Here is a 57,671-nt window from a genome sequence, read left to right as displayed (position 1 = left end):
AAGAGATTGCCAGCGAAATTAGAAATGATAATTCCAATAAATATAGATGGTTTTGGAATACTATAAAAGGCAAGCTAACAGACGAGCATATTAATGAAAATGACTCCAGAGACATATTACTAGACTTACTGAGAGCTAAGCTAAAACACCTTGATATAGTAGTTGAGCCAGAAGCATATTATGTTGAAGAGAAACGAGCTGACATCGCTGTTTACTATAAAAATATGAAACTTCCAATAGAAATAAAGCGTGATGATCATCAAAAAATTTGGACTGCGGCAGCTGAACAACTCGAAAAGCAATACACAAGAGATCCTGCTTCAGAAGGAAATGGTATCTACTTGTTGTTTTGGTTTGATGGAAAGGGCATGAAAAAGCCACCAAGTAAAGTAGGTGATAGACCAACTAGTTCCGATCAGCTAAAAACTTCGATTGACCTCGTTATTCCCGAAAGAGCCATAGGATTGATTGAATCTTTTGTCATTGACGCTTCTAAACCCAAAAAATAACCATTTGTAATAGTAAAAATTATAGAGCTCATATTTGACCTGACACATTTAAATATTAGCTTTGACCTAATGCAAAAATGATTTAGTCAAAATTGGCTAGCTGAAGAACAGTCTGATGATCACTGGCTTAATGTTAACAAAGATACGAAACCGGACGTTAGCATCAATGGGTTTTCGAGCTGTTTTTAGTGTTCATTAGACGTTGAGCTACCTTATCCTGACAGACAACTAAGCCACCATAGCGGTCGTTCATCATCAAATTATTAATAATCACTTTGTGCGCATTGCGGACTAAAGCCAGGCCCAATAATGCAATACTTTTTCTAATGACCTATGGACAAATGCAGGTAATTGCTTTATTTCATTAGAGTAAATGAAGGTTGTTGTTTTAATCGTTTTTTCGAGTTAAATAATTAGTCGGTTTACCTTCTTGTAGAAATGATTGTAATACCCTCTTAAACAAAATGTTATGTAAATTATCACGGTTAGGTGTAAGTGGTTAAATTTATTATTGGTGTCCTTTTTGGGGTTTTGCGCTCATCACCTCGAAATTGCTAATAGGTGGATTTCAAGCAATTGTGACTATTTCACTAGAAAAAGTCACACACTAATAAATCAGTACTGGTAAAATATTTTTTATGGCGAATTGTGGCACTTAGTGAGATAGGATTTATAGCAACTTAGTGCCAAGGGAACATTAGCACTAAAAAAAAACCGATTTTGGGATTTTGTTAATCGTCACTTATGCCACATTCGAGACATTAAACTGTGGAGTAAAATACTGTTTTGGATTATATTTTTTATCAAAAATTCTGCTTAAAGAGCTTGTCATGCTTTTTGTTACGGCAATTTGATTGGTTAGCCATTTGGGCTAATCCTGAATAGGCACCGTCATGTGTCATTATTAAAAAACAATTGAATCATGGCATATATACAGCTATTGTTTGTTTTTAAAGGCGAAATACTTACCAACTTTTAAGGACGTTCAATCACGGATGGATACTAGCAGCTTTACCGCTTTACTCTACAATGCAGCGCTCTTAATTTCTTTAGGCGTTATTTATGATGCTCTGAATCTAGAATCTATTAAGAATAAAAGCGCACGCGATTTAATATCTGGATTATTTGTCGGTATAGTGGGCCTGGCAGTTATGAATACTTCATGGGAGTTAGCGCCTGGACTGTTCTTTGACACACGCTGGGTCCTTATCAGCCTTTGTGGTTTATTTTTTGGATTGGTACCTACCCTGATTGCTGCTGCTATGATGGTAAGCTTAAGGCTTTACATTGGCGGGGCAGGAGCGCTAGTAGGCTCCTTAGTTGTCATCATTCCTGGTTGCTTGGGTTATTTGTTAGCCTATATTCTGAAACAAAAAAAACTGACGATTGGTTGGTTCAAGTTATATGCATTTGGCATGCTGATTCAAATAGCAGTACTGGCTTGTATGCTTCTATTGCCCGAGCATCTGCGTTACCAAGTCATAAATGCGATTATGCAGCCCTTAATCTTCATTTTCCCCGTTTGTACTATGTTAGTGGGCTTAATACTAATTCGCCAACGAGAGCGCCGTAAATCCTCATGGGACCTGATTGAAAGTCAAAAACTGTTAAACCGCGAGCAAAGCATGATGAGAGGCTTGATTGATTCATTACCTGATTTAATATCCTTTAAAGATGCTAACGGACGTTACCTAGGCTGTAATCAGGCTTTTGAGAGATACGTTGGTCTGAAAGAGCAAGAGCTTAAGGGGAAAGTGGATCAAGAGCTCACAGAAAGTTTTAAAACCAAAGATAAGGCAGGTCTTAATGAGCATGAAATTATTGCTAGTGGAAAATTATATAGTCAAGATGAATGGGTTGTTTATCCTGACGGAGCCAAGGTATTGCATGAAACTATCAAGAAAACCTTTGATGGTTTAGATGGTACTCGTTACGGTTTAATGAGTGTTAGCAGAGATATTACAAAACGTAAAAGTTATGAAGAGCAAATTAAACAACTTGCTTTTTACGACCCGCTAACTGAGCTTCCTAACCGGAGAATGTTGCAAGACAGATTGAAACTCATGATGGCAGCTAATTCTCGTGACGAACGATTTAGCGGACTTTTTTTTATCGATCTTGATAACTTTAAAGTCCTTAATGATACCCAAGGCCATAATATGGGCGATCAGTTACTCATTGCTGTTGCCGCTAGAATGAAAGAGACTCTTCGAGAGGGAGAGCTTGTTGCTCGATTAGGGGGAGATGAGTTTGTTGCCATCATTGACAACCTTGGTGATGATGACGTGACGGCAAGTCATCTTGCCAATGAAATAGCTAAAAAAATACGACAGTCCATTTGTAAACCCTATAAATTAACTACCAAAGAAAATTCAGCCGACAAAAATGAAATGGTTTTTCACTGTACGCCCAGTATTGGCATCAGTATATTCAAATCAAATTTAACCTGTCAGGATGAGGTTCTAAAGCAAGCTGACGTTGCTATGTATCAGGCAAAAACGGCGGGTAGAAATACCATTCGTTTTTTTGATCCTGCCATGCAGATTGCATTAGAAAAAAACACTGCTATTTTAGCTGACCTGCGCCAAGCAATAGATAATGATGAGCTTGAATTGTATTATCAAATTCAGGTAGATGAAATCAGAGGCATTCAAGGTGCGGAAGTCTTGTTACGCTGGTTTCATCCAATACGAGGAATGGTTTCGCCACTCGACTTTATTTCTTTGGCAGAGGAGAGCGGCTTAATCATCCCAATAGGGTGTTGGGTATTGAAGTCTGCTTGTCAGCAACTTAAAATATGGCAAAATACCCCCAACCGAGAGCATTGGCAGATATCTGTTAATGTTAGTGCCTTACAATTTCAACAAGAAGATTTTGTGGCCGTTGTAAAAGATATCATCTCTTCAAAGAACATAAATCCGTGCTGTTTAAAACTGGAATTAACCGAAAGCATCTTGTTGGAAAATGTTGATATTATCATTGACAAAATGCGGCAACTGAATCAACTCGGCATTGGGTTTTCTTTGGATGATTTTGGCACAGGATACTCTTCTCTTTCATGTCTGAAACTATTACCACTGAAGCAATTAAAAATAGATCAATCTTTTGTTCGTGATATCACAACCGATCCTAATGATGCTGTAATCATACAAACAATTATTAACCTAGCTAGTAGCCTAAATTATGATGTAATAGCCGAAGGTGTTGAAACCAATGAACAGCGCCAGTTTTTATTTAATAATGGGTGTAGTCAGTATCAAGGTTTCTTGTTTAGTCGTCCTGTGCCTATTACAGAGTTTGAGGAATTAGTAAGTTCCAATACATTTGATTTTTCTCCAACGCTATACTAAAAGGCTTTAAAGCAGTAAAGATGACCAATAAGCGCCGAACGATGAATTAAGTTAAAAACTCTCTATTCTCAAATAAAAATAAGCGATAAAAGATCAATAATCCCTAAAGCAAAATCCCCCCCTGTGTCAGGATAGTTGTCACATTAACAAATTAAATATATGAAGGTCTGATGAATGATAGAACATCACATCGATTTACTAAGTGGATTACGTACTGCACTAGATAACCTGCCGTCATATGTATACATTAAGGACAGCAAATCAAGGTATGTATACGCAAACAAACATACTCTTGACCTTTTTGGATGCACTGCTAAAAAATTACATTTAGCAGACGATTCTAACTTTTTCCCGCCTGATATAATGGAAACACTGAGAAAAGTGGATCTAAAAGTTTTGTTGGGAGAGTCCACAGAGGAAGAAATCATTGTTGACGATGGATAATCGGGAAAAAAAAGTCTACCTTAAAGTAAAAACGCCCATCTATTCTAATAATGATAATGACCTTATCGTAGGAATTCTTGGTATATCTACTGTTATAACTTATCAGAAATCACTTGAAGAAAAGGCCCTTAAGCTAGCGATAACTGAAGTACTGTCGGTCGCTGGGGAAGGGAAGAATGTTTAATAATATGCCCCGAAACGGATTTGAACGGAAGCCGAAAACTGGCGGAGAAACTACGAACCTTAATTAAAGAAAGTGTTTTTCCGGAAGTTAAACACATAACGGGCAGTTTTGGTGTGACTTCGTTTATTGCTGATGACACTCTTGAAGTCTTTATAAATAGGGCCGATCAAGCTTTATACAATGCTAAGGAATTTGGAAAAAACAGAGTTGAAGTTATTGAGTAGTTAGAACTGTGGTTATTTATGACTTCCCAGTTTTTTGATAGACATAATGTCTAAATCTGACATGAAAATAAAGTTTACAAGGTTTTAAAGCAGGACTTTATCGTTGGCTAGGTTCCGCATCTCACTCTAGCAAACTATTACTCGCCGTTTATTGGCGTATTAGCGATACAAAATTTGATCTGAGACAGTGTTTGACATTGATAAGCTAATGTCGACTATGGTGGCAAAAGTTAGCGTTAAGAAACGAAATGCGACTGGCGGCTTTGAGCTTAAACTTGCCCTACAAGTGAGCAGTAATTTTGGCTAATATTGCCCTAAATATGCTCCTGAATTTGTAAAGACTTAATGTCCGCAATTGGCTACAAGAAGTCGTTAGCAATGGATTAATTTTGAAGCCTAAATTAAACCGATTGAAGCATTACCCCTAGACTAACTCATGCCACGCAGAAGACGTTAACAGCCATTTCATGATGTGTTTCGAATGATTATTAAGGTTCACTTATGCCAGTTTAAGTTAGGTTCCAACTTTATTTAGCTTCTACATCATTTACCAAAAAAAAAGGCATTAAACTAAGTTTAATGCCTTTTTTGTTTCTAACTTTATTCCTATGTTTCCATCTTTATTTAGACGTTTCCAACTTTATTTAGAACCCACATATACCTTCAAAAAAGTCTCTCTACTCAACGGTAACTGATTTTGCTAAGTTACGAGGTTGGTCAACATCTGTGCCTTTAATTATTGCGACATAATATGAAAGCAATTGTAGTGGTAACGTATAAACAATAGGTGCGATTAAATCGTCACATACCGGCACATTAATAACTTTCATCGTATCATCACTGGCAAAATTTGCTTCACTGTCAGCGAATACATACATTAAGCCACCACGCGCGCGAACCTCTTCAACATTTGATTTAAGCTTTTCAATTAAATCATTTTTAGGCGCAACAACAATTACAGGCATATCAGCATCGATTAACGCTAATGGGCCATGTTTTAATTCACCAGCAGCGTATGCTTCAGCGTGGATATAAGAGATTTCTTTTAACTTCAAAGCCCCTTCCATAGCGATAGGATATTGGTCGCCACGACCTAAAAACAAAGCGTTGTGTTTATCAGCAAAGTCTTCCGCTAAATCTTCAATAGAACTTGCTAGTGCTAAGACTTCTTCTAGTTTACTGGGTAAAGCCATTAATGAACTGGCGATTTCATTTTGAACCGCTTCACTCATACCGTGATGTTTACCTATAGCCCAAGTCATCATTAACAAGCCGACTAACTGTGTGGTAAATGCTTTGGTAGAAGCGACGCCAATTTCTGCACCGGCTTTGGTCATGAAAGCAAGATCAGATTCACGCACTAAAGATGAACCGGCTACGTTACAAATAACTAAGCTGGCTTTATAGCCAAGCTCTTTTGCTAAGCGAAGTGCCGCTAAAGTATCAGCTGTTTCACCCGACTGAGAGATAGTTACAATTAAGGCATTTTTAGGAACATGAGACTTTCTGTATCTAAACTCACTGGCAATCTCTATATTACAAGAAACACCTGCTAGCGACTCTAACCAATACCGTGCTACCATACCTGAATGGTAGCTAGTACCACAGGCAATAATCTGTACGTGTTCGATACCCTTAAATATTTCATCAGCGCCTTCACCAAAAGTATTCATATCGAGCACATTACCAGACAAGCGCCCCTCTAAAGTATTGCGGATAGCCGTAGGTTGTTCGTAAGTTTCTTTCAGCATGTAGTGACGGTATTCACCTTTATCGCCACTGTCTTGACTGATATCTTGTTCTTTTGCTTCACGCTTTACGGGTACGCCGTTAGTATCAAAGACGTTAACTTCAAAACGAGTAACTTCAGCAACATCACCTTCTTCAAGAAAAGCAAACTTTCGGGTGACCGGTAATAGCGCCATCATATCAGAGGCTATAAAGTTTTCACCTACGCCATAACCTATCACTAAAGGGCTCCCAGAGCGTGCAACAACTACACGACTCTTATCGGTAGTATCAAGTACAACGGTGCCATAGGCGCCATCAAGCTGCTTAACTGTTTTTTGTACTGCTTCAAGTAAGGTCGCTGATGTTTTCAATTCAAGATGAACTAAATGAGCAATAACTTCAGTATCTGTTTCTGAGACAAATTCGTAGCCCATGCCCTGCAAACGTATTCTTAAACTTTGATGATTTTCGATGATACCATTATGAACAACAGCGATATTTTGACTAGATACATGTGGGTGAGCATTCACTTCACTTGGCGCACCATGAGTAGCCCAGCGCGTATGAGCAATACCTGTTCCACCTGATAAAGGGTTTGTTATTAAAGCGTCTGCTAACTCTTGTACTTTGCCTAAGCGGCGTACTCTGTTTAATTGGTTGTTATTATCGATAATAGCAACACCGGCTGAGTCATATCCGCGGTATTCTAGGCGTTTTAACCCTTCAACTAATATATCTGCTACATCACGTTGTGCTACAGCACCTACGATCCCACACATAGTTTTTTCCTTTTATTTTGCAATGAGTAATTTAACGTCTTGTTCTAAGAGTTTGGCTTTGAGTTCATCAGGCAGATCTGCATCAGTGATCAGTATGTCTATATTTTGCCAAGGAATTTCAACGTTAGGTATTTTACGATTAATTTTTTCAGATTCAACAAGTACAATAACTTCACGAGAGACATCTGCCATCACGCGGCTAAGCCCTAATAGCTCATTAAAAGTAGTCGTGCCACGCTCTATATCGATACCATCGGCACCAATAAAAAGTTGGTCAAAATCATAAGATCTCAAGACACTTTCTGCTACTTGACCTTGAAAAGACTCAGAATGTGTATCCCAAGTGCCCCCGGTCATCAGTAATGTCGGTTCATTTTCAAGCGCATGCAAATCAGAAGCTATTGCTAAAGAGTTGGTCATTACGATTAAACCTTGTTTACTATTAAGCTCTTTCACTAAGGCTGAAGTCGTACTACCGCTGTCGATTATGATGCGGTTATGATCACGAATAAGTGTCGCCGCTTTACTGGCGATTGAAACCTTTCGTTTCGAAACTTTATCAGACTTATGCTCAATAATATCTCTAGGCAAAGGCACAGCTCCACCGTAACGTCTGAGCAATAATCCGCTATTTTCTAGCGCAGCTAAATCTTTTCTGATGGTTACTTCTGAAGTAACGAATTTTTTTGCAAGACTATCGACACTTACTTCTCCGTGCTCATTAAGCTCAGAGATAATGCTGTGGCGACGCTGCTGGGTGTTTCTTTTTGACATGCGATTAAGTTTATCTTTTGTTTCGTCACTTATCTTACAGAATAAGTTTCGTTTAGTAACTTAAGCTATTAGAACAAAAGTATGCTTTTATGGCAATAAATATTTATTTGACTGATATTAATCCTAATTCATATCAGTGAACATAAAAAAGAGGCGCATATTGTGCCTCTTTCATTTTAAATATCAATTAACCTAGCTTTTTTTGGTTGGTCTTTGCCAGTCGGCTATATTTCTTTGTTTACCTCTAGCAACCGCAAGTTCATTGGCTGCTACATCTTTAGCAATAACAGAGCCCGCACCTATGGTAGCATTAGCACCAATAGTAACCGGGGCCACTAACGAACTATTTGAACCGACGAAAGCACCGTCATCTATAATGGTTTTAAACTTATTAACCCCGTCATAGTTACAAGTGATGGTTCCAGCACCAATATTAACATTTTGACCAATAATCGTATCGCCCAAATACGTTAAGTGTCCCGCTTTACTACCAGCTCCTAAAGTTGTTTTTTTCATTTCAACAAAATTACCAACATGAGAGTCTTTATTCATTACAGAGCCGGGGCGCAGTCGAGCAAATGGGCCGACAGAACAGTCTTTACCAACGACGGCGTCTTCGATAATACTATTTGCTTTAACTATGCTATTTTCGCCGATTGTACAATTTTTTAAAATACAATTGGCACCGATTTGCACACCATTAGCTAAAGAAACATCACCTTCAAAAATACAATTAATGTCGATATGCACTTCTTCTCCGATGATTACGTTTCCGCGAATATCGATGCGGTTAGGATCACGTAAGCTTGCCCCCGCTATCATTAACGCTTCGGCTTCACGTAGTTGGAAAGCTCGTTCTAATGAAGCAAGTTGCACTCGATTATTGGCACCTTCAACTTCAATCTCGGTATCGGGATGAGCAGTAGCAATAGTTTTACCTTCATGATGACATGCGGCAATAATATCAGTTAAATAATATTCACCTTGGGCATTGTCACTTGACAGATTTGCTAACCAACGCTTTAAATCTCCACCATTTGCTAATAAAATTCCAGTATTAGCTTCAGTAATTAATAACTGTTCGGCCGAAGCATCTTTTTGCTCTATGATGCCAACCACGGCATTATCTTTACGCATAATACGTCCGTAGCCAGTAGGATCAGCTAAATTTACCGTTAGTAACCCCATACCATGGTATGGCTTAACCGCTAATAATTTTTCTAATGTGCTAACTTTGGTCAGTGGTACATCACCATAAAGCACTAAAACATTTTCATTATCTTTAATGAAAGGTGATGCCATGTCTACGGCATGTCCGGTACCTAGTTGTTCTTTTTGTTCAATAAATGTTAAATCGTCATTTGCACTACTATTCGCTATTGTCGCTTTTAATACTTCACCACCAAAGCCATAGACAATATAAATATTATCAGCGTTTAATTGGCGTGCAGCATTAATGACATGGCTAACCATAGGTTTGTCAGCAATTGCGTGAAGTACTTTAGGGAGTGATGAACGCATGCGAGTACCTTTACCCGCGGCAAGAATGACAACTGAAAGAGACATAGTATATCCGTTATTTATGTTTTTGATGGTAATAACAAATATTGTAACCTTGTTTTAACAGATAAACTATAGCCATGTAGCGCTATAAGTGTCTGATATATTTTTACATCATCAAGATTAATTGTTTAGCAAGCTTCAGTAAATTTAACCAAGTGGCTGTGTGGTAAAACTTAATTAGCCACTATATTAAAGACAAAAAAAAGCGATATATACCTTAAGTAAATATCGCTTTTCTGTCACTAAAACTCAGTGCTTTGTCTGTAAAGTTAGACTTTTTTATTAGACGCTTGTATTACGCGTAATTGCGCAGTTACTCGCGCTAATTCAGCCGCAACTTCAGCAAAACCAACATCTCCGCCATGGGCGTTCATGTGTTTTTCTGCACGTTGCTTAGCTTCTAATACTTCTTTTTCATCCAAATCGTCTGCACGTATCGCTATATCAGCTAATACGGTTACGTTATTTGGTTGAACTTCTAACATGCCGCCAGAAAGATATATAACATCTACTGAGCCACCATATTTAACAATACGAGCCATACCAGGTTTTAGCGAGGTCAATAAAGGTGCGTGACCAGGCATAATACCTAGTTCACCTTCTGAACCTGTGATCTGTAATGATTCAATACGTCCAGAGAATAGATTCTCTTCTGCACTTACTACATTTAGATTTACCGTCATTGCTGACATTTTGACCTCCTAAAGTAGGCGGTTAGATAGTCAATAAGTCGATGACTTACGTTAACCTAACACGCCCAAGCAAATTACATGTTTTTAGCTTTTTCAACTGCTTCTTCGATAGAACCAACCATATAAAAAGCTTGCTCAGGTAAATCATCGTATTCGCCTGCAAGTAAGCCTTTAAAACCACTAATAGTGTTTTTAAGTGACACATACTTACCAGGAGAACCGGTGAATACTTCAGCAACAAAGAACGGTTGAGATAAAAAGCGTTGAATCTTACGTGCACGATTCACAGCTAATTTGTCTTCTTCAGATAATTCATCCATACCTAAGATGGCGATAATATCTTTAAGCTCTTTGTAACGTTGTAATGTTGATTGAACACCACGGGCAGTTTCATAATGCTCAGCGCCAACAACTAATGGATCAAGTTGACGAGAAGTAGAATCTAGTGGGTCAATTGCAGGGTAAATACCTTGCGAAGCGATATCACGACTCAATACAACCGTTGCATCTAAGTGAGCAAAGGTAGTAGCTGGAGAGGGATCAGTCAAATCATCTGCTGGTACGTATACCGCTTGGATTGAAGTGATTGAACCTTTCTTAGTTGAAGTAATACGCTCTTGAAGTACACCCATTTCTTCAGCAAGAGTTGGTTGATAACCAACCGCTGATGGCATACGACCAAGAAGTGCAGATACTTCAGTACCGGCTAATGTATAACGGTAAATATTATCAACAAAGAATAATACGTCACGACCTTCATCACGAAATTTCTCAGCCATTGTTAAACCTGTAAAGGCAACACGTAAACGGTTTCCTGGAGGCTCGTTCATTTGACCGTAAACAAGAGATACTTTATCAAGTACATTTGAATCGTTCATTTCATGATAGAAATCGTTACCTTCACGAGTACGCTCACCTACACCAGCAAATACTGAGTAGCCGCTATGCTCAATCGCGATGTTACGAATAAGTTCCATCATGTTAACAGTTTTACCAACACCAGCACCACCGAACAAACCTACTTTACCACCCTTAGCGAATGGACAAACTAGATCGATTACTTTTATGCCAGTTTCAAGTAGTTCATTTGACATCGCTTGGTCAGCATATGCTGGCGCTTGGCGGTGAATTGACCACTTTTCTTCTTCGCCGATTGGGCCAGCTTCATCGATAGGCTCACCCAATACGTTCATGATGCGACCCAAAGTTGCAGTACCTACTGGAACTTGGATATTCTCACCTGTGTTTTCTACATTCAGACCACGACGTAAACCGTCAGATGAACCCATGGCGATAGTACGAACTACGCCACCACCAAGTTGCTGTTGTACTTCAAGTACTAAGCCACTAAGGTTACCTTCAGTTATTTTTAACGCGTCATATACCTGAGGTACAGCATTTTGTGGAAATTCTACATCCACAACTGCGCCAATGATTTGGACGACTTTACCTGTACTCATGTTTAATCCTCTAATCTTGTGCTCTTATTTACTAATAAAATAAACAAAGAACTTTTGTTTATACCGCTGCTGCACCAGCACAGATTTCACCCAATTCTTGAGTAATACTTGCTTGACGCGCTTTGTTATATACCAATTGTAAATCATCAATTAAGTCACCCGCATTATCTGTTGCAGCTTTCATTGCAACCATACGAGCAGCTTGTTCACAGGCGAGATTTTCAACCACACCTTGATATACTTGCGATTCCGTATAACGAACGAGCAGTTTTTCAAGTAAAACTTGAGCATCAGGTTCGTATAAATAATCCCAGCTATGCTTAAATGCGTCATCATCTGATTTAGGCAAAGGTAGAAGTTGATCGATTGTTGGATTTTGCGTCATGGTATTAACAAACTTGTTATATACAATGAACAATCTATCTATCTCACCACTATCATAGGCATTCAACATCACCTTAACACTACCAATTAAATCAGTTAGTGAAGGATTGTCACCTAATCCAGACTTCTGCGACACTATTTTAGCACCAATATTGTTAAAAAATGACGTAGCTTTAGAACCCACTATGGCAAATTCAACATCGGCGCCCGCTGTTTGGTGTGTACCCGCATCAACAAGTACCTTTTTAAATAAATTAATATTTAAACCACCACACAAACCACGGTCTGTTGAGACAACGATATAACCTACACGCTTGACTTCACGTTCAACCATATATGGATGACGAAATTCTAAATTACCAAGTGCGACGCGACCGATCACATCTCGCATATTCTCAGCGTATGGACGAGATGCAGCCATGTTATCTTGCGCTTTGCGCATTTTACTAGCTGCAACCATTTCCATTGCGCTGGTGATCTTCTGTGTATTCTTTACACTTCCAATCTTTGATTTAATCTCTTTACCACCAGCCATGACTATTCTCCAAAAAGGTGAACTAAATTACCAAGTTTGAGTAGCTTTAAAAGCTTCAATTGCTTTTGCTAAACCAGACTCAATATCTTTGTTATAGTCGCCTTTTTCATTGATAGTAGCCATCAACTCAGCGTGATCATTGTTTACGTAAGTGCGTAATGCATCTTCAAAATCAACCACTTTAGCGATTTCAACATCGTTCAAGTAACCTTTTTCTGCGGCAAATAACGATACGGCTGTTTCAGCAATTGACAATGGACTGTATTGCTTTTGCTTCATCAGTTCAGTAACACGTTGTCCATGCTCTAATTGAGCACGAGTCGCGTCATCTAAATCTGAAGCAAATTGAGCAAATGCAGCTAATTCAGCATATTGTGCTAAGGCTAAACGTATACCACCACCTAACTTCTTGATGATCTTAGTTTGCGCAGCACCACCAACACGAGAAACAGAAATACCGGCGTTAACAGCAGGACGAATACCTGAGTTAAATAGGTTAGACTCTAAGAAAATCTGACCATCAGTAATTGATATTACGTTAGTTGGTACGAAAGCAGATACATCACCCGCTTGCGTTTCAATGATAGGTAAAGCCGTTAATGAACCCGTTTTACCTTTAACTGCACCATTGGTGAACTTTTCTACGTATGCTTCGTTTACACGAGCAGCACGTTCAAGTAGACGACTATGAAGATAGAAAACGTCACCTGGGTAAGCTTCACGACCTGGTGGACGACGTAAAAGTAATGAAATTTGACGGTAAGCAACAGCTTGTTTTGACAAATCATCATATACGATTAATGCATCTTCACCACGATCTCGGAAGTATTCACCCATAGTACAGCCAGAATATGCTGACAAGTACTGTAGTGCGGCAGCTTCAGAAGCACCAGCAACAACAACGATAGTATTATCTAACGCGCCGTGCTCTTCTAAAGAACGTACTAAGTTAGCAACTGTAGAAGCCTTTTGGCCTATTGCTACGTATACACACTTAATACCGGTATCTTTCTGGTTAATAATGGCATCTAAAGCGATGGCAGACTTACCGATTTGACGGTCACCAATGATAAGTTCGCGTTGGCCACGGCCAATTGGAATCATTGAATCAATTGATTTAATACCTGTTTGTACAGGTTGATCAACAGATTTACGTTCGATAACACCTGGTGCTAAAACTTCAACAGGAGAAAAACCATCATTTTCAATAGGTCCTTTACCGTCAATGGGCTCACCCAAAGTGTTAACCACTCGACCTAATAAACCACGACCTACTGGTACTTCTAAAATACGACCAGTACTTTTAACTTTTACGCCTTCAGCTAAGTCAGCGTATGGACCCATAACTACCGCACCGACCGAATCACGGTCAAGGTTTAACGCGATAGCAAAACGGCTACCAGGAAGTTCGATCATTTCACCTTGCATTACATCTGCAAGGCCATGTATACGAATAATACCGTCAGTTACAGAAACGATAGTACCTTCGTTGCGAGCTTCGCTGACAACGTCAAACTGTTCAATACGATTTTTGATCAGTTCGGCGATTTCAGTGGAATTCAGTTGCATGCTCTTTTCCCTTATTCTAGGATTGTAAAATTGTTGCTAAACGGCTCAATTTACCTTGTATAGAGCCATCAATTACCATGTCATCAGCTTTAATAATTAAACCTGAAATAATAGTCGCATCGACAATACAATTAAGCTTAACTTTTCGAGCCAGACGCTTTACAAGCGCGGCGCTAAGTGTTGTTTTTTGCTCTGCTGTAATTTCTACAGCTGAGGTTACATCCACAGTAACTTCTTGCTCAAATTCAGCTTTAAGTGCTAAAAATTGCGTCAAAACATGTGGTAGCACCAACAAGCGTTCGTTTTCTGCCATTATTTTCAAGAAATTTTGGCCTTGACTGTCTATTTGCTCGCCACAAACACTTAAAAAAAGTGCTTGTGCCTGCTCGACTGAAGCACCACCAGAAAGAACCCCTTTAATGGTTTCATCTTTGGCAACTTCAGCAGCAAAGGTTAGCTGTGATAACCAGCTATCAATAGCCTTTGCTTCAACAGCAAAATCGAACGCTGCTTTAGCGTAAGGACGAGCGACAGTTGTCAATTCAGACATAGCTCTATTCCCTCTTAAAGTTCAGCGACGAATTTATCTAAGATGTCACTATGTGTGGCGGCATCAATAGAACGTTCAAGAATCTTCTCGGCACCGGCTACAGCAAGAATAGCAAATTGTTTGCGCAATTCTTCTTTAACACGGTTACGTTCAGTTTCGATTTCTGTGTGACCTGTAGCTAAGATTTTTTCTTTCTCAGCTTGAGCTTTTACTGCAGCTTCTTCAACTATTTGCGTTTCACGTTTTTTCGCTGCTTCAATAATTTCGGCAGCTTGTGACTTAGCTTCTCTAAGTTGAGCAGTAGCTTTTTCTTGAGCAAGCTCAAGATCATTTGCAGCACGGTCTGAAGCAGCAAGTCCATCAGCGATCTTTTTCTGGCGAGCTTCAATAGCATCGTTCAATGGTGGCCATACATATTTCATGCAGAACCAAACAAAAACAACGAATGCTATTAATTCACCAATTAGAGTGGCGTTTAAATTCACAACCGCTCCTCCTTAATAGTAAGCTGTTCAAATAATGAAATTAAAGTACAAACAATAATACCATCGCGATACCAACACCGATCATAGCAACGGCATCGATTAAACCAGCTAAAATAAACATTTTCACTTGTAGTGAAGGAGCTAGTTCTGGTTGACGTGCACACGCTTCCAAGAATTTACCACCCATGTTACCAAAGCCAATTGCAGTACCAATAGCACCAAATCCGATTAGTAAAGCAACTGCGATAAACTTAATCGCTTCAGGCATTGTTAATATTTGTTCCATTTTTTTCTCCAAAGTTTTAATTGTAAAGTTAAAGTTAAAGTTAAAGGTTAAAAATTAATGATTATCAGAACTCGCCATACTTAAGTAAACGATTGTTAGCATCATAAAGACGAATGCTTGCAATACGATAACTAATATATGGAATACAGCCCAGACAAAGTGCAATGGAAGCTGCATCAAACCAACAGCGCCAATTAAGATGAATATTAATTCACCGGCATATAAGTTACCAAACAAACGTAGTGCTAATGAAAATGGCTTAGCAACAAGAGCAATGGTCTCAAGTAATAAATTACAAGGGATCAAAAATACCATCGCTAACTTGTTTTTGGTGTTGAACGGATGCAAGGTTAATTCTTTAACAAAGCCGCCAAGACCTTTTATTTTTATTGAATAAAATATCATCAATAAAAAAACACCAAGTGCTAGTGCAGCTGTTAAATTAATATCTGTTGTTGGTACAACTTTCATGTAGACATCATGACTGTCCATACCGAAAGCAGTTTCACCGACAAAACCAGCAAATGCAGGTAAGAAATCAACTGGAATTAAGTCCATTAAGTTCATTAAAAAGACCCAAACAAATATCGTTAAGGCTAATGGTGCAATTAATGTACTTTTTCCTTGGAACGTTTTATTAACGTTGTCACCAACAAACTCGACAACCATTTCAATAAAACATTGAAATTTATCAGGAACACCTACAGTAGCTCCTTTAGCAGCTTTGCGAAAAGTCCACAAAAACAACATACCTAGGCCAATTGACCATGCTAGTGTATCTATATGCCATGTCCAAAACCCACTGTCACTACATGCTTTATTAAATGCTAAACCAGTATCGGTTGTACACATTTTTGCATTAGTTAAATGGTGTTGGATATGGCTTGATAAGGTGACTTCTTCTGCCATTTTATTATCCCAAAAGTTAAAGTTTATAAATCTTCATCGCCAGTTAATTAACGTTCCGTTAAAAAAACTGGCAGCAGTAATGTTAAAAACACCACCACACAATATGTGCTTAAAAATATTAGGGGTGAAATCACTAAAAATTTAAATACTAGCGCGAATAATAACGCGGTATATAGCATTTTTAATTTTACGCCACTATAGAAAGATTCCATAACCTTTCTTGAGGCACTTGCACCTGCATACTTAAATGCTTTATAAGCGAAAATAATATTAGGAACTATCACCACTATTCCACCTACAAGTAAAGAGTAAGCGTATAATAGTCCCCAATTGAAATATGTTATTACAGCGCATATAACGATCAATTTTGTCATTATACCGATTTGTCTCGACGCTAATTTTCGACCAGGCGTAGTTAATAAATTTTGATAACCTTTCGCCACTGCGGTCTCCAACGTAATGCTTCGTAGTCATAGTATTTTTTAAAGTTAAAACTTTAACTTTAAAAAAGTCGTCGCAAGTATACTTAATTACAGCACTAATGCAACAAAATAGGGCGCTCATTGCCCCAATATGTACTAAATTTAACACTAAATTTAACACTAAATTTAGAAAGCCTTAATCTAAAATGAAAACGTTACCTTTGAATGACATAACGAATGATAAAATAGTTAAATAAAACTTATTTTTTATAGTGGTTAATGGGTCATAAAGAATATTTTGCATTATTACCGCTTAACTACTTTAAATATAATATGTCCGTAGATTAATAAGAGTTGAAGCGAGAAATAATACTATCAAGCTCAGATAGGTCGCTGTAGGAGATAACCAACTTTCCTTTACCTTTTTTGTTATGAGCTATTGTCACCTGCGAACCAAACCTTTCTGATAAATTTTGCTCTAGACTTTTAGTATCTGGGTCTTTTTCTTTTTCTTCAATGATCTTTTCTGGTGCTTGAATCTTTTTAATTAACGCTTCTGTTTCACGCACGGTTAAATCTTTAGCAACAACAGTTCTAGCCGCATTACTTTGAATGTCTTTTTCTAATGCTAGTAACGCACGTGCATGTCCCATTTCGATATCACCATGTTCTAGCAATGTCTTAACGTCTTCATTGAGATTATTTAAACGCAGAAGATTAGAAACAGTCGTTCTAGATTTACCCACCGCATTGGCTACTTCTTGGTGCGTTAACTCAAATTCTGTTAATAAACGCTCTAATGCAATAGCTTCTTCCATGGCATTGAGATCTTCACGCTGAATATTTTCAATTAAGGCAATAGCGATTGCCGCTTCATCGGGTACATTTTTAATTAAACAAGGAACTTTGTCCATTTTAGCTAATTGCGCGGCTCGCCATCGACGCTCGCCAGCAATTATTTCATAATTGTTTTCACTAATATTTCGAACAACAATGGGCTGTATAATTCCTTGAGAAAGAATAGAATTTGATAAATCTTCTAAAGCCTCAGCAGACATATCTTTACGAGGTTGATATTTACCCTGTTGTAATTGCTCTATGGGTAAATATTGTAATTCACTGTCTTGATTAGAAGATAAATTACGTTGAGTCGCATCATCAGTTTCTTTATTTGATGTTAATAATGCATCAAGGCCACGACCTAGGCCTCTACGTTTTGCTGGACTCATAATTTTCCTTCGGGTTTATCTAAATAATTAATCAATTGTTTTTTCAGGTTTTTGTTTTTTTTGTTCTGCTTTACGTAGTATTTCACCGGCAAGTGCTAAATACGCTTTTGCACCGGTTGATGATTTATCGTAATACATTACTGGTGAGCCAAAACTAGGTGCTTCAGCTAAACGGACATTACGTGGAATAACGGTTCGGTAAACTTTATCACCAAAATGACGTTTCAATTGTTCTGATACATCATTAGCTAATCGGTTACGAGGGTCGTACATCGTTCGCAAAATGCCTTCTATATGTAAGTCAGCATTCACTACCGATGTTAATTGCGAAACTGTGTCCATAAGCGCTGTTAAGCCTTCTAATGCATAGTATTCACATTGCATAGGCACCAACACAGAATCAGCAGCAGTCATGGCGTTCACTGTCAGCATATTCAATGAAGGAGGGCAGTCAATTATAATATAATCATATTGATCGCGAATAGGGGCTAAGGCATTCTTTAGACGATGTTCTCGAGAATACACCTGCATTAATTTGATTTCAGCGGCAGTAACATCAGTGTTAGCGGCAATTAAATCATATAAACCTGACGTTTCACGACATACAACTTCTTCGAAAGACTTTTGTTCGACAAGTAATTCATAGCATGTTGCGTGCACTTCATACTTATCGATTCCACTGCCCATAGTGGCATTGCCTTGAGGGTCTAAATCAATTAATAATATTTTTCGTTTGGTTGCTGCTAGTGAGGCAGCTAAATTAACAGATGTTGTTGTTTTACCAACCCCACCTTTTTGGTTAGCAACCGCAATGATTTTTCCCACAATGACCTCGAAAGTATTTTATTATATTATTATTTTTTTTAGTTTAATAACATGGCGTTCGCCTTGTAAATTAGGCACGATTATTTCGCTACTGTCTACAAACTTTATATGTTCTGGTAATTGTTCTATTTCTTCGCGGGGAAATTGACCTTTTAGTGCATAAAATCGCCCCGTTTCATCCGCAATGAGATGTTGACACCAATTGACCATATCTTCAAGTGATGCAAATGCTCGACTTAACACACCATCAAAGAGTTCATCAGGTTGATATTTTTCAACCCTTGATAACACAGGTGTGACATTTTTGAGTTTTAGTTGAAAAACCACTTGTCGTAAGAAAGTGATTCTTTTGCCTAAACTGTCCAATAAAACAAAATTTCTTTCAGGGTATAAAATAGCTAGCGGTATACCTGGTAAACCTGGTCCTGTGCCTACATCAATAAATGATTGACCTTTTAACTCTTTGCCTACCATTAGGCTATCCATTATATGTTTAACCAACATATCACTGGTATTACGGACAGATGTTAGGTTATAAGCCTTATTCCATTTATTTAACAATTCAACATATTGAATTAATAAATCTATTTGTGCTTCATTGAGTGTTAATTCGCTTTTATCAATCAGTAATGTTAGTTCAGTTTTAAGTGTCATTTTTTTTCGCGTTTTAATAATTTTAATTAGGCAATCTTACGTAACAAACCATGCTTTTTAAGATAAACCAATAATAACGATATGGCTGCTGGTGTAATACCTGATATACGTGATGCTTTACCAATCGTTTCAGGTCGAGAGTCACTTAATTTTGCCACAACTTCATTTGATAAACCCGATATTTGGGTGAAATCAAAATCTAGTGGGATCAGTGTATTTTCGTGTCGTTTCTTTTTTGATATTTCATCAAGTTGTCTATCAATATAACCTGCATATTTAATTTGAATTTCAACTTGCTCTGCAGCTTGTTTATTAGTAATTGCCGGTCCTAAACCTTCTATTTTCATTAAATCATCGTAACGAACTTCAGGGCGTCTGATCAGATCTTCTAAACTATTTTCTCGACTGATATCAGCTTTAAGTAGCTCATTGATTTGCTCTACGCCAGAGTGATCTTTTTGGATCCAGGTTGTTTTTAAGCGCTGACGTTCTAATTCAACCATCTCTATTTTTTCGTTAAAGGCTTTCCAGCGAGCTTCATCAACTAAGCCCAGTTTATAACCTTTTTCAGTTAATCTGATATCAGCGTTATCTTCGCGTAACAATAATCGGTATTCAGCACGTGAAGTAAACATACGGTAAGGTTCTTTAGTGCCTAGCGTCGCTAAGTCGTCAACCAATACACCCATGTAAGCTTCATCGCGGCCTAAAATAAGTTCTTCTTTTCCTTGTACTCGAGCTGCAGCATTTGTCGCCGCTAATAGCCCTTGAGCTCCAGCTTCTTCATAACCTGTAGTACCGTTAATTTGTCCAGCAAAATATAAATTTTCAACAAATTTACTTTCAAGGGTTTGTTTCAAATCACGAGGATCAAAGTAATCATATTCAATAGCGTAGCCCGGTCGAGTGATATGAGCGTTTTCAAAACCTTTGATTGAACGTACTAATGCCATTTGAACATCGAAAGGCAAACTTGTTGATATACCGTTAGGATATATTTCATGGGTTGTTAACCCTTCAGGTTCAACAAATATTTGATGCGAATCTTTATCTGCAAAGCGAGTTATTTTATCTTCTATTGAAGGACAATATCTTGGTCCAACGCCTTCAATAACGCCAGTGTACATTGGCGATCTATCGAGACCATTTCTAATAATATCATGGGTATTACTGTTGGTATGGGTAATGTAACAAGGTACTTGAGCTGGATGATCATCTCTTGATCCCATAAATGAAAATACTGGTCGAGGATCATCGCCTGGTTGTTGCTCCATTTTAGAAAAATCTAAGCTGCGTGCATCTAATCGAGGTGGAGTCCCTGTTTTTAAACGATCCATTCGAAATGGCATATCACGTAGGTTTTTTGCTAAATTTACACTTGCAGGATCTCCTGCTCGGCCACCTTCATAATTATTTAAACCGATATGAATTTGTCCAGCTAAAAATGTGCCAACGGTTAAAACAACGGATTTCGCCTTAAATTTCAATCCCATTTGTGTAGATACACCAACAATTCTATTATTTTCTAGAATTAGATCGTCACAAGGTTGTTGAAAAATAGTAAGATTTTCTTGATTTTCTAAATGATTTCTAACATACGAACGATATAAAATTCGATCAGCCTGTGCTCGTGTAGCACGAACGGCAGGGCCTTTACTGGCATTTAATGTTCTAAATTGAATCGCAGCATGGTCTGTAGCCGTTGCCATTAATCCGCCTAAGGCATCAATTTCTTTTACAAGATGTCCTTTGCCAATTCCACCGATGGCTGGATTACATGACATTTGACCCAAAGTGTCGATGTTATGCGTTAACAATAATGTTTTACAACCCATACGTGCTGCTGCAAGACATGCTTCAGTTCCGGCATGACCACCACCCACTACGATTACGTCATAAGATTCTTGGTACCACATAAATTTCAGGCCTTGATTAATCGTTAAAAAATATTTTATGAATAATTTGTTATTCAAAAATTAGGGAACGTATTTTAGCGCTTTTTTGCGATGAGGGGAATGATCAAATGATTAAAAAGATCTGAGTGTGATCCTTCTTATAATATATAAGATCTTTAAAGAGATCTTATTACTATTACTTATTAGTAAAGCCATTTTCTGTTGATAAGTCCTTTTTCCTTATAGATAACAGTTCATTAGTACGATCATAACACTGTGATCAAACTTTGATCAAAGGGTTTTAAACCTATGATCAAAATGGCTAGTTATCCACAAGCTAAATAAATTAGAATTCTATACACTGAATAATAATAAGAAATTAATAGCTTTTACCCAGACTTATCCACAGATGGTTATTGTAGGGGACAGTTTTGTTGATAACTTATGAGTAAGATCTTTATAAAAGATCTTTATTATTTTCCAACCATCGTTGAGCAAGATCCTCTGGATCTATTTCCTCACTCATATCTAAGGTTTTGATCACGACTATTTCTTTGCAACCCCTTGATAAAAATAACTTTTGAAAATCTTTAGCGGCTTTACAAAAGGTATCATAATTTGAATCACCCAAACCTATGATCATAAATTTAACTGGGGATAGATCTATAGTGCTATTTTTAAGATCTTCAACAAATTTTTGAATGTTGTCAGGAAAGTCTCCAGCACCATGTGTCGATGTACAAATTAGCCAAGTTTGATTATCGGCTATTATTTGTTCAAAATCGGGCTGCAAGTGCAGAGTTGTTTGGTGATTTAGTGCCAATAATGTCTCTTCACAGGCCTCAGCAACATACTCAGATCCACCTAACATACTGCCAACAATGATTTGAAATGAGCTCATTTGGTTCCTTTTATCTTAAGTTTTAAGTGGTATTTAGCGTTATTTTCCAATACAAAAAGACGAAAATATTTCTGTTAGTAGGTCGTCATTGGTAAATTCACCGGTTATTTTATTGAGTTCTATCTGACATAAACGTAGCTCTTCAGCGAGAATTTCTCCTGCGACATAAGATTCAAGCTGTTCTAAACCGATAATTAAATGATGGTGAGCTTGTTCTAATGCGGCTAAATGTCGTCTCCTTGCCATAAATCCCCCTTCAGTACTGCCTTGATAGCCCATAATACTTTTTAAATGGTCTTTGAGCTCTGCTATGCCATCACCATTTTTTGCCGATAAAGTTACCGTAGGAATGTCATTAGTCGCTGATAAGCCGGTCGCTATACCCTTAATATCTGCTTTGTTTTTAATAATGCTTAAACCAATATTTTTGGGAAGTTTGGCAAAAAATTCTGGCCATAATTTCTGCGGATCATCATTATTATCATCACAAGCATCGACCATAAGAAGCACTCTATCGGCTTGATTTATTTCCTGCCAAGCGCGCTCAATACCAATTTGTTCTACTTGATCGTTACTTTCACGTAAGCCGGCCGTATCAATAATATGCAGTGGCATACCATCGATGTGTATCTGCTCTGTAAGGACGTCTCGCGTAGTTCCTGCTATATCTGTGACAATAGCCGCTTCACGTCCGCTTAATGCATTTAACAAGCTTGATTTACCGGCATTAGGTCGTCCCGCGATAACTACGCGCATTCCTTCACGAATAATACTGCCTTGATGGGCTTGGCTTTGAACCTTTTCTACCTGACTTATGATTTTTTTCAGATCGCCAACAACTTTTTCATCAGCAAGAAAGTCTATTTCTTCTTCTGGAAAATCAATTGCGGCTTCAACATACATTCTTAAATGAATAGTACTTTCGACAAGTTGATTAACAAGCTTAGAAAAATCACCCTGTAGTGAATGTAATGCACAACGAGCTGCTTGCTCTGAACTCGAGTTGATTAAATCAGCGATGGCCTCAGCTTGTGTTAAATCTAGTTTGTCATTAATGAATGCCTGCTCACTAAATTCACCAGGTTTTGCCATACGTACTTTAGGTAGTGCTAAAATTTCTTTTAACAGCATATCTAAAATAACGGGTCCACCATGTCCTTGCAATTCAAGGACATCTTCACCAGTAAACGAGTGGGGCGCTTTAAAATATAAGGCAATGCCTTGATCGAGCGTTTGCTGGTTAGCATCGTTAAAGGGTAAATACTCAGCTTTTCTAATTTCAGGTATCTTGCCTAAAATAGCCTGTGCAACACTCTTAACTTCAGGTCCAGATATTCTGATAATACCCACTCCACCTCTACCAGGTGCAGTAGCTTGTGCGGCAATGGTTTCTTTTTGATATAAAATTTCGGTCATAATCATTTCCTAGATAATAGCTCAGCTATTATAAACATTTTTTACTGGAAATAAAAAAGGCGACCTAATAGGCCGCCTTTAATAATTTTACGCTGTAGAAATTAATCTTTAGCTTTGGCTAGTTTAGCTTTTTCAATACCACTGAAAATAATTTTCATTTGAGCAATTGAAATCATGTTACTGACAAACCAGTAAAGTACTAAACCTGATGGGAACCAAGCCATAAATACAGAGAATGCCACTGGCATGTATTGCATTATTTTCTGTTGCATCGGATCTTGTATCGTCATAGGTTGCATTTTTTGCATCACGAACATACTTACACCCATGAATACTGGCAATACAAAGTAAGGATCCATTGTTGAAAGATCCTCTATCCAGAAAAAGAACGGTGCATGTCGTAGTTCAACACTTTCTAAAAATACCCAATATAATGCCAAGAATATTGGCATTTGAATGATCATAGGTAAACAACCACCCGCTGGGTTTACTTTTTCTTTCTTGTACATTTCCATAGTAGCTTGTGACATTTTTTGACGGTCATCACCAAAGCGTTCTTTTAACTGTGCCATTTTAGGTGCAAGTTCACGCATTTTAGCCATTGAGGTGTATTGCGCTTTGGTTAACGGATACATTGCCCCTTTAACCACTAAAGTAATAACAATAATTGCAATACCCCAGTTACTTACTAACGACTGTATTTGTAACAACAACCAAAACAAGGGTTTACTGATCATCCATAAAAAACCGTAATCTATTGTTAAGCCCAAGTGAGGTGCTATTTCGTCAAGTACGTATTGATCTTTAGGTCCAACATAAAATATTGCTGAAGTGATTGATTGGTTGTTTGGTTCGATCATTATTGGCGGAGATTTAAAACCTATAACAGCTTCATTGTTTGCTGAGTAGCTAGTATATATTTGGTTGTCTGCCGTTTGGCTTGGTACCCAGGCAGAAACAAAATAATGCTCTAGCATAGCAATCCAGCCACCTGCTGTTGTTACGTTTAATTTTGCTTCTTTAATATCATCAAAATCATATTTTTCATAACGTTCTTCGGTGGTCGAATACGCAGCTCCACGATACGTAGGCATTAATGAACTGCCACTTTCTACTACCGTCGATTGTTTTAATTGTGCATACATTTGCACACTAGCCGTTGTTGTTGAAGTATTGTTCATTATGTATTCAACATTAACGCTGTAGCTTGATTTAGTAAAAGTAAAACGCTTAATGACATCTAAGCCATTCGTCGTATATTTCAAATCTACCACTAATGGATCATCGCCTTCTAACTGGTAGTTTTTGCTACTCGTTTGGTAAATAGGACGTCCGGACACTTTATCTATGCCTTGCGCGCCTATTAAACCACTTTGTGCGATGTATTTACGGCTACCGTTTTGCAAAACGGTAAAAGGAATGTCGTTTCCTTGTTCTGTATTAAATTTGACTAATTTTGCATCAACGATATCACCACCGCTAGTCGCAATCTTTACTACTAACACGTCAGTATTAATTGTAATGACTTGTTCTTTTGCTCTAGTAGGCGCTGACATTGGCATTGCTGAGCTTGATGATTCAGGAACATAATCTCCATTGCCTGTAGCAATTTGATCAGATGTTTGAGTCATTGTTGTTTGTGCTACTACGGGTGCATTATCTTTTTGGTATTCAGTGAATAGCAAATAAGTAACAACCATAAGCGCAATAAAAAGAAAACTGCGTTGAGATTCCATAATTTATTATTTCTCTTCTTTTGATGGTGGCACGGGATCTAATCCACCCGCGTTTAATGGGTGGCATTTTAGTATACGTTTGGCTGCTAACCAACAACCTTTTATCACACCGAAGCGATTTATCGCTTCAATAGCATAAAAAGAGCAAGTTGGATGGAATCGGCAGTTATTACCCAGTAGTGGACTAAGCCAGCGCTGGTAAGCTTTTACAAGAGCTATGGCTAGCTGTTGTGCCGCTGAATTATCTTTCGCCATATTTTTTCTAATTGTTTTCTTATTTCGGCATTTTCTAACTGATCAGTACCAGACTTTACCATTACAACCATATCGATGTTAGGTAAGTCGTGCTGATTGAGTCGAAAGCTTTCTCTGATTTGACGTTTAATACGATTTCGCTGAACAGCTAATTTAACGCGTTTTTTAGCAATAGCTAGGCCTAAACGATTACGTTCATCAATATTTGGACTAACAAGAATGGTTATGTGGCTAGAGCCGAAACGAAGAGGTTTAGAAAATACAGATTGAAAGTGACCGGGAGTCAACAAGCGTGACTCCCGATTAAATTCATAATTAACCATGATGGTTAAAATATCTCTTAATTAAAGATTAAAGAAGAGATTATGCGCTAAGGCTTTTACGGCCTTTCGCACGACGACGTGAAATTACTGCACGACCGTTTTTTGTAGCCATACGTGCACGGAAACCGTGGTTGCGTTTACGCTTTAATACACTAGGTTGAAATGTTCTTTTCATTACGCTCATCCGTCTGTTGTTGTTGCCCTGGCAAACAGCCGTATTGAGCACACTGGTTCTAAAAAAAGAGGCCGAATTTTATAGTTTGTAGCAGGTGTTGTCAATGTTTATAGTAATCTATTTTAAAAAGATCCTAATAGATCTTTAGGGTAATTATTTATATCCACAGTTTTATAACATTTGATCAATTAATTTTCATAAAAATATAAGCAATTTTCACTAATAGCTAAATAATATGTAAATGATATTTTAGCAGTAAATTAGTCTAAGAATACCGTTTTAATTGCTTATGTGTGATTTTTTTTATTTATTTTCTCTAAAAGGGCAACTATTTAAAAGTCAATATTGATGTTGTGGATAACTATGGTGATAATAGACACATTACAAAATACCATATTTACCGACTTTTGTTTTTATTTGTCATATTAGCTAAAAGATGATTTAACAAAAGATAGCGTAATTTCAGGAGCATTTGGTTGGATCATTCACTTTGGCAGCGATGCCTTTCAGTTCTACAAGAAGAATTGCCTGCACAGCAATTTAGTATGTGGATACGTCCATTACAGTGTGTTGTTGCCGACAATATCATGACTTTATATGCACCTAATCGTTTTGTACTTGATTGGGTTCGAGATAAGTATGTAAGTCGTATAAATGAATTGGTCACTTTGCAAGAAAGTACAAATCCTCCTTTACTTAGGTTTGATGTTGGCAGTATTCCAAACCAAAGTAGCTCTCAGAATATTATTAATACTATTCCTCAACTTGTTACCTCGAATAAAAAACGAGAAGAGCCACAAAGTAACTTACCTAAAACGACCAATGTTAGAGTTAAATATACCTTTGACAATTTCGTTGAAGGTAAGTCTAACCAATTAGCACGTGCTGCCGCTTCTCAAGTTGCTGATAATCCTGGTTCTGCTTACAATCCTTTATTTATTTATGGCGGTACAGGTTTAGGTAAAACTCATTTATTACACGCTGTTGGTAATGGTATTTTACTGAATAAACCCAATGCAAAGATCGCCTACATGCACTCTGAACGTTTTGTTCAAGACATGGTGCGCGCTTTACAAAATAATGCGATGGAAAAATTTAAGCATTACTACCGTAGTGTCGATGCATTACTGATAGATGATATTCAATTCTTTGCCGGTAAAGATCGTACCCAAGAAGAATTTTTCCATACTTTTAATGCTTTGCTTGAAGGTAATCAACAAATTATTTTAACCAGCGACCGTTATCCTAAAGAAGTCGATGTTGAAGACAGACTTAAATCTCGTTTCGGTTGGGGATTAACGATAGCAATAGAACCACCTGAGCTAGAAACACGCGTCGCCATTCTTAAGCGTAAAGCTCAAGAAAGTCATATTAATTTGGCTGACGAAGTTGCGTTTTTTATAGCTAAACGTTTACGTTCTAATGTTCGTGAGTTAGAAGGGGCATTGAATCGCGTTATTGCTAATGCTAATTTTACTGGTCGGCCAATTACTATTGATTTTGTCCGCGAAGCATTACGAGATTTGCTTGCCTTACAAGACAAGTTAGTTACTATCGATAATATCCAACGAACTGTTGCAGAATATTATAAAATTAAAGTTGCCGATTTACTTTCAAAACGTAGAAATAGATCTGTTGCTAGACCTAGACAAATTGCAATGGCATTATCTAAAGAGTTAACTAATCATAGTTTACCTGAGATAGGAGATGCCTACGGTGGGCGAGATCATACGACTGTTCTCCATGCATGTCGAAAAGTTAAAGCGTTACGCGAAGAGTCGCATGATATTAAGGAAGATTATTCTAATTTAACTAGAACACTTTCGTCATAGCTTTCGTTATAATAATAAGTACATAAAAAGATAGGTAGATAAATGAAGTTTTCATTAAATAGGGAATTATTACTGAAACCACTTTTATTGGTTTCTGGTGCCGTAGAACGTAAAAGTACATTACCTATCCTTGGTAATATTCTTTTAGATATAAGTGGGCAGTCACTTACGTTAACAGCCACTGATTTAGAACTTGAAATGGTATCTAGTACGCAAATAGATAACCAAGGCGAGGACGGAAAAATTACTATTCCCGCCCGCAAGCTTCTCGATATCTGTAAAAGTTTACCCGAAGATTCAATGTTATCTTTTGAATCGAATAATGAAGCAATCATTATCAGTACCGGCAGAAGTAAATATTCTTTAGCAACGCTACCTGCTGCTGACTTTCCTAATATAGAAGAGTGGAAAGGTGATGTTGAATTTCAAATATTTAAATCTGACTTGCTTCGATTAATAGAAAGCACTCATTTTTCTATGGCAAATCAAGATGTTAGGTACTACCTTAACGGTATGTCTATTGAGACAGAAGGCAACGAAATTCGCTCTGTAGCTACTGACGGTCACCGTTTAGCGATATGTAAAATTTCGTCTAATGAATTAACACTGCCGTCTAGACAAGTTATTGTGCCTCGCAAAGGTATCTTAGAAATTATTCGTTTACTTGACCCAGTCGAAGAAAACGTTCAAGTCTTTTTAGGCTCAAATCATATTCGCATTATTGATAGTGGCTTTTCATTTACCAGTAAATTAGTCGATGGTCGTTTTCCTGACTACCGTCGTGTTTTACCGCGTAATGGTGATAAAGTACTCAACACCAGTAAAGAAAATTTACGACAACTATTATCACGCGCTTCTATTTTATCTAATGATAAATTTAAAGGTGTTCGTCTTAACTTTTCTAAGCACGAATTAAAAATTACCGCTAATAATCCTGAACAAGAACAAGCCGAAGAAATATTAGAAATTGATTTTCCTTACGAGGAAGTTGAAATAGGTTTCAACGTAAATTATGTTCTAGATGTTCTAAACGCAATAAAAGAGCCTGAGGTTAAATTTACTTTAGCAGATGCAAATAGTAGTGTAGTTATTGAAGGTGCTGAAAGCAACGAAGCTATTTATGTTGTTATGCCAATGCGACTTTAATGAGTATAGAAAAACTTACCGCTTATGATTTTAGAAATTTAGCAGCAGATACCATTGAATTAAACGATAATATAAATTTTATTATCGGTGATAACGGCAGTGGTAAAAGCAGTTTACTTGAAGCTATTTTTTACTTGGGTCATGGTAAGTCTTTTAGAACGTCGCAAGTTGAAAATTTAGTCACTCACAATAAAAGTAAATTCATTGTTAGTGCTAAAGACGATAAAGGATTACAGTTAGGTGTTGCCAAAGATTTTGCTACCGGCTTAACAGAAATTAAAATTGCTGGAGAAAAGCATAGACAGCTTTCTCAATTAGCAATAAATATTGCGGTACAAGTTATTACACCAGAAAGTTTTAAATTATTTTTTGGTGGACCGAAACAAAGAAGACGTTTCATTGATTTAGGATTGTTTCACGTGAAACATTCATTTTCAGATTGTTGGAAAGAATTTTCAAGAATACTAAAACAAAGAAATGCTTGTTTACGTAATAGGGCTGATGTTGATACCTTAGATTATTGGAGCCAAGTATTCTGCGAGGCATCGGTAAGGGTTGCAAAATTACGTGACGAATATATTAAGGAACTTTCTCTTGAGCTTCAACCTTGGTTAGAGTTGATGTTGCCTAGTTTAGCTGAAGGTATATCAATATCTTATAGTCAAGGTTGGAATAGTAAAAAAACATTGAGTGATGTGTTATTACAAAATAGAGAGAGAGAAAAAAAAGCAGGCTTTAGTTTATACGGCGCACAAAAGTTTGATGTGAAATTTTTAACGGGTAATGTGGTGATCGACAATCAGTTATCACGTGGCCAACAAAAGTTGTTTTTACTGGCGTTAACTTTCGCGCAAGCTAAGTTAATAGAAAAAGTTAAGCGAGTAAAACCAATTTTATTAATTGACGATGTTGGTGCGGAACTAGACTTAAATTCTAGAACCTTATTAAACAACGCGATAAATAAATTAGACTGCCAAGTTATCATCACGGCAATTGATAAAATCGCAGTAGAACCTTTGGTTCCTACTGATAATAATTATAAGATGTTTCACGTGAAACATGGACAAATCTCAGCAATAGGTAAATAGGCTATACGCTATGACAGTAGAAAATGAATACGGCTCAGACAGTATCAAAGTTCTAAAAGGACTTGATGCTGTACGTAAAAGACCAGGAATGTACATTGGTGACACGGATGATGGCAGTGGCTTGCATCATATGGTATTTGAAGTTTTAGATAATTCTATCGATGAAGCCTTAGCAGGTCATTGTACTGAAATTGTTGTTAAAATACACATAGACGGCTCTGTATCGGTTAGAGATGATGGTCGTGGTATTCCAACTGACATTCACCCTGAAGAAGGTATTTCTGCTGCTGAAGTTATCATGACAGTACTTCATGCAGGTGGTAAATTCGGTGGTGAAGACTCTGGCTATAAAGTTTCAGGTGGTCTTCATGGTGTTGGTATTTCTGTAGTAAATGCTTTAAGTAGTAAGCTAAAACTGAATATTCGCCGAGCAGGTAAATTATTTGAGCAGATATATCACGAAGGTGTTGCTGAAGCGCCTTTAGCTGAAGTTGGTGTTAGTGATAAAACCGGTACTGAAGTACGTTTTTGGCCAAGTGAAAAGACCTTCACAGATATTTTATTCCACTATGACTTATTAGTTAAACGTATCCGTGAGTTATCTTTCTTAAACTCTGGTATTTCAATTCGATTAATTGATGAACGTGAAAAAGGTAAAGAAGACCATTTTAAATTTGATGGTGGTATTCAAGCTTTCGTCGATTACCTTAATACCAATAAAACACCCGTCAATGAAGAAATATTCTATTTTGATTTAGCGCGTGAAGACGGCATTATTGTTGAAGTTGCTATGCAATGGAATGATGGTTTCCAAGAAAGTATTCATTGTTTTACTAATAATATTCCTCAACGTGATGGTGGTACTCACTTAAGCGGTTTCCGTACTGCTTTAACACGTACACTAAATAGTTACATGGTTAAAGAAGGCCTTAATAAAACAAAGAAAGGTGGTAGCACAGAAACAAGTGCTTCGGGTGATGACGCTCGTGAAGGACTAACTGCGGTAATCTCGGTTAAAGTACCTGATCCTAAGTTCTCATCGCAGACCAAAGATAAATTGGTATCTTCAGAAGTAAAAACGGCTGTTGAACAAGCGATGGGCGAAAAACTTGGTGAATACCTTTTAGAAAAACCTTCTGTTGCTCGTACTATTATCATGAAGATAGTTGATGCAGCTAGAGCGCGAGAAGCTGCTCGTAAAGCCCGTGAAATGACGCGCCGTAAAGGTGCATTAGATATTGCTGGCTTACCGGGTAAATTAGCGGATTGTCAGGAAAAAGATCCTGCTCTTTCTGAACTATATATTGTCGAAGGAGACTCTGCTGGCGGCTCTGCCAAGCAGGGGCGAAATCGTAGAAACCAAGCAATATTACCGTTGAAAGGTAAAATTCTTAACGTTGAAAAAGCACGCTTTGATAAAATGATTTCATCACAAGAAGTTGGAACATTAATCACCGCCTTAGGTTGTGGTATTGGTCGTGATGAATATAATCCAGAGAAACTTCGTTATCACAGTATCATCATTATGACCGATGCCGATGTCGATGGTTCTCACATACGTACATTATTACTAACGTTTTTCTATCGTCAAATGCCAGAAATAATGGAACGTGGTCATATCTTTATTGCTCAACCACCACTTTATAAAGTGAAAAAAGGTAAGCAAGAGCGTTATATTAAAGATGATGACGGCTTAACAGAGTACTTAACAACGTTAGCTCTAGATAGTGCCGAGATTTATGTTAATGAATCAGCACCAGCTATTTCCGGCTTAGCTTTAGAACAGTTAGTAAAACAGTATCGTAAAACGCACGACATTATTAAGCGTGTTTCACGTCAAATACCTGCTGATATATTAGAAAAAATGATCTACAGCAGAGAAATTGTTAAAACTGATTTCCATGATAAAGCGTTAGTAGAAGCATGGGTTGGTGACTTAGTCGCACAATTAGACGAACAAGATGGTAATGGTTCTATCTATTCTGCAGATATTAAGCATGACCAAGAAAGAAATATCTATTATCCAAGTTTCAACGTTCGCCAACATGGTATTGATCATATTTATGATTGTGGTTATGAATTCATTCATTCAAAAGAATTTGAAACTATTTTTGGTTTAAATACTGCTATCAATGGTCTCATTGAAGAAGGTGGTTATGTTAAACGTGGTGAAAAAATTAAAACGGTTACTACTTTTGAAGACGCACTAACATGGTTAATGGCTGAATCAAAACGTGGTCAGTATATACAACGTTATAAAGGATTGGGTGAAATGAACCCAAGCCAGTTATGGGAAACCACCATGGATCCTGAAACTCGTCGTATGTTACAAGTTACCATTGAAGACGCTATTGCCGCGGATCTATTGTTCACTACATTAATGGGTGATCATGTTGAACCACGTAGAAACTTCATTGAAGCGAATGCGTTAAACGTAGCTAACTTAGATATATAGTTAAGCGCGTTATTTTAAAATTATAAATGCCCGGACATCAAATCTGGGCATTTTAACATTCTGCAATACGGTAATAGCTAAAGTAAATTGATTACTGAGTAAAAACTCAAAGTTTGTTAACTTGTTACTAGGTTAATAATAATGCAATCGGTATACTTAATATCATTAGCCGTTATCGGTAAAACTCACACGAATAATGAATCGGAAAATTATGAGTACGTTCAATATAAAAACATTTCAAGGATTAATCTTTCAGTTACAAGACTACTGGTCACGTCAAGGTTGTGTCATCGTACAACCGCTTGATCTTGAAGTCGGCGCTGGTACTTTTCACCCAATGACATTTTTACGTTCTATTGGTCCTGAGCCAATGAGCAGTGCTTATGTTCAACCTTGTCGCCGTCCCACTGATGGCCGTTATGGTGAAAACCCTAATCGGTTACAACATTACTATCAATTCCAAGTCATGTTAAAACCTTCGCCGAAAAATATTCAAGAATTATACTTAAATTCTTTAAAAGAACTGGGCATTGATCCTCTAGTTCATGATATCCGCTTTGTTGAAGACAACTGGGAATCACCAACGCTAGGCGCGTGGGGACTAGGATGGGAGATTTGGTTAAACGGCATGGAAGTATCACAATTTACTTACTTCCAACAAGTAGGTGGCTTAGAGTGTACGCCAGTCACAGGTGAGATAACCTATGGCTTAGAACGCTTAGCTATGTATATTCAAAATGTGGATAGTATCTATGACTTAGTGTGGGCTGATGGTCCTATGGGTACTGTACTTTATGGTGATGTGTTTCATCAAAATGAGGTTGAGCAGTCAACGTATAATTTTGAGCATGCAGATGTCGATGCTTTGTTTAATACCTTTGATCAATGTGAAAAAGATAGCCAGAAGTTAATTGCAGCAGGTTTAGCATTACCTGCCTACGAGCAAGTTATGAAAGCCTCACACGCTTTTAACCTATTAGACGCTCGTCACGCTATTTCAGTGACCGAACGCCAACGTTATATACTTAGAGTCAGAACATTATCAAAAGCTTGTGCACAGGCTTATTACGATAAGCGTGAAGAATTAGGTTTTCCTCTTTGTAAAAATAATAATACTGCTGGTGGGAAATCATAATGAACACAGAAACACTACTAATAGAGCTAGGTACTGAAGAATTACCACCGAAGTCATTAAAAAATCTTGCCGTTACATTTTACCAGCAAATAAAAGATCAATTAGATAGCGCAGGTTTAACTTACGAAGATATTCAATGGTTTGCTACACCACGTCGTTTAGCGGTAAAGGTCAGTCAGTTAGTTGAAAAACAGGCCGATAAAGAAATTGAGAAACGGGGTCCTGCCATAGATGTAGCATTTGATGCTGAAGGCAATCCTAGCAAAGCCGCGCAAGGTTGGGCACGTTCCAATGGTATTAGTGTTGAGGAAGCTCAGCGCTTAAAGACTGACAAAGGTGAATGGTTATTACATCGCGCGACACAAACAGGAAAAACCATAGCAGAGTTAATTCCTGCTATGGTTAATATTGCGGTAAGCAAACTACCTGTTCCAAAACCTATGCGTTGGGGCAGTACTCGTACTCAATTTATTCGCCCAGTCCATACCTTGACCATAATGTTTGGCGCAGAAATCATTGCCGGTGAAACTTTAGAGGTAACTTCAAGTAATGTTGTCACGGGCCATCGTTTTCATCATGAAGGTTTCGTTACTTTAGCGCATGCAAATGAATACGAAGACAAATTAACGTCTGCATTTGTTCAAGTTAATTACCAAGAGCGCCAAGCATTAATTTTGTCAGAAATTAATAAAGCCGCTCAGCAATTAGATGGTGTTGCATTAATTGACGATGAGTTATTGGAAGAAGTTACTGGTTTAGTTGAATGGCCAGTAATATTAATTGGTAGTTTTGACAAAGCCTTTTTAGATGTTCCCGCTGAACCACTTATTTATTCAATGAAAGATCACCAAAAATACTTTCCGGTAAATGACAAAAATGGTCAATTATTAAATAAGTTTATTTTTGTAACCAACATTGAAAGCAAAGACCCTATTCAAGTGATTAAGGGCAATGAAAAAGTTATTCGTCCGCGCTTGGCAGATGCGGAGTTTTTCTTTAAAACAGATAAGAGCAAAACGTTAGCGTCACGTTTAGAAAGTCTATCATCGGTATTATTTCAGAAACAGTTAGGAACATTAAAAGAGAAATCTGAACGTATTGCTTCATTAAGCGCAGTTATCGCCGGACAAATAGGCGAAAACACGGAACAAGCAAAACGAGCAGGTTTACTCAGCAAAACTGATTTGATGTCTGATATGGTATTAGAGTTTCCCCAAGTACAAGGTACTATGGGTAAATATTATGCTGAGAATGATGGCGAAGCACCTGAAGTTGCTCAAGCCTTAGAAGATCAATATAGACCTAGATATGCGGGTGATGCCTTACCTGAAGGTAATATTGGTTGTGCAGTCGCTATAGCTGATAAAATTGACAGCTTAGTGGGCATTTTTGGTATTAACCAAGCTCCTAAAGGTGATAAAGACCCTTTTGCCTTACGTCGCGCGGCAATTGGTTTGATCCGAATTATCATAGAGAAAAAATTACCATTAGATATCAATACTTTAATTAAAGAAAGTGTTGGTTTATATGGTGATAAACTTTCAAATGAAAACGTTAATGTTCAAGTTGTTGATTTTATTTTGGGTAGATTCAGAGCCTATTACCAAGAGCAAGGTATATCAGTTGACGTTATTCAAGCGGTATTAGCCAATGCGCCAACTGAACCTTTAGACTTTGAAAAACGTATTAAAGCGGTAAGTCACTTTAAATCATTGGAACAAGCCGCAACACTAGCTGCCGCTAATAAACGTGTTGGTAATATTTTAGCTAAATTTAGCGGTGAACTTTACCCAACGTTTAAAGCTGATTTAGCCACTGAAACACAAGAAAAAGCGTTAGCTGAAGCATTTAATAAAGTGAAAGCTACGATTGCACCAATGATGTTGGCAAAAGATTACCAGGCGGCATTAACAGAGCTTGCTTGTTTAAAAGCACCGATAGACAACTTTTTTGATAATGTTATGGTGATGGCTGACGATGAAGCGATAAAAACTAATCGTTTAACGCTATTAAATGAAATTAGGAATAGTTTCTTTGCCATTGCTGATGTTGCACTTTTACAATAGGTAAGCGTTAGTCGTATCGACACTTACTTATTGGTGCTGAATATTTAAAAAGGGAAAGTGTTAAGCTTTCCCTTTTTTGATCAAATAAAGGAAAGGTTTTTCATGTGTTTGTTGGGCGATAAGTTCATGATCCATAAAACGACAAAAACTGGGTATATCTCTAGTTGTGGAAGGGTCGTCTGCCGTTATTAATAAAGTTTCTTGAGCGGAAATTTTTCGAATCGATTTCCTTACCATCATGACGGGCTCAGGGCAACGTAACCCAACAGCATCTAAAAAGTGATCGGGATTTTTGAAAACATCTTCAGGGTTATTATTCATGGTGATATACAAAGGAGATAATTAATAAGGCAATGTTAGCAAAAAAAAGGAAAGCAGGGTATCAAGACTAAATTTTATTTATAAAAACTAAATTATCATTACCTTGTAACGACTTTAAAAGCTAAATTATTGATGATAAGTATCAAGCATTACAGAATGCTAATTTCACTTGCTTTGTTGGGCTATGCATGAAAAATTAAGGGTAACTGCTAGCTAGTCTGTTAAGTGGTAGGGTTACAGATGTAAACAGAAACGTTTTTAGGTAGAACGGGTCAATTAACGGCCAAGGGAAGTAAATTTTCTTATAATTAAGGTAACGCTATGTTTCGTTTAACATCGTCAGTGTTAATAATATTCTCACTTTTCCTCTCAAGTACAATTAGTGCAACAACATCAATTAGTCAAACCAGTATTCGTGGTGCATTTCAAGAAGCGGAAAAGTACGTCTGGCAACCCAATTCATTGCATTATCAAACCTTATATCAGCAGCTACACTATTACCCATTGCAGCCTTACTTAGATCAGCAACGATTAATGTATGGCATGAATATGTCATATACAGGTGAAATTAGTCAGTTTCTTGAAACATATCGCGGATCACCACTCGACTGGCCGCTGCGTAAAAAATGGCTGAACTATTTAGCTAAACGAGACAAGGCATTATTATTTCAGGACTTCTTTAAGCCGACCTCTGATGTGGAATTAACCTGTCAGTATTATCGTTATCAATTACAATCAGGCGTGGCGGAGTCAAAAATTTTATCTAAAGTCACTAAGCTCTGGGTGGTAGGAAAGTCTCAGCCGAAAGTGTGTGATCCACTTTTTACGCTTTGGCAAAAAGCAGGTTATAGAACCGATGAACGTATATGGCAACGTATAGCTCTGGCTGCAGATGGCGGCAAACACACCTTAATCCCTTATTTGACTCAATTACTACCAAAAAAAGATCAGTATTTAGGCAGCTTATGGCATAAAGTGCGACGTGATCCTGCTTACATTAGCAATATGAAACGCTTTCCACAGAAATCCGTTAAAGAAGCCTCTATTGCCGCTTATGGTTTAAAACGTTTAATTTGGCGTGACTCTGAAAAAGCGTTAAAGACATATAGTAAGGCTATCGAAGTATTACCTTTTTCAGAAGCACAACAACAGCAAATTGTTTTAAAATTCGCTATTGCGTTAGCCAGTAAAGATCATAAAAGCTCAGCGATATGGCTAGCTAAAGTGGATGAGAAACTGCAGTCGACAAACATTGTGCAATGGAGAATGGCAGATCTACTTAGAGATCAGGATTGGCCAGCAATTAAAGCTGATTTAAGGGCACTACCTGAAAAATCACACCAGAAAAATCAATGGCGTTACTGGTATGGACGTAGCTTACTTGAAACAGGAGAAAAAGCACTAGGGCATGAGGTGTTAAGTGAACTAGCGAATAAACGTCATTACTATGGGTTCCTTGCTGCAAGTGCAATAAAGCAAAGTGTTAACCTACAAAATTATCCATTAGCGATTACTAGTGCTGAAAAAGTCGCTTTATTAAAAAACCCAGCAGCAAAGCGGGCTTTTGAATTTTTCCATATTGGACGTTTTCATCAAGCTCGGCTTGAGTGGAATTATTGGTTGTCGCGGTTAAGTGATCGAGAAAAACTGGTCGCATCAAGAATAGCCTATGAGGCACAATGGTATGATCGTGCCATTTTTACCTTATCTAAAGTGGGGTATTTGAATGATGTTGATTTACGTTTTCCATTAGCATTTGCTGATGAAATAACGCATTCATCCGGAATTTACAAAATAAATCCTGCCTGGGCATTTGCAATAGCGCGCAGAGAGAGCTCATTTATGGCCGATGCTAACTCACCCGCAGGCGCAAAGGGGTTAATGCAAGTTATGCCCGCAACAGCTAAACATTTACAGAAGCGTAAAGTGACTAACAAGCGTTTAATGAATGCGAAAGACAATATAAAACTAGGTACAAAGTATTTAAAACGTTTACTTGACCGACATGATGGTAATCAAGTGCTTGCTACAGCGGCTTATAATGCCGGTCCGTATCGTGTTCGGAGTTGGTTAAAAGGCTTGGAGCCTATGCCTGCAGATATTTGGATAGAGACGATTCCTTATAAAGAAACACGTGAGTATGTGAAAAGTGTTATGGCGTATCAAGAAATATATCAAATAAAAGTAGGGCAGGATGTATCACTCTTTGATCAGATATTCTCGATGAGTATTGCTCAGTAAATTCAAACGTTAGAAGAGTATGATATGATATTGGAAAATTTTCAGAGGCGCGATCAATGATCAAATTAGCAACACTTTACCCAGCCCATATTAGCGAGCTTCAGCAACGGTCGAAGTCTGTTTTAAAACGTGAGAATCTACAAGGTTTAGTGATTCATTCTGGTCAAGAAATTAAAGTATTTCTCGATGATTATGGTTACCCCTTTAAAGTAAATCCTCATTTTAAAGCTTGGTTGCCATTAGTGAATATTCCCAATTGCTGGTTGATTATTAATGGTGAAGATAAACCAACACTTATCTATTATCAACCTATTGATTTTTGGCATAAAATTATACCTTTAGCTAATGACTATTGGAATGATTTTTTTGATGTTAAAGTGCTGACCAAAGCGACTGATGTTGAGAAGTTGCTACCCTATGATAAAACCGATTTTGCCTATATAGGCGAACATATTGAAGTAGCAAAAGCGCTAGGATTTAAAAATATAAACCCTGAGCCTTTACTCAATTACATACATTATCATCGCGCTTATAAAACGCAATATGAACAAGAGTGTTTACGTAAGTCGAACGCGATTGCTGTTACTGGTCATAAAGCGGCAAAAAGCGCTTTCTTGCAAGGCTCGTCAGAATTTGATATTCAGCAAGCCTATTTAAAAGCAACCAATCATACCGGCGACGAAACACCTTATGGCAATATTGTTGCACTGAACACGAATACCTCAATTTTACATTACACCGCTTTAGATCGTGGCGTACCGCAAGCACATCGTTCATTTTTAATTGATGCAGGCGCAAGTTTTAATGGTTATGCTTCTGATATAACTCGTACTTATTCATTTAAACGAGATAAGTTTGCTGAATTGATTGCCCGCATGAACAAATTGATGCTCAATGCTGTTGATGGCTTAAAACCCGGAAAAAGCTATGTAGATTTACATATTGAAACCTATCGCGATATTGGTAATGTCTTACATGAATTCGGCTTTATTAACGTTGATGTTGATACGGCAGTTGAAACGGGTATTATTTCAACCTTCTTTCCACATGGTTTAGGTCATCATTTAGGTCTACAAACTCATGATGTTGGCGGCTTTATGGCCGACGAACGCGGCACACATGCTAATACACCAGAACAACATCCCTTTTTACGTACTTCACGTATTATTGAAAGTAACCAGGTATTTACCATTGAACCAGGGTTATATTTTATTGAATCATTATTGGCCGATCTTAAAGCTTCAAAAAATGGCAAAATGATAAATTGGGAAAAAATAGAGGCTATGCGTCCATTTGGTGGCATTCGTATTGAAGATAATATTATTGTTCATCAATTGCATAACGAAAATATGACCCGTGAATTAGAGTTGAAATAACCCTTAAGACTATATTCACGACTTTATATTTTATGAACAAACCTTACAAAGTAGCGGCTAACGGTATTGTTGATGAAACAATCGTTAGCCGTAGTCGTTTTATTTGTTTTATTTCCCCATGTACAAGCCCCGAAGATGCTAAAGAACTATTAATTAACTGTCGAAAATTACATCCTCAAGCAAGCCATCATTGCTATGCATTTCTCACAGGAAAACCAGATGATAGCCAAGGTTATGGCTCTTCTGATGATGGTGAACCTTCGGGTACAGCAGGACGACCGATGTTAGCTGTTTTACAAGGAGGTCATGTTGGTGAGTTATGTGCAATAGTTGTTCGTTATTTTGGCGGTACTAAGCTCGGTACGGGTGGGTTACAACGGGCTTATGGTGGCAGTGTTCGTCAAGCATTATTGTTAGTAGAAACAAGTACAAAAGTTCCTATGGTAGAAAAGCAATTAACGTGCGATTACGGACAGATAAACGATGTCTTGTATTTTGTTGAACAAGCTAAGGGTGAAATTATTCAACAAGACTTTGCCGCTCAAGTAGAATTGATTATAGCGTTACCTGAAGAACAACTAACAAAAGTTAAGCAACAATTACAAACGCTTTCTGCCGGGTTATTAACCCTTAGGTCTACTGACCCGTAATATAAGATAATATCAGATAAAAAAGGATACCTTCATGCCACATTGTATTATCGAATATTCACAAGAACTGGCTCAAGAACTAGATATTAAAGAAATTATGTCTGCCGTTTTTGCAGGAGCAGTTAAGTCTTTATTATTTTCTCCGACTGATATTAAAGTAAGAGCAACACCCTTTAAATATTTTACTGTGGGAAATGAAAGTCAAACTAGCAATAATCAACAAAGGTTTATTCATGTTTGTTGCAAAATCCTGTCAGGTCGCAATTTAGAACAAAGGCAAGAGCTATCTAAACTCGTGTTAAGTCATCTAAATTCCTTTGCTATTAAATCAATTTCAATTAGCGTCGAAATAGTCGATATGGAACGTGAATCTTATAATAAACGTGTCAGCTGAATAAATTAAAGACGAAATAGGTGATTTAAAGTCGCAGTGTTTATCTTTATGCTTTATCATCAAAAAACATGTGGTCGATGACTTTACTGAATAATAAAAATTAACTCGTGCAAATAAAAAATATCATTCGAATTCTTGGCTTACTGGTTGCTCTGTTGAGTGTAACCATGTTACCGCCTGCTTTAATTGCACTATTATACCGTGATGGTGGTGGTGTCTCCTTTCTGACTGCATTTCTGTTTTGCTTATTTGCAGGTCTACTTGCTTGGTATCCGTTTAAAAATGAAAAAAGTGACTTGCGCGCACGTGAAGGCTTTTTAATTGTCGTTTTATTCTGGGTAGTACTGGCGAGTTTCTCTGCGGTGCCGCTTTTGCTCTTAGACAAGCCTAATTTATCTGTTGCAGATGCTTTTTTTGAATCATTTTCTGGCTTAACAACAACTGGGGCGACCATCTTAAAAGAGATTGATGGTTTACCGCATGCAGTACTTTGGTATCGCCAGCAATTACAGTGGCTTGGCGGTATGGGTATTATAGTTTTAGCGGTTGCCGTTTTACCTATGCTAGGTATTGGTGGTATGCAGCTTTACCGTGCTGAAACACCGGGACCGGTTAAAGATTCAAAAATGACGCCGCGCATTGCCGATACAGCAAAACATTTATGGTATATATATTTATTTTTAACTATTGCCTGTGCGATTAGTTATTGGGGAGCAGGCATGTCTATCTTTGATGCCATTTGTCATGCTTTCTCAACAATTGCTATCGGGGGTTACTCTACACATACCGACAGTATCGGCTATTTTAATAGCCCCGCGATAAATTTTGTTTGTGTGTTTTTCTTGCTGATCGCTGGGGTAAATTTTGCGCTGCATTTTGCTGTATTGCACAGTCGCTCCTTAAAAAATTACTTCTTCGATCCAGAATTTAAAGTCTTTATTGCTATCCAATTTGTATTAACACTCATTTGTTTAATTGTGCTGTTAGCAACAGGCACTTACGAAGATGGTTTTGAAGCATTCGACCAAGCCTTATTCCAGTCAGTTTCTATTAGTACCACCGCCGGCTTTGCAACAACCAGCTTTGCCGATTGGCCGACATTACTGCCAATACTTCTAATCTTTGCTAGTTTTATTGGTGGCTGTGCGGGGAGTACAGGTGGCGGAATGAAAGTTGTACGAGTGGTACTTTTATATCTACAAGGCTTACGAGAATTAAACCGTTTAGTACATCCTAAAGCTGTTTTTACGATAAAATTAGGTCGTAAAGCTTTACCTGATCGTGTTGTTGAAGCGATATGGGGCTTTTTCTCAGCTTATGCTGCGGTATTTATTATTTGTATGTTGTTACTGCTTGCCACAGGTATGGACGACATTACGGCTTTTACAGCAGTGGCTGCTTGTCTGAATAACTTAGGTCCAGGCTTAGGTGCTGTAGCCGCAAATTTTGCTGAGATCACCGATTTCAGTAAATGGGTATTAATTGTTGCTATGCTCTTTGGGCGATTAGAAATATTTACTTTATTAGTACTCTTTACTCCAGGTTTCTGGCGCTCTTAGATGTAGAGTATAGTGTAATAATAGAAACGAAAAACCCCAGATAAATCTGGGGTTTTTTATGTCTCGATATTCACTTTTTATCTTAATAAAATGTTAGCGCGTCAACATGGAAAAGTTTCTCTACATCATAAATATAACGTTTATTGACTAAGAAAAGAATAACATGATCTTCTGACATTATCTTGGTGTCAGAGTGAGCAATCAACACTTCATCCTGTCTAACAATGGCGCCAATGGTAGTCCCCGGCGGCAACTTTATTGCTTGGATGGTTTTACCGACTACTTTTGAAGATTTTTCATCACCTTTAGCAATAATTTCAATCGCTTCTGCAGCACCACCACGTAAGCTATATACGTTATCAATACTACCACGGCGTACATGTGTCAATAATGCCGAGATAGTAGCGTGTTGGGGTGATACGGCAATATCGATATCGCTGCCATGTACTAAATCTATATAAGCACTTCGCTGAATAAGCACCATCGCTTTACGTACACCTAAGCGCTTAGCTAACAAAGATGACATAATATTTGCTTCATCGTCGTTGGTGACGGCAATAAACACATCAAATTGATCAATATGTTCTTCGAGTAACAGTTCTTGGTCGGAAGAGTCACCAATAAAAACTAAGGTATCATTGAGCTCAGAGGCTAAGTATTCCGCACGCTTTGGTGAACGTTCAATAAGTTTAACTTGATGATTCTTTTCTAATATTTTAGCTAAGCCGGCGCCTATATTACCACCGCCAGCGATCATTATTCTTTTATATGAGGCTTCAAGTTTTTGCAGTTCATTCATTACCGCACGAATATGGATAGTGGCAGCAATAAAAAACACTTCATCATCTGCTTCAATAACGGTAGTACCCAGCGGACGGATAGGTTTTCCGTTACGATAAATAGCCGCTACTCGTGTGTCAACATTAGGAATATGCTCGCGCAAAGTTGACAGGGCATGACCAACCAATAACCCCCCGTAATAAGCTTTTACGGCAACTAAACTGACTTTTCCTTGGGCAAACTCTAAGACTTGTAGTGCACCCGGGTAATCAATTAAACGCGCAATATCACGAGTAACTAATTGTTCTGGAGCAATAACATGGTCTACGGGGATGTTTTTTGATTGAAAGAGTTCTTTTTGGTAGCGCAATATTTGTGATGAACGAATTCGGGCTATTTTATTTGCGGTGTTAAATAAAGTATAACAAATTTGGCAGGCGAGCATATTCGTTGCATCATCACTACTTACCGCGATAACCAACTCGGCATCCTCTGCACCCGCTTGCTTTAATACGTCTGGGTGACAGCCATTACCAATGACAACTTGCAAGTCCATTTTATCTTGTAATTCATGCAAGGTTTCTGCATTGGTATCAATGAGCGTAATATCGTTACGCTCACCAACAAGATTTTCAGCTAATGTTCCGCCCACTTGCCCTGCGCCAATTATTATTATTTTCATAAGTTAACTTTAATTTTTAGTTTTTAAGCGGCTAGGTTGAAAGATCATCAGAGCCTATATTGTTTTTTCTAATTTAGCGTAATAAAAACCGTCCATTGATTGCTCATTTGGCAAGATTTGCCAGCCTATGTCGGTTTTCTCATTTGTTATTGATACTAATTTAGCATTGTTATTCTCAGATAAGAACTCTTCTATCTGTTGAATATTTTCTTTGGGTAAAATACTACAGGTTGCATAAAGCAAAATACCGCCAGGTTTAAGTAAAGACCAAATGTTTTTTAATATTTGTTGCTGCAATATTGCCAGTTTTTCAATGTCTTCTGCTTTTCTCAACCATTTTATATCGGGGTGGCGACGAATTACACCGGTAGCCGAGCAGGGGGCGTCGAGTAAAATACGGTCGAAAAGTTGTCCATCCCACCATTCTTGTGAAGCAGCATCAGCAGTAATTACCTCGGCTGATAAGTTAAGGCGCGATAAGTTTTCTTCTACTCTTAATAAACGACTTTCTTCAATATCAATGGCCGTCATTTTTGCTAAGTCAGGGGTTAATTCTAGAATGTGGCAAGTTTTACCACCTGGGGCAGCACAACAATCAAGTACAAAGTCACCCGCTTGAGTATCGAGTAATATCGCGGCTTGTTGAGCCGCACCATCTTGAACTGAGATCCAACCATCAATAAAGCCAGGAAGCTTATTAACATCTACAGCAGCAACGAGTTTAATCGCTGATGATTTATCGTCAACGAGTGCTACAGGGATTTCTGCTTGCTCGAGTAAAGCTAAATATTCAGTCACATTATGGTGACGTTGATTGACTCTTAACCACATCGGTGGTCGCTCTAAATTAGCATTAAGAATTTCTTGCCATTGATCAGGGTAAGCGTTTTGTACCTTTTTGATAAACCAGCTTGGGTGTGAATATTTTATTGGATCAGGTAACTTCGCTGCGATTTCTGCTGCATCGTCTTTGGCTAGGTTACGTTGAACATTACGTAAGACACCATTAATTAAACCTCTTAAAAAGTCGCACTTTAAAGGTTTTGTTGCTGCTACTGTTTCACTTACCGCCGCGTGGTCAGGAATGCGCGTATGCTTTACTTGATATATGCCCACTAGAATAAGAAAGTGGCCAACCCGTTGTTTACCTTTTAATGGCTTATCCATTAGCTGGCGTAAGTCATATTCAAGTGCTGGTAAATACCGTAAAACGCCGTAACAAAGTTCTTGTAAAAGTCCTTTATCTTTACCTTCTACTTTTGCTTGAGCTTTGGGTAACTCATCGCTAAGGCTTCTGCCTTTATCAACAACAGCAAAACAACACCTTGCCGCTAGGGCTCTAATATTAGTCGCCATTATTGTTCACTCATGTTGTTTGCAGTTAAATTATTGATATGGCTGTTTTCAGCAAACCATAGTGCTTTTCCGTTTAAAATATCACGCGCTGGCATTGGCTTTTTACCGGGTAATTGCAATGATTCTAAGCACAGTGAACCTGAAGTTGTAGCAACAGTAACACCGTTTTTATTTGCTGAAATTATTGTTCCAGGCAGGCAACCATGAGTCTCATCAGTATAGCTGGCTTGCCAAACCCGAATACGATGTTCGATATTTTTTTCATCAGTAAAGGTAAATTGTGCAACTGGCCATGGTATATAAGCACGAATTTTACGATGAAGTTCAACAGCGGGTAATTGCCAATCTAATTCTGCTTCATCTTTATCAAGTTTGGCCGCATAGTTAGCTAAATTATTATCTTGAGGCTCGGCGCTATGCTTGTTCTCAGCCATTAAATCAAGCGTGCTTAGTAAAGCAATAGGGCCGATATCGGCTAATTTTTCATAGAGTGTGGCGCTAGTATCTTGTTGAGTAATTTCACAGGTTGCTTTAGCTATCATGTCTCCGGTATCTAAACCTTTGTCCATCTGCATAATCGTCACACCTGTTTCTTTATCACCGGCCTCTAATGAACGTTGAATAGGTGCGGCGCCACGCCATTTTGGCAATATCGAGCCATGTACATTGACACAGCCTAAACGCGGAGCTTCTAAAATAACCATTGGCAATAATAAGCCGTAAGCGACAACAACCATAATATCAGCATTATAACTGGCTAGCTTTTCTTGATCGCCAGCGTCTTTAAAATTAACTGGTTGCTCAACAACAATACCATGCGATAAAGCGAGTTCTTTGGTAGCACAAGCGGTTAGCTTTTTACCACGTCCAGCACGTTTATCGGGTGGACAGTAAACCGCGACCACTTCATGATGAGAGTTAATTAGCGCCGCCAGATGTTGTGCAGCAAAGTCTGGCGTGCCAGCAAAAATAATTTTAAGAGCTTTTGACAAAGTTTTATTCCGAATTATATTAATAAAAACAATAATTAATTGTTGGCTAAACGAGCTTCTTTTTCTAGTTTTGCTTTTATCCGCTGGCGTTTTAATGGTGATAGATAATCAACAAATAACTTACCATCTAAATGATCTAATTCATGCTGTATACAAACTGCGAGTAATTCAGTTGCATTTAAGGTAAAGGCTTGTCCTTCACGATCGAGCGCTTTCACGGTAACTTCTGTGTAACGGTCAACTTTTGCGTAACAACCGGGCACAGATAAACAACCTTCTTCATTGATTTCGGTCGTATCACTATGGCTAATTATTTCTGGGTTAATCAAGACATAAGACTGGTCTTCGTCTTCTGAAACATTAATGACGACAATACGTTGATGGATATTGACCTGGGTGGCAGCTAAACCCACACCGTTCTCTTCTCGCATGGTCTCAAACATGTCATCAATTATTTGTTGTACATCACTGTTAATATCTTCTACAGGTAACGCTTTAGTGCGCAAGCGTTCGTCAGGAAATCTAAGTACGTTTAAAATAGTCATAAATATTCAAATAATTCGCGAAATATCGCATTGAGTGTTATGTTTCAATTTTAGCTATTAAATATAATTAATAATAGTGGTTTAGGCTAAAAGCTTAATATATCTGTTTAATAGGCGAACTATCATGCTAATACGTAGTTTTTTGTTAATACTCTGCTTGTCTTTTTCAGTATTGGTTACTGCTGATGAGTTAACATTAAATAAAAATGCCCCAAAATCTTACTTTGTTAAAAAGGGGGATACTTTGTGGGATATTTCAGCAATATTTCTCAAGCAGCCTTGGCTCTGGCCAAAGTTGTGGCGATTGAATCCTGATATTGATAATCCTCATTTAATTTATCCTGGTGACGTGCTTCGTTTAGTTTTTGACGAAAAAGGGCAACCAATGTTAGTGCGAGGAAAGCCTGAACTTAAATGGTCGCCCCGAGCACGAGTTAAATTAAAAGATCAATCTGCTATTTCAAGTTTATCCTTGGACGTTATTGCACCTTATATTAATTACAGTAGCATTTTATCTGAAGATGACATTGCAAAGCTCCCTTATATACTAGGGAGTGATGAAGGTTATAATTCTAGTATTGACGGCTTTAATCTCTATGTAAACGGCGAATTAGAGTTAGGCAAAGGTTATGGTATATATCAGAAAGAAAAGCCTATTTATGACCCTGAAACACAAGAACTTTTAGGCTACAACATTAGTGTTTTAGGTACCGGAAAAGTCATACGCACCGGTGATATTGACAATAAAGTGCCTGCTACCTTGTATGTCGATGGCGTTAAAGAAGAAATTCGTTCCGGTGATTTTATTCTGCCCGTCAATGAAAACCAACAATACCCGTCATTTTTTAGTCTAAAGCCAGCGACTAAGTCGTTACGTGGACTAATTATCAACAGTATGAGTGGGTTAAGTGAATTTGGAAAACTCGACGTTGTAATGATTAATCGTGGCGCCGAACATGCTGTTGAGCAAGGAGATATTGTTTCGGTAAAACGGATCAGCCCAGGTGTTGTTGAAACAAGTAATGGCCCAACGTATAGCAAAGATGCTTCACGCTGGAATCGTATGGCAAATATTGAGAGCTCTGATTATAAAATGCCAGAAGAAGTTGTTGGCGAAATGATGGTTTTTAAAGTGTATCAGCAAGTGAGTTTAGCGCTCGTTATGCGTTCAAGTAAACCGCTTCGATTACAAGATATTATTACTTCACCCGTGGAAAACTAACCGACTGGCAATTCATCTTAATTTATAAGTAAAACCGCTGTACTTAGGGAGAAGACAGTGACAATAAAGTATAATTTAGCTGTTACCCCTCAACAGGGCGATGAGTATAACAAGAAAAGCGTGAGTCACTTTTGGCTGGCGCTTAAGCTTATACCACGCCTAGCTATCGATAAAAAATTAAGACTTGTTGAACTCTTTGGAGTAGAACAACTTTTTCATTCCTCACAAGAACTGTCATCATTAAATCTTACTCAAAAACAGATAGCGGCGATTAGATCTCCTGATTGGCAAAGAATTTCTGAAATTATTGCCGCCACTGAACGATGTATTAGTGCCATTATTCCTTTTGTTGACTCTCGTTACCCTTCACAGTTAAAGCAAATTTATGATCCGCCATTGGTTTTATTTGCCCAAGGAAATATTAGCCTATTAAATCAAATGCAAATTGCGATGGTCGGTAGCCGAGATGCCAGTATTAATGGTCGAGAGAATGCGTTTAAATTTGCACAGCAGTTAGCAAATGCTGGATTAGTGGTAACGAGTGGTTTAGCGCTAGGTATAGATGGCGCCGCTCACCAGGGGACGTTATCGGCAGGAGGTAAAACCATCGCGGTTGTCGCGACCGGTTTAGATCAGGTCTATCCAGCAAGGCATAGATTATTAGCAAAAAACATTCTAGACAATGACGGTGCTATTATCAGTGAGTTTCCTCCAAACACCCCACCTAAGCCAGGTTATTTCCCCAAACGAAATAGATTGATTAGTGGTTTAAGTGTGGGGGTGCTGGTGGTTGAAGCTACGATTAAAAGTGGCTCTTTGATAACCGCTCGATGCGCCATAGAACAAAATCGTGACGTGTTTGCTATCCCAAGTACCATTAATAACCCACAAGCTAAAGGGTGTCACTGGCTGATTAAACAAGGTGCTAAACTTGTCGATAATATTGCCGATATAGTTGATGAATTAGATCTACTGCCACAAAGAGGTCTACACTTAACGATAAACAAAGAGAAAGAACAACGCTTAGAAAAAAGTCAAAAACAACACTTGTTTAACGATTCATTGTTAGCTAGTGTGGGTTATGAGATCACCCCCGTAGATATGGTGGTTTCACGAAGCAAATTACCGATAGATGTCGTACTAACTCGGTTAACAATGTTAGAGCTTAAAGGTCTGGTTGCTACGGTTCCAGGGGGTTACCTAAGAGTAAAATAGGGGCTAATTATGTTTGATATACTGATGTATCTTTTTGAAAACTATATACATAGTGAAGCCGAAATCATGGTGGATCATGAATCATTAACGGATGAACTTACCCGAGCAGGTTTTCATCAAGACGAAATATATAAAGCGCTAAGTTGGTTAGAAAAGCTAGCAGCACTTCAAGACACCGATGCTTATCCGTATTTAACGCGAGTAGGGCGTCGCTCAGTACGTGTCTATGTTGATGATGAAATGCAATTACTTGATGTAGAGTGCCGAGGTTTTCTTTTATTTTTAGAGCAAGTGAATGTCCTAGATTTTACCACACGAGAAATGGTTATTGACCGCGTGATGGAGTTAGATACTAAGTTCTTCTCGATTGATGATTTAAAGTGGGTGGTACTTATGGTGTTATTTAATGTGCCAGGTAAAGAAAATGCTTACTCGCAAATGGAAGATCTTATTTTTGATGAGCAAGAAGGACCATTACATTAAGTGTCAATCGTATAACTCGCTTAAGTTTGGCTAATCGTGGCATAATAACGTTAACAATATTCTAGTGATTGCATTATGCCTAATTCTGATAAACCCTTATTTTCACAGCACGAACATGCTTTAGAAAAAGCGTATGAAGTGTGCCCAGAATGTGGCAGTGAAATTGTTATAAAGAATAGTAAGTCGGGAAAGTTTTTTGGTTGTGCTTCCTATCCTGCCTGCGATTTTACTCGTCCAGTTGTCGACCACGAACGAGTAGAAGATAAAATTTTAGCTGGAACTGAATGCCCAGAGTGTCAGCATGAACTTGCGGTTAAACAAGGCCGATATGGAATGTTTATTGGTTGTTCTAATTATCCCCAATGCCATCATATTGAAGATACTAGTGGCCAAGAAGATGTTGGCGTAGCTTGCCCACAGTGCCAGAAAAAGGGTAAGCAAGCCGAATTAATTGAACGCACCAATCGCTATGGCAAAACATTTTATTCTTGTGAACAATATCCTAAATGTAAGTATGTCCTTAATTATCCACCCGTTGCTGAAAATTGCCCTCAATGCCTTTGGCCGATATTAGTGAAGCGTAAAATGGCGAGTGGTAACGTCATAATCTGTCCAGAAAAGAAATGCACCTATAAGCGTAAAGAGATATAATACGCGCAATTATTTAACTAAACTTCTGGAGAGACAAAATGTCATCAACTTTTGTTGCAATTTTAATGGGTTCAGATTCTGACCTACCTGTTATGCAAGCAACTATCAGCGTTTTAAAAACATTTGGTATTGAACATGAAGTACGTGTTCGTTCAGCCCATAGAACACCCGATGCTGCTAAAGCTTACGTAAAAGATGCTGAAGAACGTGGCTGTAAAGTCTTTATATGTGCTGCAGGTTTAGCCGCTCATTTAGCCGGTGCTGTTGCAGGAATGACCACTCGTCCAGTTATTGGTGTTCCCATTGATAACGGACCATTACAAGGTCATGATGCCTTACTTTCAACGGTTATGATGCCGGGTGGAATACCGGTCGCAACGGTTGCTATTGGTAAAGCAGGTGCAAAAAATGCGGGTTATTTAGCCGCACAAATATTAGGTATTGCGGATCCATCTATTGCAGAAAAAGTAAAAGCAGAACGCGCTGCTAATGTTATTGCTTTACTTGCAAAAGATGAAGCGATGCAAGAAAAATTAACATAAATTTTATGTGTTATTCGAGAAACCAGCGATTTGCTGGTTTTTTTATGTCCAAAATTTACCCTGATATTTTTGTTTAGCTAAAATATAAATATTCCGCTAGATATTTACTGCGATTGAATGTGAATACCCGAATAGCCCCATTAGACCAAAGGATAATTTTTAAACGCAATAATAGGCGTAAACTATCCTCAGTAAGTGCCGAAGTTAAGTAGCACTAAATAGCTACCAGCACCGTAATATAATGAGGAAAGTCGATGAACAATATTTATGACCAAGGCTTAGACAAAGTTGCAGCCAATAACCAGCCTTTAACACCGATTAACTTTTTAAATCGAACCGCCGACGTACATCCTGAACGCGTTGCCATCATTCATGGTAAACAACAAATCACTTATCGTGAATATCGTAATAATGTTAGACGCCTAGCCTCAGCATTAATGCAACGCGGTGTTAAGCCCGGTAATACAGTGGCCATCATGGCGGCTAATATTCCTGCCTTTCTAGATGCCCATTATGGTGTGCCGTTAACGGGTGCAGTATTACATTCGATAAACATTCGTTTAGATGCTGAAAGTATTGCTTTTCTTTTCGACCATGGCGAATGTGATGTACTCTTAACCGATACGGCTTTTTCTTGTGTGGTAAAAAAAGCACTAACCTTATGTTCACGTCAACCGCTGATTATTGATATCGATGATGTAATGAGTGAAGGCGGTGAACGTTTAGGTTGTGTTGAGTATCAAGACTTACTTGCCGAAGGTAATGAAAATTTCACCGGAAATTTAATTCATGATGAATGGCAAGCACTGGCGTTAAATTATACTTCAGGGACAACGGGTAACCCAAAAGGTGTGGTCTATTCACATCGCGGCGCTTATTTAAATTCGCTGGGTAACAACATGATCTGGCCATTAGGCAATAACTCAGTGTACCTATGGACACTGCCAATGTTCCATTGTAATGGTTGGTGTTTTCCATGGACGGTTGTTGCTGTGGGTGGAACACAAGTTTGCTTAAGGCAGGTAGAAGTTGGTGCAATCATTGAAAGTTTAATTGAACATAAGGTCAGCCATTTTTGTGGCGCGCCAATCGTCTTAAATATGATTTTAAATGCAGACCAAACGTTACTGGCAAAAGTACCACGTGGCATAAATATCATGACCGCGGGGGCTCCACCACCACCATCCGTTATTAAAGGCATGGAAGCAATGGGGTTTGATATCACCCAAGGCTATGGTTTAACTGAAGTTTATGGGCCTTGTGTGGTAAGTGAATGGAAAGATGAATGGAATGATAAAAGCGACGATGAAAGAGCTGCGTTAAAAGCGCGTCAAGGTGTGCGCTATCCTACACAAGAAGAAGTCGATGTATTAGACCCTGAGACTATGCAGCCCGTCCCTTGTAATGCTGAAACGGTTGGTGAAATTATGTTTCGTGGTAATAGCATGATGAAAGGTTATCTAAAAAATGAGAAAGCGACTAATGAAGCATTTAAACATGGCTGGTTCCATTCTGGTGATTTAGCCGTTAAGCATCCAGATGGTTATATTGAAATAAGAGATCGTTCTAAAGATATTATTATTTCAGGTGGAGAAAATATATCTTCAGTAGAAGTCGAAAGTATTTTATATCAACACCCTGACATATTAGAGGCAGCCGTTGTCGCTAAAAGTGATGAGAAATGGGGGGAAACTCCATGCGCCTTTGTTTCATTAAAGCGAGGCCGAAGCGCTACAGAGCAAGATATCATCAGTTTTTGTCGAGAACATATGGCTATATTTAAAGCCCCTAAGACAATTGTGTTTAGTGATTTACCAAAAACGTCGACAGGTAAAGTACAGAAATTTATTTTACGTGAAAAAGTAAAAAGCCTCTCATAACTATCAAGTGTTTAATTTTGGCGATAAAATTATTTTTATCTGAAATTAAACACTTATTTTATCTATTAGATAAACGCCGTATAATCATAAAATAATCCTTTAATTTTCCATTATTATTTATGATGACTTCTGCCGAAGAGGCTTACAGCCAAGGTGGTATTATTGCTTATCCAACCGAAGCTGTTTTTGGCCTAGGTTGCGATCCTGATAATTTACTCGCAATTGAAAAATTACTTAGCATTAAAAACCGCTCTCCAGAAAAGGGCCTCATTTTACTAGCGGCTAACTACTCTCAATTACTCCCTTATATTGATGACAGTAAAATACCGCAAGATAAACGCTTGAGTATACTTTCTCGCTGGCCTAACGGTATTACTCAATTATTGCCAAAAAATAGTAATACTCATCGGCTACTTACTGGAAAATTTTCCACCATAGCCGTTCGATTGACTAGCCAACCTGATGTAGTAGCGCTGTGCAACAAGGTAAATAAACCAATTGTTTCTACCAGTGCTAACCTATCGGGGGAGGAGCCGGCAAGAACTTGGCAAGACGTTGAAGAAACTTTGTCAGCTGAAATCGATTTCATCATAAAAGGTAGTACTTTAGGGTATACTCAACCTTCAAGAATAATTGATGCACTGACCGGAGAGACAATTCGAGCATGAGCCAAGTAAGCATAGAAACAGTCATTGAATTTTTAAAATCACTGCAAGACAATATTTGTTCAGCATTAGAAGCCGCCGACGGTAGTGGGCAGTTCGTTGAAGATAACTGGATACGCGCTGAAGGCGGTGGTGGCCGTACTCGAGTATTAACCGACGGGACTGTTATTGAACAAGGTGGTGTAAACTTTTCAGAAGTCTCTGGTGATAAGTTACCCCCATCAGCGAGTGCTCATCGACCTGAACTAGCCGGTAGAACCTGGCGAGCTTGTGGTGTTTCATTAGTTATTCACCCTAAAAATCCTTATATCCCCACGTCACACGCTAATGTACGATTTTTTATCGCTGAGAAAGAAGGTGAGGAACCTGTGTGGTGGTTTGGTGGTGGTTTTGATTTAACCCCTTTTTATCCTATAAAAGAAGATGTTGTTCATTGGCACCAAACGGCAAAATCACTTTGTCAGCCTTTTGGTGAAAATGTTTATAATGAGCATAAAAAATGGTGCGATGAATATTTTTATTTAAAACATCGAGATGAAACGCGTGGTGTTGGTGGTTTATTTTTTGATGATTTGAATCAATGGGATTTTGATACTTGCTTAAATTATATTAAAGCTGTTGGGCAAGGCTTTGTTGACGCTTATGTTCCGATTATCGAAAAAAGAAAGCACATTGAATTCTCTGAGCAACAACGTCAATTTCAATTATATCGCCGTGGCCGTTATGTTGAGTTTAACTTAGTCTTTGACCGAGGCACCTTATTTGGTTTGCAGTCAGGTGGGCGTACAGAATCGATATTAATGTCGATGCCGCCACTTGCTCGTTGGGAATATAATTATCAGCCCGATCCAACAAGTCAAGAAGCTGAACTGGCTCAGTACTTAGTACCACAAGACTGGTTAGCTCAATAATTATTATCATTTATAATACTTCAGCTAGATTTTTTTGAACGCCGATTGAACGAGAAGCGTAAAGCTTCTCGTGTTTCTGTCAATGACATTAGCTGGTTTATATTTGCGTCACCAAGCTTACTTGCCACTGTTATTTACCTCTACTTCCGTCTATTTGTAAAATGTTTAAATAAAAGTTAAAACAACGCAATTTTATTGCGCTAGGTCATGTTTTTATTTTTAAGTCTCTATAGAATCCGTTTCATTAAATACCCACAAAATAAACAGGGACTTTGCACATGAAAAAACGTTTACTTACTTTAGCTGTTTTAGCTTCTCTTTCTGTAACTGCCTTTGCTGAAGATTATAAAGCCGGAGATTTTGTTTTCCGTGTTGGTGCGACTATGGTTAACCCAGATAGCGGTAAGTCAGGGGTTTTTGTTGAAGCATTAGGAGGTAACACGCCATTATCTCTTTCTGTTGATGACAATACTCAACTTGGCTTAAATTTTATTTATTTCTATGATAACAATTGGGCAATAGAAGTTTTAGCTGCAACACCATTCGCCCATGATGTCATTATTCACGATCAACAACGTATCTCTGCCGGACTGTTTGGTGCGAACGTGGATGGTGCGACATTAGCGGAAGTCACACAGTTACCACCCACAATTAGTGCACTTTATTACTTTAACAGTGCATCGAACATTAAACCTTATGCGGGTGTTGGCATAAATTACACCATATTTTTTGATGAAAGTTTTAAAAGTACACCTGAATCCTTAGGTTTTAATGATTTAGAGCTTGATGGCTCATTAGGCTTATCGTTTCAAGTGGGCGCCGATTACTTAATAAATGATAAGTGGCACGTAAATGCTTCCGCTCGTTATATTGATATTAATGCCGATGCCACCTTCAAAATTGGTGATATTAAAGGGTCTGCGTCAGTAGAAATTGACCCTATGGTTTATTCAATCATGTTGGGTTATAAGTTTTAGTATTATTAATAACACAAACTCTTAACAACACCCTTTTAAGGCAGTCATCTTTTATATAAAGGTAACTGCTTTTTTTATATTCATCATGCCTTTATTACGATAACCTTAAGTATAATTTATTACCCAGTGCTTTCTATGGATCAATATCGCGTCTTTGGTAACCCTATCAAACAATCACGTTCGCCCATTATTCACCAATCTTTTGCGCAGCAAACTCAGCAGCAACTTAACTACCAAAGTGAATATGTAGCACTAGAGCTATTTGAACAAACAATCATTACTTTTATGAATAGTGGCGCTAAAGGTGCCAACATTACCGCTCCTTTTAAAGAACAAGCGATGGCATTATGCGATAAATTAACCGAGCGGGCTCAACTTGCCGGCGCGGTAAATACCTTAACGTTTGCGGGTGGTAAAATATTTGGCGATAACACCGATGGGGAAGGGCTTGTACAAGACCTCCTTAATCATAAAATATTATTAAAAAATAGTCGTATTTTATTATTGGGTGCCGGTGGTGCTGCTAAAGGCGTGATTTTACCTTTATTAGCACAAGGACCACAGAAAATTGTTATCGCCAATAGAACAGTTAGTAAAGCTGAAGAGCTGATTAAAAAGTTTAACAACAATAAATTAACGGCTACAGGGTTCGATGCTATGGGAGCAGAAAAGTTTGACCTTATTATCAATGCAACATCGGCAAGCTTAACGGGGGAAATTCCACCGTTATCAAAAGAGCTTATTGCTAATACCGACTGTTACGATATGGTTTATGGTAAAGAACTTAGTCCATTTTTAGCTTGGGCGAAAGCCAATGGCGCAAGTAATGTTATTGATGGTTTAGGTATGTTGGTAGAACAAGCCGCCGAAAGTTTTAGAACTTGGCGAAATGTTTCACCTGAAACCGCATCGGTGCTAAATAGGCTAAGAAAAGAGGATTAAGATGAATCAACAAATAATCTTCAACGATGATATAACTTATGATAACAACCAACAGGGCTGGATCTTTAGTGGATTACTCTCTGGTGAGCGTATTAATATTCTTATTAAGTGTACAAAGCATAATGTAATGAGTGATGCATTGAAATTTGATTTAGAAGAAATCGTTGAAGAGTGGCTCGACGATAATGAGCCACTCCCTGAAAGTCGAATAGAGCTGTACTATAAGTAACGGGCTAATAAATTATTATTGAGCAAGGTACTCATTCTTAAGCTCAACATAATTAATCGCAGACTGACTAAGAAATGCTTGCTCACTTTCTTTTAGTAATCTCACTTGTTTTACCGGGTTACCTACATATAGGTGACCACTCTCTAACGTTTTATGAGGAGGCACCAAAGAACCTGCACCAATAAAAACGTCACTTTCAATAATCGCGCCATCCATAATGATTGCCCCCATACCAACAAGTATACGATCTCCTAACGTGCAACCATGTAGCATGCACTTGTGACCAACGGTAACATCTTCACCTATAATGAGAGGATTGCCTGTTGGATTACCTGCGCTTTTACGGGTTACATGCAATACCGTACCATCTTGGATATTGGTTCTATTGCCAATGCTAATAGTATTAACGTCACCCCTAGCGGCGACCAAAGGCCAAATACTGACATCGTCACCCATAGATATATCTCCAACGAGTACAGCAGACTCATCAATATAGACCTTTTGGCCCAATTTTGGTGTGATTTTATTGTAGCTACGTAATATAGTTTTATTCATAATGAGAATTAGGTTGTGAACTTGTGCATTAATATTAGCAAATATCGACTAAAGGTTGAAAAAATATCAGTTATAAACGGTATTAATATAAATGTTTAGTTTAACGAAAGAGTATCAGCTAATAGAAGTGTGGTTAATAAATGTGGTATTCGGTCGAATAAACCTCAATAAAAACGTGGCCTGTACGTTAATTAAGCGAACAAACGTTTATTTCAAACTTATTACAAAAAAGGGTTGACGCCCAGCGAGAAATCTCTAGAATGCGCTCCAGTTCCAAGGGGTTCAGTCAAAACGAACCACGAAAGAGCTGTTTTGATAAGTTATCTACATCACTTTAGGGTAAAGTAGTTAACTTAACGTTTTATAGATAAGGTTTGAATCTTCGAAAAGAAACTTTAAATTAAATTAAATAAAACGTTGACATCAAAACTGAGAAGCGTATCATGCGCATCTCGCTTCAGGCAAGGCCTGCAGCAACGGAGCAACGCTCCAAAGGTATAAACGAATGGGTTTTATATCTAA

The 57,671-nt window shown here is 38.0% G+C and carries 53 protein-coding genes and 1 pseudogene (1 of these 54 running past the window's edge); 26 read left to right on the top strand and 28 right to left on the bottom strand.

Features of this window, described 5'->3' with window-relative positions; genetic code table 11:
- The 4 genes and pseudogenes from H4J67_RS14860 to H4J67_RS14845 all read left to right on the top strand — a co-directional run.
- On the top strand, positions 1–509 hold the 3' end of the coding sequence (locus H4J67_RS14860; RefSeq protein ID WP_182204162.1) for a hypothetical protein. The gene continues 2,671 nt to the left of window position 1, outside the view; only the last 509 of its 3,180 coding nucleotides appear in the window; its start codon lies off the left edge, out of view; its stop codon occupies positions 507–509.
- Between the two features lie 995 nt (positions 510–1,504).
- The gene (locus H4J67_RS14855) at positions 1,505–3,859 is read left to right on the top strand and encodes a bifunctional diguanylate cyclase/phosphodiesterase (protein WP_182204160.1); all 2,355 of its coding nucleotides are present in this window, start codon (positions 1,505–1,507) and stop codon (positions 3,857–3,859) included.
- Between the two features lie 174 nt (positions 3,860–4,033).
- Positions 4,034–4,303, top strand: a complete 270-nt coding sequence (locus H4J67_RS14850; RefSeq protein WP_182204159.1) for a PAS domain-containing protein — start codon at positions 4,034–4,036, stop codon at positions 4,301–4,303.
- 162 nt (positions 4,304–4,465) lie between these two features.
- Positions 4,466–4,711 (top strand): annotated as a pseudogene (locus H4J67_RS14845) (diguanylate cyclase); the annotation flags it as partial.
- Positions 4,712–5,388: 677 nt separating this feature from the next.
- Here the strand turns inward: H4J67_RS14845 and glmS are convergent.
- The 22 genes from glmS to rpmH form a co-directional block, all read right to left on the bottom strand.
- Positions 5,389–7,221, bottom strand: a complete 1,833-nt coding sequence (gene glmS / locus H4J67_RS14840) for a glutamine--fructose-6-phosphate transaminase (isomerizing) (RefSeq protein ID WP_182175915.1) — start codon at positions 7,219–7,221, stop codon at positions 5,389–5,391.
- Between the two features lie 12 nt (positions 7,222–7,233).
- Positions 7,234–7,995: a DeoR/GlpR family DNA-binding transcription regulator gene (locus H4J67_RS14835; RefSeq protein WP_182175914.1), complete on the bottom strand. Its 762-nt coding sequence runs from the start codon at positions 7,993–7,995 to the stop codon at positions 7,234–7,236.
- A gap of 192 nt (positions 7,996–8,187) precedes the next feature.
- Entirely contained in the window at positions 8,188–9,561 is a 1,374-nt protein-coding gene (gene glmU, locus H4J67_RS14830; RefSeq protein WP_182175913.1) for a bifunctional UDP-N-acetylglucosamine diphosphorylase/glucosamine-1-phosphate N-acetyltransferase GlmU, read from the bottom strand.
- 266 nt (positions 9,562–9,827) lie between these two features.
- Entirely contained in the window at positions 9,828–10,250 is a 423-nt protein-coding gene (locus H4J67_RS14825; protein WP_070375313.1) for a F0F1 ATP synthase subunit epsilon, read from the bottom strand.
- A 74-nt stretch (positions 10,251–10,324) separates the two neighbouring features.
- Entirely contained in the window at positions 10,325–11,710 is a 1,386-nt protein-coding gene (gene atpD / locus H4J67_RS14820) for a F0F1 ATP synthase subunit beta (protein WP_070375312.1), read from the bottom strand.
- 58 nt (positions 11,711–11,768) lie between these two features.
- Entirely contained in the window at positions 11,769–12,629 is an 861-nt protein-coding gene (gene atpG, locus H4J67_RS14815; protein WP_182175912.1) for a F0F1 ATP synthase subunit gamma, read from the bottom strand.
- Positions 12,630–12,656: 27 nt separating this feature from the next.
- A complete protein-coding gene (gene atpA, locus H4J67_RS14810) occupies positions 12,657–14,198 on the bottom strand; it encodes a F0F1 ATP synthase subunit alpha (RefSeq protein WP_070375310.1) in 1,542 nt (513 codons plus the stop codon).
- Positions 14,199–14,214: 16 nt separating this feature from the next.
- Positions 14,215–14,748 carry a F0F1 ATP synthase subunit delta gene (gene atpH, locus H4J67_RS14805; RefSeq protein ID WP_070375309.1) on the bottom strand — a complete coding sequence of 178 codons (534 nt, stop codon included), beginning with the start codon at positions 14,746–14,748 and terminating at the stop codon, positions 14,215–14,217.
- Between the two features lie 14 nt (positions 14,749–14,762).
- Positions 14,763–15,233, bottom strand: a complete 471-nt coding sequence (atpF, locus tag H4J67_RS14800) for a F0F1 ATP synthase subunit B (RefSeq protein WP_070375308.1) — start codon at positions 15,231–15,233, stop codon at positions 14,763–14,765.
- Positions 15,234–15,273: 40 nt separating this feature from the next.
- Positions 15,274–15,501 carry a F0F1 ATP synthase subunit C gene (atpE, locus tag H4J67_RS14795; protein WP_086745850.1) on the bottom strand — a complete coding sequence of 76 codons (228 nt, stop codon included), beginning with the start codon at positions 15,499–15,501 and terminating at the stop codon, positions 15,274–15,276.
- 72 nt (positions 15,502–15,573) lie between these two features.
- A complete protein-coding gene (gene atpB, locus H4J67_RS14790) occupies positions 15,574–16,428 on the bottom strand; it encodes a F0F1 ATP synthase subunit A (protein ID WP_182175911.1) in 855 nt (284 codons plus the stop codon).
- A gap of 47 nt (positions 16,429–16,475) precedes the next feature.
- Complete coding sequence (locus tag H4J67_RS14785) at positions 16,476–16,871, bottom strand: ATP synthase subunit I (protein WP_310740631.1); 396 nt, start codon at positions 16,869–16,871, stop codon at positions 16,476–16,478.
- 323 nt (positions 16,872–17,194) lie between these two features.
- A complete protein-coding gene (locus tag H4J67_RS14780; RefSeq protein WP_070375305.1) occupies positions 17,195–18,079 on the bottom strand; it encodes a ParB/RepB/Spo0J family partition protein in 885 nt (294 codons plus the stop codon).
- 27 nt (positions 18,080–18,106) lie between these two features.
- Entirely contained in the window at positions 18,107–18,904 is a 798-nt protein-coding gene (locus tag H4J67_RS14775; RefSeq protein WP_070375304.1) for a ParA family protein, read from the bottom strand.
- A 21-nt stretch (positions 18,905–18,925) separates the two neighbouring features.
- Positions 18,926–19,558 (bottom strand): 16S rRNA (guanine(527)-N(7))-methyltransferase RsmG, encoded by a 633-nt coding sequence (gene rsmG, locus H4J67_RS14770; protein WP_182204157.1) that lies wholly within the window; start codon positions 19,556–19,558, stop codon positions 18,926–18,928.
- A gap of 26 nt (positions 19,559–19,584) precedes the next feature.
- Positions 19,585–21,474: a tRNA uridine-5-carboxymethylaminomethyl(34) synthesis enzyme MnmG gene (mnmG, locus tag H4J67_RS14765; RefSeq protein ID WP_182204156.1), complete on the bottom strand. Its 1,890-nt coding sequence runs from the start codon at positions 21,472–21,474 to the stop codon at positions 19,585–19,587.
- Between the two features lie 436 nt (positions 21,475–21,910).
- Entirely contained in the window at positions 21,911–22,354 is a 444-nt protein-coding gene (locus tag H4J67_RS14760) for a flavodoxin domain-containing protein (protein ID WP_182204154.1), read from the bottom strand.
- Between the two features lie 39 nt (positions 22,355–22,393).
- Positions 22,394–23,770 carry a tRNA uridine-5-carboxymethylaminomethyl(34) synthesis GTPase MnmE gene (gene mnmE / locus H4J67_RS14755; RefSeq protein WP_070375300.1) on the bottom strand — a complete coding sequence of 459 codons (1,377 nt, stop codon included), beginning with the start codon at positions 23,768–23,770 and terminating at the stop codon, positions 22,394–22,396.
- 101 nt (positions 23,771–23,871) lie between these two features.
- The gene (gene yidC, locus H4J67_RS14750; RefSeq protein ID WP_182204152.1) at positions 23,872–25,506 is read right to left on the bottom strand and encodes a membrane protein insertase YidC; all 1,635 of its coding nucleotides are present in this window, start codon (positions 25,504–25,506) and stop codon (positions 23,872–23,874) included.
- 6 nt (positions 25,507–25,512) lie between these two features.
- Positions 25,513–25,761, bottom strand: coding sequence for a membrane protein insertion efficiency factor YidD (gene yidD / locus H4J67_RS14745; protein ID WP_182175905.1), 249 nt, complete (start codon positions 25,759–25,761; stop codon positions 25,513–25,515).
- Complete coding sequence (gene rnpA / locus H4J67_RS14740) at positions 25,728–26,084, bottom strand: ribonuclease P protein component (protein ID WP_070375297.1); 357 nt, start codon at positions 26,082–26,084, stop codon at positions 25,728–25,730. Before rnpA ends, yidD begins: the two co-directional genes overlap by 34 nt.
- A gap of 40 nt (positions 26,085–26,124) precedes the next feature.
- Complete coding sequence (gene rpmH / locus H4J67_RS14735; protein ID WP_070375296.1) at positions 26,125–26,259, bottom strand: 50S ribosomal protein L34; 135 nt, start codon at positions 26,257–26,259, stop codon at positions 26,125–26,127.
- A 476-nt stretch (positions 26,260–26,735) separates the two neighbouring features.
- On the opposite strand from rpmH, the gene dnaA reads away from it, so the two are divergent.
- From dnaA to glyS, 6 genes are all read left to right on the top strand, one after another.
- On the top strand, positions 26,736–28,091 hold the full coding sequence (dnaA, locus tag H4J67_RS14730; RefSeq protein WP_070375295.1) for a chromosomal replication initiator protein DnaA: 1,356 nt from the start codon (positions 26,736–26,738) through the stop codon (positions 28,089–28,091).
- A 42-nt stretch (positions 28,092–28,133) separates the two neighbouring features.
- A complete protein-coding gene (gene dnaN, locus H4J67_RS14725; RefSeq protein WP_070375294.1) occupies positions 28,134–29,237 on the top strand; it encodes a DNA polymerase III subunit beta in 1,104 nt (367 codons plus the stop codon).
- Entirely contained in the window at positions 29,237–30,325 is a 1,089-nt protein-coding gene (gene recF / locus H4J67_RS14720) for a DNA replication/repair protein RecF (protein ID WP_182175904.1), read from the top strand. Before dnaN ends, recF begins: the two co-directional genes overlap by 1 nt.
- Before the next feature lie 10 nt (positions 30,326–30,335).
- The gene (gene gyrB, locus H4J67_RS14715; RefSeq protein WP_182175903.1) at positions 30,336–32,780 is read left to right on the top strand and encodes a DNA topoisomerase (ATP-hydrolyzing) subunit B; all 2,445 of its coding nucleotides are present in this window, start codon (positions 30,336–30,338) and stop codon (positions 32,778–32,780) included.
- A 211-nt stretch (positions 32,781–32,991) separates the two neighbouring features.
- A complete protein-coding gene (gene glyQ, locus H4J67_RS14710; protein ID WP_070375291.1) occupies positions 32,992–33,915 on the top strand; it encodes a glycine--tRNA ligase subunit alpha in 924 nt (307 codons plus the stop codon).
- Positions 33,915–35,981: a glycine--tRNA ligase subunit beta gene (gene glyS / locus H4J67_RS14705; RefSeq protein ID WP_182204151.1), complete on the top strand. Its 2,067-nt coding sequence runs from the start codon at positions 33,915–33,917 to the stop codon at positions 35,979–35,981. Before glyQ ends, glyS begins: the two co-directional genes overlap by 1 nt.
- Positions 35,982–36,041: 60 nt before the next feature.
- Here the strand turns inward: glyS and tusA are convergent, their stop codons facing one another.
- The gene (tusA, locus tag H4J67_RS14700; protein WP_182204149.1) at positions 36,042–36,302 is read right to left on the bottom strand and encodes a sulfurtransferase TusA; all 261 of its coding nucleotides are present in this window, start codon (positions 36,300–36,302) and stop codon (positions 36,042–36,044) included.
- Positions 36,303–36,623: 321 nt separating this feature from the next.
- Between tusA and H4J67_RS14695 the strand changes: the two genes are divergently transcribed.
- The 5 genes from H4J67_RS14695 (at position 36,624) to H4J67_RS14675 (ending at position 42,522) form a co-directional block, all read left to right on the top strand.
- The gene (locus H4J67_RS14695) at positions 36,624–38,543 is read left to right on the top strand and encodes a transglycosylase SLT domain-containing protein (RefSeq protein ID WP_182204147.1); all 1,920 of its coding nucleotides are present in this window, start codon (positions 36,624–36,626) and stop codon (positions 38,541–38,543) included.
- Positions 38,544–38,599: 56 nt separating this feature from the next.
- Positions 38,600–39,919: a Xaa-Pro dipeptidase gene (pepQ, locus tag H4J67_RS14690; RefSeq protein ID WP_182204146.1), complete on the top strand. Its 1,320-nt coding sequence runs from the start codon at positions 38,600–38,602 to the stop codon at positions 39,917–39,919.
- A gap of 32 nt (positions 39,920–39,951) precedes the next feature.
- Positions 39,952–40,569, top strand: coding sequence for a YigZ family protein (locus tag H4J67_RS14685; protein WP_182204144.1), 618 nt, complete (start codon positions 39,952–39,954; stop codon positions 40,567–40,569).
- Positions 40,570–40,603: 34 nt separating this feature from the next.
- Positions 40,604–40,963 carry a 5-carboxymethyl-2-hydroxymuconate Delta-isomerase gene (locus tag H4J67_RS14680; protein ID WP_182175898.1) on the top strand — a complete coding sequence of 120 codons (360 nt, stop codon included), beginning with the start codon at positions 40,604–40,606 and terminating at the stop codon, positions 40,961–40,963.
- A 107-nt stretch (positions 40,964–41,070) separates the two neighbouring features.
- On the top strand, positions 41,071–42,522 hold the full coding sequence (locus tag H4J67_RS14675) for a TrkH family potassium uptake protein (RefSeq protein ID WP_070375276.1): 1,452 nt from the start codon (positions 41,071–41,073) through the stop codon (positions 42,520–42,522).
- 82 nt (positions 42,523–42,604) lie between these two features.
- Here H4J67_RS14675 and trkA read toward each other — a convergent pair whose 3' ends face one another.
- The 4 genes from trkA to def are packed head-to-tail and all read right to left on the bottom strand — an operon-like array spanning position 42,605 to position 46,877.
- Positions 42,605–43,984, bottom strand: a complete 1,380-nt coding sequence (gene trkA, locus H4J67_RS14670; RefSeq protein WP_070375275.1) for a Trk system potassium transporter TrkA — start codon at positions 43,982–43,984, stop codon at positions 42,605–42,607.
- 54 nt (positions 43,985–44,038) lie between these two features.
- The gene (gene rsmB, locus H4J67_RS14665; RefSeq protein WP_182175897.1) at positions 44,039–45,340 is read right to left on the bottom strand and encodes a 16S rRNA (cytosine(967)-C(5))-methyltransferase RsmB; all 1,302 of its coding nucleotides are present in this window, start codon (positions 45,338–45,340) and stop codon (positions 44,039–44,041) included.
- Positions 45,340–46,332: a methionyl-tRNA formyltransferase gene (fmt, locus tag H4J67_RS14660; RefSeq protein ID WP_182175896.1), complete on the bottom strand. Its 993-nt coding sequence runs from the start codon at positions 46,330–46,332 to the stop codon at positions 45,340–45,342. Before fmt ends, rsmB begins: the two co-directional genes overlap by 1 nt.
- 35 nt (positions 46,333–46,367) lie before the next feature.
- On the bottom strand, positions 46,368–46,877 hold the full coding sequence (gene def, locus H4J67_RS14655) for a peptide deformylase (RefSeq protein ID WP_070375272.1): 510 nt from the start codon (positions 46,875–46,877) through the stop codon (positions 46,368–46,370).
- A gap of 124 nt (positions 46,878–47,001) precedes the next feature.
- On the opposite strand from def, the gene H4J67_RS14650 reads away from it, so the two are divergent.
- The 11 genes from H4J67_RS14650 (at position 47,002) to H4J67_RS14600 (ending at position 56,594) form a co-directional block, all read left to right on the top strand.
- Positions 47,002–48,099: a LysM peptidoglycan-binding domain-containing protein gene (locus tag H4J67_RS14650; RefSeq protein WP_182175895.1), complete on the top strand. Its 1,098-nt coding sequence runs from the start codon at positions 47,002–47,004 to the stop codon at positions 48,097–48,099.
- 57 nt (positions 48,100–48,156) lie between these two features.
- On the top strand, positions 48,157–49,314 hold the full coding sequence (gene dprA, locus H4J67_RS14645) for a DNA-processing protein DprA (protein WP_310650672.1): 1,158 nt from the start codon (positions 48,157–48,159) through the stop codon (positions 49,312–49,314).
- Between the two features lie 9 nt (positions 49,315–49,323).
- A complete protein-coding gene (locus H4J67_RS14640) occupies positions 49,324–49,797 on the top strand; it encodes a DUF494 family protein (RefSeq protein WP_070375270.1) in 474 nt (157 codons plus the stop codon).
- A 75-nt stretch (positions 49,798–49,872) separates the two neighbouring features.
- The gene (locus tag H4J67_RS14635) at positions 49,873–50,448 is read left to right on the top strand and encodes a topoisomerase DNA-binding C4 zinc finger domain-containing protein (RefSeq protein ID WP_182175894.1); all 576 of its coding nucleotides are present in this window, start codon (positions 49,873–49,875) and stop codon (positions 50,446–50,448) included.
- Positions 50,449–50,486: 38 nt separating this feature from the next.
- Entirely contained in the window at positions 50,487–50,990 is a 504-nt protein-coding gene (gene purE, locus H4J67_RS14630) for a 5-(carboxyamino)imidazole ribonucleotide mutase (RefSeq protein ID WP_182175893.1), read from the top strand.
- Positions 50,991–51,244: 254 nt separating this feature from the next.
- Positions 51,245–52,870, top strand: a complete 1,626-nt coding sequence (locus H4J67_RS14625; RefSeq protein ID WP_182175892.1) for an acyl-CoA synthetase — start codon at positions 51,245–51,247, stop codon at positions 52,868–52,870.
- Positions 52,871–52,989: 119 nt separating this feature from the next.
- Complete coding sequence (locus H4J67_RS14620; protein WP_182175891.1) at positions 52,990–53,538, top strand: Sua5/YciO/YrdC/YwlC family protein; 549 nt, start codon at positions 52,990–52,992, stop codon at positions 53,536–53,538.
- Complete coding sequence (gene hemF / locus H4J67_RS14615; protein WP_182175890.1) at positions 53,535–54,446, top strand: oxygen-dependent coproporphyrinogen oxidase; 912 nt, start codon at positions 53,535–53,537, stop codon at positions 54,444–54,446. Before H4J67_RS14620 ends, hemF begins: the two co-directional genes overlap by 4 nt.
- A 278-nt stretch (positions 54,447–54,724) precedes the next feature.
- Positions 54,725–55,423 (top strand): OmpW family protein, encoded by a 699-nt coding sequence (locus tag H4J67_RS14610; RefSeq protein ID WP_182204143.1) that lies wholly within the window; start codon positions 54,725–54,727, stop codon positions 55,421–55,423.
- Positions 55,424–55,558: 135 nt separating this feature from the next.
- A complete protein-coding gene (gene aroE / locus H4J67_RS14605) occupies positions 55,559–56,365 on the top strand; it encodes a shikimate dehydrogenase (RefSeq protein WP_182204141.1) in 807 nt (268 codons plus the stop codon).
- Position 56,366: 1 nt separating this feature from the next.
- Positions 56,367–56,594 carry a hypothetical protein gene (locus tag H4J67_RS14600; protein ID WP_182204140.1) on the top strand — a complete coding sequence of 76 codons (228 nt, stop codon included), beginning with the start codon at positions 56,367–56,369 and terminating at the stop codon, positions 56,592–56,594.
- A gap of 15 nt (positions 56,595–56,609) precedes the next feature.
- Here H4J67_RS14600 and H4J67_RS14595 read toward each other — a convergent pair whose 3' ends face one another.
- On the bottom strand, positions 56,610–57,149 hold the full coding sequence (locus tag H4J67_RS14595) for a gamma carbonic anhydrase family protein (protein ID WP_182175886.1): 540 nt from the start codon (positions 57,147–57,149) through the stop codon (positions 56,610–56,612).
- Between the last annotated feature and the right edge of the window lie 522 nt (positions 57,150–57,671).

This window comes from Colwellia sp. BRX10-4 (assembly GCF_014077465.1).
In the GTDB taxonomy this organism is placed as follows: Bacteria; Pseudomonadota; Gammaproteobacteria; order Enterobacterales; family Alteromonadaceae; genus Colwellia_A.
The sequence above is the reverse complement of the archived record's forward strand: the minus strand, read 5'-3'. Positions and strand labels throughout refer to the sequence as shown.

Bases quoted from the DNA above. Each gene is read 5' to 3' on its own strand.
- H4J67_RS14835 (WP_182175914.1), bottom strand. From the start codon at position 7,995: ATGTCAAAAAGAAACACCCAGCAGCGTCGCCACAGCATTATCTCTGAG.
- glyQ (WP_070375291.1), top strand. From the start codon at position 32,992: ATGAGTACGTTCAATATAAAAACATTTCAAGGATTAATCTTTCAGTTA.
- atpD (WP_070375312.1), bottom strand. From the start codon at position 11,710: ATGAGTACAGGTAAAGTCGTCCAAATCATTGGCGCAGTTGTGGATGTA.
- yidD (WP_182175905.1), bottom strand. From the start codon at position 25,761: ATGGCGAAAGATAATTCAGCGGCACAACAGCTAGCCATAGCTCTTGTA.
- recF (WP_182175904.1), top strand. From the start codon at position 29,237: ATGAGTATAGAAAAACTTACCGCTTATGATTTTAGAAATTTAGCAGCA.
- H4J67_RS14850 (WP_182204159.1), top strand. From the start codon at position 4,034: ATGATAGAACATCACATCGATTTACTAAGTGGATTACGTACTGCACTA.
- H4J67_RS14685 (WP_182204144.1), top strand. From the start codon at position 39,952: ATGAACAAACCTTACAAAGTAGCGGCTAACGGTATTGTTGATGAAACA.
- yidC (WP_182204152.1), bottom strand. From the start codon at position 25,506: ATGGAATCTCAACGCAGTTTTCTTTTTATTGCGCTTATGGTTGTTACT.
- H4J67_RS14780 (WP_070375305.1), bottom strand. From the start codon at position 18,079: ATGAGTCCAGCAAAACGTAGAGGCCTAGGTCGTGGCCTTGATGCATTA.
- glmS (WP_182175915.1), bottom strand. From the start codon at position 7,221: ATGTGTGGGATCGTAGGTGCTGTAGCACAACGTGATGTAGCAGATATA.
- rsmG (WP_182204157.1), bottom strand. From the start codon at position 19,558: ATGACACTTAAAACTGAACTAACATTACTGATTGATAAAAGCGAATTA.
- glmU (WP_182175913.1), bottom strand. From the start codon at position 9,561: ATGTCTCTTTCAGTTGTCATTCTTGCCGCGGGTAAAGGTACTCGCATG.
- purE (WP_182175893.1), top strand. From the start codon at position 50,487: ATGTCATCAACTTTTGTTGCAATTTTAATGGGTTCAGATTCTGACCTA.
- H4J67_RS14695 (WP_182204147.1), top strand. From the start codon at position 36,624: ATGTTTCGTTTAACATCGTCAGTGTTAATAATATTCTCACTTTTCCTC.
- H4J67_RS14680 (WP_182175898.1), top strand. From the start codon at position 40,604: ATGCCACATTGTATTATCGAATATTCACAAGAACTGGCTCAAGAACTA.
- H4J67_RS14855 (WP_182204160.1), top strand. From the start codon at position 1,505: ATGGATACTAGCAGCTTTACCGCTTTACTCTACAATGCAGCGCTCTTA.
- atpB (WP_182175911.1), bottom strand. From the start codon at position 16,428: ATGGCAGAAGAAGTCACCTTATCAAGCCATATCCAACACCATTTAACT.
- tusA (WP_182204149.1), bottom strand. From the start codon at position 36,302: ATGAATAATAACCCTGAAGATGTTTTCAAAAATCCCGATCACTTTTTA.
- H4J67_RS14620 (WP_182175891.1), top strand. From the start codon at position 52,990: ATGATGACTTCTGCCGAAGAGGCTTACAGCCAAGGTGGTATTATTGCT.
- aroE (WP_182204141.1), top strand. From the start codon at position 55,559: ATGGATCAATATCGCGTCTTTGGTAACCCTATCAAACAATCACGTTCG.
- trkA (WP_070375275.1), bottom strand. From the start codon at position 43,984: ATGAAAATAATAATAATTGGCGCAGGGCAAGTGGGCGGAACATTAGCT.
- atpE (WP_086745850.1), bottom strand. From the start codon at position 15,501: ATGCCTGAAGCGATTAAGTTTATCGCAGTTGCTTTACTAATCGGATTT.
- dnaN (WP_070375294.1), top strand. From the start codon at position 28,134: ATGAAGTTTTCATTAAATAGGGAATTATTACTGAAACCACTTTTATTG.
- H4J67_RS14760 (WP_182204154.1), bottom strand. From the start codon at position 22,354: ATGAGCTCATTTCAAATCATTGTTGGCAGTATGTTAGGTGGATCTGAG.
- def (WP_070375272.1), bottom strand. From the start codon at position 46,877: ATGACTATTTTAAACGTACTTAGATTTCCTGACGAACGCTTGCGCACT.
- H4J67_RS14625 (WP_182175892.1), top strand. From the start codon at position 51,245: ATGAACAATATTTATGACCAAGGCTTAGACAAAGTTGCAGCCAATAAC.
- mnmG (WP_182204156.1), bottom strand. From the start codon at position 21,474: ATGTGGTACCAAGAATCTTATGACGTAATCGTAGTGGGTGGTGGTCAT.
- hemF (WP_182175890.1), top strand. From the start codon at position 53,535: ATGAGCCAAGTAAGCATAGAAACAGTCATTGAATTTTTAAAATCACTG.
- H4J67_RS14595 (WP_182175886.1), bottom strand. From the start codon at position 57,149: ATGAATAAAACTATATTACGTAGCTACAATAAAATCACACCAAAATTG.
- glyS (WP_182204151.1), top strand. From the start codon at position 33,915: ATGAACACAGAAACACTACTAATAGAGCTAGGTACTGAAGAATTACCA.
- rpmH (WP_070375296.1), bottom strand. From the start codon at position 26,259: ATGAAAAGAACATTTCAACCTAGTGTATTAAAGCGTAAACGCAACCAC.
- H4J67_RS14635 (WP_182175894.1), top strand. From the start codon at position 49,873: ATGCCTAATTCTGATAAACCCTTATTTTCACAGCACGAACATGCTTTA.
- H4J67_RS14640 (WP_070375270.1), top strand. From the start codon at position 49,324: ATGTTTGATATACTGATGTATCTTTTTGAAAACTATATACATAGTGAA.
- atpG (WP_182175912.1), bottom strand. From the start codon at position 12,629: ATGGCTGGTGGTAAAGAGATTAAATCAAAGATTGGAAGTGTAAAGAAT.
- pepQ (WP_182204146.1), top strand. From the start codon at position 38,600: ATGATCAAATTAGCAACACTTTACCCAGCCCATATTAGCGAGCTTCAG.
- mnmE (WP_070375300.1), bottom strand. From the start codon at position 23,770: ATGACCGAAATTTTATATCAAAAAGAAACCATTGCCGCACAAGCTACT.
- H4J67_RS14650 (WP_182175895.1), top strand. From the start codon at position 47,002: ATGCTAATACGTAGTTTTTTGTTAATACTCTGCTTGTCTTTTTCAGTA.
- atpA (WP_070375310.1), bottom strand. From the start codon at position 14,198: ATGCAACTGAATTCCACTGAAATCGCCGAACTGATCAAAAATCGTATT.
- H4J67_RS14600 (WP_182204140.1), top strand. From the start codon at position 56,367: ATGAATCAACAAATAATCTTCAACGATGATATAACTTATGATAACAAC.
- H4J67_RS14825 (WP_070375313.1), bottom strand. From the start codon at position 10,250: ATGTCAGCAATGACGGTAAATCTAAATGTAGTAAGTGCAGAAGAGAAT.
- atpH (WP_070375309.1), bottom strand. From the start codon at position 14,748: ATGTCTGAATTGACAACTGTCGCTCGTCCTTACGCTAAAGCAGCGTTC.
- H4J67_RS14610 (WP_182204143.1), top strand. From the start codon at position 54,725: ATGAAAAAACGTTTACTTACTTTAGCTGTTTTAGCTTCTCTTTCTGTA.
- rnpA (WP_070375297.1), bottom strand. From the start codon at position 26,084: ATGGTTAATTATGAATTTAATCGGGAGTCACGCTTGTTGACTCCCGGT.
- gyrB (WP_182175903.1), top strand. From the start codon at position 30,336: ATGACAGTAGAAAATGAATACGGCTCAGACAGTATCAAAGTTCTAAAA.
- rsmB (WP_182175897.1), bottom strand. From the start codon at position 45,340: ATGGCGACTAATATTAGAGCCCTAGCGGCAAGGTGTTGTTTTGCTGTT.